We start from the raw sequence: 45,328 nt of genomic DNA, 5'->3' as shown, positions 1-45,328 counted from the left end.
ACCATTAACCATTGTCCGAAAGGGCTGAAAGCCCGAATTATTTCAGCCCCATCCCACAAGGAGAGGGGATCCATGCCCATACCTTGGTTAGAGGGCTGTAAGCCTGAATGAATATTGATTTAGATGTCCCCTTTGTCATTCCGAACGCAGTGAGGAATCTCGCGGAGAAGAGGAAAGAGATTCATCGCTTCGATCTGAATGACAAAAGTAGGGGAATTACGAATTACAAATTACGAATTACGAGTAGATTTTTAATATATTTGATTTTTGACTATAGAAAATCACTATTGTCCGATAAAAAAATATTCAAAAGTGCAGGGAGAAAAATAAATTTTCTCCCGATATACTTTTTAGGACAATACCTATCTAAGCAACCATATTCAGTATAATCCCTGTTAAAAACTGAAATCTTACTCTTCGACCCGAATGGTTGCGGAGAGGGTGTGTCCCTGCTCATCGACGACGGTCATCGTATGTTGTCCGGGCTGAGGAGAGACGGAGACTTTATGAAAATCGCGGGTGGCCGTGAGGTATTCTCCGTCTAAATGCCAAAAAACAGTCGCCTCGCTGTTACTGTGTGCCAGCTCGAACGTGACGACGCCCGGAGTTCCGTCAAGCTGCTTCGGTAAGGTCACTCGGGTATGATAACTTTGCGGATAGATAAACTGCATCGGTTGCTCGGAGTCGCCTCCACATCCGGCCCAAAAAGGCGGAAGCGGCTTATATTCGGGATGACGACGCTTGTAATACCATTCCCATGCAGGTGGCAAAACAAACCAGTTCTCCGGAATCGTCGTCCCGTTATTCAGACAATGCTCATAGACGCGATAACGCCTGTCGGCGCTCAGATTTACACGGATATGGTAAGGACACGCCACGGTTCGCTGTCCGTTCGGACAAATCGGAGCCGTTTCCGTCTCGTCGCAAAAACGTCCTTTTAAATGTCCCGACAGACGGCACACTTCGGCCTCCACAAATACGCCTTCGGGACGAACGAACCATTCGGACGAAGGCAGGATATTGAAAATATCGAACATCACCGGCCCGGCCGTACGCGCACCGACCAGCTCGGGTTTACCCTCACCCGAAGCATTGCCTACCCATACGCCCACGGCATAGCGTGGCGTCACGCCGACGGCCCACGCATCGCGAAAGCCATAGCTCGTACCCGTTTTCCAAGCGACGGACTGCATCGAGGGGATTGTCCGCCAGTCGATATCTTCCGGACGGTTCACTTCTTTGATGGCATCGAATGTCTGCCATACGGCTCCGGGCTGAAAGATTTCGGGCAGAGAGGGCGTTGTTTCTCCGTCGGACAGCATGTGACAAGCTGTGCGCTCCTTTCCTTCCAATGCCCGTGCCATATCGGCATAGACCGTAGTGATATCCCAAAGGGTAGCTTCGGCGCCTCCCAGAATAAGCGAAAGACCGTAATGCGAAGAGGGGCGGGTTAAGGTCGTCAACCCCGCTTTTTTCAGGAAATCGTAAAACTTGGGCACGCCGTAACGGCGCAGCAGCATCACCGAAGGGACATTTAGCGACCGGGCAATAACTTCGGACGCCGGAACAGCCCCATCGAACTGCATGTTGAAATTTTGCGGAGCAAAACCGTTTACATTCAGCGGCACATCGGGCAGCAAAGTATGTGGAAGAATATCGCCGTCCTGCAAGGCCGCATAATACAGCAAGGGCTTGAGGATACTTCCCGTACTGCGCGGCGACCGGATCACATCGACCTGATTGCCGGACTTCGTGTCTTGAAAGTTCACATTGCCGCAATAAGCCAGCACCCGGTTAGTACGTACATCAATCACCATCGCGGCCATATTGCGGATATCGTGCCGGACGAATTCGGCATGCCAGCGTGCCAATAGCCTTTCAAGCTGCAACTGCAGCCCTTTGTCGATCGTTGAAGTCACCTGCTGCCCCTGACGGTTTCCATAAACATACGCTACCAGATGCGGGGCTATCTGCGGCAACGGCAACGGTTCCGGCGGAAGCGCTTCGCTCAAGGCCAGTTCATAGTCGATTTCGTCAATCACCCCTTGGCGATAGAGTTGTTCCAATAGCTTGTTTCGCTTTTTGATCAGCGCCGGACGATTTTTGGCCAGATGAATCATCGAAGGAGCATTAGGCAGCACAGCCAGTGTTGCAGCCTCAGCCCAGGAGAGTTGTGCGGAAGAATGTCCGAAATAACGCCACGATGCGGCATCAAGCCCCACTACATTTCCCCCGAAAGGGGCATGCGAAGCATAAAGGGCAAGGATTTTCGCTTTCGAGTATCGACATTCGAGACGCGTTGCCAGTATCATCTCAATCAGCTTTTCTCCGATCGTTCTGCGTTCTCCACGCGAGAGGCGAATCGTTTGCATCGTCAGCGTGCTTCCCCCACTCACCACTCGTCGAGCCTTGATATTCTGCACCAGCGCTCTCCCCGTCGCCAGCGGGTTAACACCCCAGTGCCGGTAATAATAACGGTCTTCAAAAGCAATCAGGCACTTTGCGAACTTCTCCGGTATCGTATCGCTCACCGGAAAACGCCACTGTCCGTCGGCTGCGATCCGGGCACCGAGCAACTCGCCGTGGCGATCGGTCACCACGGTGGCGTAGGGAGTATGAAACAAGGTACGGGGAAGGCAGAATAAATAGCAAACAAGCAAAAGAGCTATCCCGTATCGGATAGCCCTTTTGCGAAATAACGGATCTTTTATGCTCCGGTTAATCATCGTTCTACCGTGACACGTCCTGCACGTGTCCGCGCCTGTGCTCCCGCATCGTACATCGCTCCGCAATGTACGGCAGGCAATACGAACGTACCGGCATAAGATGCTTGCAAACGCACCTTAAACACTTTTGTTTCACCCATCTTCAGATCGAAATACGTCATTACTCCATCATCTCTGATGTCACGATAAATGTAGGACGCCGCTTTTTCCGTATCCGGATCGTCCGGATTGAGCATGCGCTCGTTATATACTTCCCATCCGGACGGAATAAGTTGTGTCAGGGCAACATCCGTATAGTCATTGATTCCACTGATATTCGACACCCGAATCACCGCCATAAAGTCCGTGCCCTGCTTCAGCCGTTGCACATCGACCAGCGTGCCTTTCAGATCGGTATACGTGACTGTCATACGCAAATTTTGCTCAATGGACGAAAGCGAGTCGCGGAGAGGTTTCGTCTTCGAGACAAGACTCACATACAGCAACCCGTTTCCATTGTTTTTGACAGTTGCCGCACCGTTCGTCGGACGTGTCGGGAGGTCTTTCTGGAAAACGGCACGGGCCGAATTCACCTTGGATTGCGCCTTGCCGTTCAACGTCCAATCGAACTGCAACGAACCGGACACCTTCTCCGCCAGACGTCCCATAGCCACCAACGAATAAGCGGTAGACTGCGTGGTAAACGATTGTTCACGTGAAAGATTGGCCGATACTTTCCGTGCCTGTTCGAAGGCTTCTTTTTCCTTGCCCATCAGCACCATGGCCTCAAGAATCATCGCCATATCCCGCTCGGACGAGCCAAACGTCGAGTTATTTAATGCATAAGGAGCGACCTCCGTCGAGGCGTTAAAGACAAGCTCACTCGCCGCCTTCGTCTTACCGGACAAGGCATAAGCTGCCGCCAGACACCAGCGCGCCTGCATCGACAAGTCTTTCAACTCTTTCATCCGGTTCATTGCCCCGAGTTCGGGAGCGCCGGACAACGCCAGCGTATAAAGACGGTAAGCCTGCGAAAAGTCCGACTGATAATATGCATATCGACGACTTCCCCGCGCATTCGCCCGCCAGTTCTGAGCAGCACTGCGCTGATAGTTTTTCCATCGACTCAGCACGCCCGAATTGACGTCATACCCTTTCTCTTTGGCCAAAACCAGGAAACTGCCGGCGTACGATGTCACCCATTCGTTCTCGTACCCGTCGCCCGGCCAATAGGCAATCCCACCATTGGACAGTTGACGACCGTACAGATTCAAAATGGCTTCACGCACATTCTTTTTCACGGATTCCGTCTCTTTCTCCTCCATGTCCTTAAACTGAGCGATAAACAACAGCGGCAAAGCCCTTGAAGTAAGCTGCTCGGAACAATAATGCGGATAGTCATACAGATAATCGAACCGTCGACTGATATCGACCGAAGGAATACGGGAAACTTCTAATTTCACCCAGTTCCCGTCGAAATCGCCGTCTAAGGTGTACGTAAAATCAGCCGACTCTCCTGCATTGAGCAGTTTATTGTCGGTACGGATAATCGGAGGATTAGGATTCCGGACATCGATTTCAATCGTCTCTTTCGAAGTATGCCCATTGCCAGTGGCGGTAACCGTCACTCGTTCTATTCCCGTCGAGGAGCCCGATTTCAGGGCAAAGTATACCATCTTATCGCCGGGAGCAGCAAACGTCAAGGACTGGCTGCCTCCGTTCGCGATTTTTAACTTACCTGTCGTCTCAACCTTGATCGATACGTTCTTCACCGTATTCTCCATTGCAAACACATTGACCGGCAAATAAATTTCTTCGTCCGTGCTGACTACACGAGGCAATGACGACAAGATCATCAACGGCGTACGTACCGGCACGGTCTTTTCCGCCTTGCCGTAAGCGCCATCCTGCCCGGCAACAACCATCACACGTACCGATCCGATATACGGCGGGAGCTTCAACTTATGACTCTGTTCCTCCCCTTTTTTCAACGCGAACGGACCGATAAATTTCACGACCGGTCTGAAACGATTGGCTTTCGAGTTGGCAGGCTTCATATCTTCATCCCCTCCGATACTGAACAGTGAACCGTACTTCCCTGCGTAGGCGCCCATCACAAAGTCATACATGTCCCAGGTACGTATCCCCAACGCTTCGCGTGCATAAAAGACATTCCACGGGTCAGGCGTCTTGAAATTCGTCAGGTCAAGTAATCCGTCATCTACCACAGCCAGCGTGTACGTCATGGCTTTGCCCGATGTTTCTTTCACTTTCACCGTGAATTCCGTCTCGGGACGTAACACGTCGGGCATCGTAATTTGCGGTGTAAGCTCGGAATCTTTATTCGTGACGAAAACCGGTACCACTCCGTACATCCGGATAGGCAAATCATTGACGGTTTGCGCGTGAGGTTGCAACAGACTGACATGCACATAGACGTTCGGCGCCATCTGTTCCGTAATCTTAAACGTATATTTCGTATCGCCGGACGAAGCCATATCGACCCACTCGCGGCTTATGACTTCCGATCCGTTCTCAATAGAAACCAACGCTCTGCCTCCGGCCGACGAAGGAATAATCACCGTCGCATTCTGGCCGGCTTCGTACGAAGATTTATCTAACGAGAATGCTAACATCTTAATCCCGTTCGGATCCGATTTATTCGAACGTCCGCGCCACGAAGGCCAGTCGATATAAATAACCCCGCCTGTTGCATGACCGCTTTCACGATCCTTGACATAGACCAGATAACGTCCCCACTGCGGATAATCCACCCGGAAGCCGATCCGCGCCTTGCCGCCCGAAGTGCTCAGCGTGCCCGATGCCACGGGCGAGATCGAAGAGTTATTCAGGTACGACGCGAACGATTCGTCATCATGCTCCCACCACCAGCTCCAACCGATCTTGTAAATCTTATATTCCAGGCCGGAACGATTTGTCGGTTGACCGTCCGGACTGAGCGTCACAACTTCGAACTGATGATCAACGTCCGTCTCGAGGAAATCGGTCTTGTCCTTCTCTCCGAAACGGATTCCTACATACGAATCGAAGGGAGAGAAAGGAATCGTCTGCGTATAGATACTCGCATCCCCTCCCGGTTCAAACACCCGGCAGGTGATGTTGGCACGCAACATACCCGGTGCATTTTTGGCCGCCGGAAGCGACATACGGAAGACCGACTTTCCCTCTCCATCCAACACTCCGGAGTATAGATCAATCGTACTCGACGTAAAGTCTGCGGCCGGATTATGAAAGATGTATTTTTCATACCCTTTAAACTGGGTTGTCGTTTCAGATAACAACAACTCCACTTTGGTCTTGAGATGCTGCGCCACCGCACCGGTCAACCAGGCCGATTCGAGAGTTGTCTGAACCGGCGATGCCGAAGCCTTCAACTGTTTTCCGGGGATCGTCAAGTTAATTTTCAGGCGATTAGGCTTCACGGTCTCGATACGTAACGATTTATGAAACGACGTACCGCCCACTTTCACATAGGCATTCCAAAGCCCCGTCGGATCGTCGGCCTTAGTCGGAACCGTGAATGTGTACAATCCGTTCAGTCCTTTGGAAGAAACCTGCTTTTGATAGAATTGTCCACGAGGATTATACACTTCTATCGACACCGGATGATTGACCGGAATCCGCTTCTCACGGTCTTCCAGCATAAATGAAAGATGCAATGTATCTCCCGGACGCCACACGCCACGCTCACCGTACACAAAGCCTCTCAAACCTTTTTTGATCTCCTTGCCGCCGACATCGAACCGACTCAGCAGATTATCCTCGCCATCGACGAGACGCAGGTAGGTCTTCTGCTTATCTTCCGACGAGGCAACGAGTACAAACGGTTTGTTTTTAGCCTTGATCAGTGCAAATCCGTCTCCGTCCGTCCGAGCCTTCCCTATCGGTTGCAACTGGAAGTTATATGCTGTTACTTCAACATTCGACATCGGCTTTGTATCCAACAGATTTGACACAGCGACCCATAACGTATTGTTCGTGTTGCCTTTCACAATCACCCCCATGTTCGAAGCCATCACATTCGTCGTTGCCTTACGCTCCGAAACCATATAATAACTCGGATGGCACGGGTTATCCCGTTCGTCCCATTCGTATATGTCCCAGTCCATGTTCGAATTATCATAATAATACGTTTGGGGTTGATCCCATACGGCCTCGTCCTCTTCCGTCATCTCACCGGCCTCAACACGTGTCAAAGCATTCGATGCTTGCAGATTACGTGCGGCCGGCTCGTTTCCGCACGGATAAGCCGAATAGTCCTGCTTAAATGAAAGCTCTACCCGATAAATAGCCCCCGGCTCCTGCTTCATCACCCCACTGAGGTCGATAAAATAGTTATCCCAGTCGTGTATGTTCTTTGTCGGATCACTATCAAGACGAAGCATCTTCTTATATATCAGTCGGCCGGAACGTCTCAACTCCGAAGAAGAAGATGCAGATAACGAATTATCCTGTAAGAACATCAGCACGTTGCTCTCAAAAATCCGGATCACTTTCAGATCGACGGCATACAGATTAACTGCCCGAAACGGCAGAACCAGTTCTTTAGAATCAGGCATAATCATTCCCGACGACAAAAATTCCACTTGTGGACTCAGCGAATTCATTTGCAGGGTAACAGACGAAGACCTAGGTAACGATTCGTCGGATACATTTTTTAACCCCTGATCAACATTAATATAAAGAGACGTATTTTCACTCTTTCGCTCAAAAAAGATTTTAACTTTATTATCCTCCACCTGAAACGTATAGGTAGAGATCGGTTCCAGCGTAATCAATCCGTTCAAATCCTGCGTATTGGAAACCGGTGAAGAAAAAGTCAGACACACGCCATGTTCAGGTGCTTCAATAACTTTGGCCGACAGCAATTCAAATGGGGGCGTCAGTGCCGGTATGTCCATCTCCAGCTTGATCCTTTTATCGGAATTAAAGGCTTTTCCATCGACCGTAACCTCGAGGGTCGTTTCGGCTTCTTTTTTGGCGATGTTCGAAATAACGAAATGGAACGTACGCGGATTTTCGGTCGGGGTCACAACAGCCGAGAACGACTCGTTTTCCCTCATGGCCGTTATCATGTCTTGTACAATCGTAGCGGGCGGAGCTTCACTAAAACGAATCTCCCCCTGAACAGTAACCTGATTCATAGCTAATTCCACCACATCAAGCGATGTAAATTCCATCACAAAACTTCGCTCTTCCACGCGAAACGAAAATTCAAATTCTGCCAGTTTCTTTTCTACCTTCATCACTTTACCCAGCGCAAAGGTTGCATTGTAGAGTTCTCCGGGTTTCAACGCACCGGAATCGGGGATAAACTGAAGCGTTTTGTTGTTAACCCAAAAAGTTTTTCCCTTCAGCGACGGAGAGAAACGAAAGAGTTTCTCCTTTACTTCGGCACCTATCTCCACGATTTGCTGTTCTTCAGTCAATTCGATAAAAATAGACGCATCGGACGAGATGACCCCGCCTGTATATGCACTTACATAAGGAGCATATTCAGACGAAGGCACAATATCCCGATTTCTTTTGCAGGACATGCAGGACAAGCCTGCGACGATTGCAATAACGGCAAGTGCAAGAAATTGTTTCATGGATTCTTTCTATTTAAAATTAAAATCATTTATACTTCTATACTCTGTTTAGTTTTATCTTGCTTATCAAGAGGCAAAAACAAGTAGAATTCCAAATAAGAAACACAAAATTACCTACTTCTATTTTCTATAATAATAATTAAAGTTTTTAAAATTGCAAATATATGCTATTCTTTGTACACATGCAAGCAAAAAAAGATTTTTTCGTTACAAAAAAGGAAGGCAATACCGTGTATCCGACTATTTAGACGATCTCATTCAGCAATCGGTTCAAAATAATTGCTCCGTAAATTATGTACATTCATTCTCTTTTTTTACTTTTGCCCTTTCGAATTTAGATATATTATGAAAGCATTAGAACGAATCGTAGCAGAAAAATTACTAAAAATCAAGGCCGTAAAACTACAGCCGGCCAATCCGTTCACATGGGCATCCGGTTGGAAATCTCCTATTTATTGCGATAACAGGAAAACACTTTCCTATCCGGCTATACGTACCTTCATCAAGTTGGAACTGGCACGGATCATTTCTGAGAAATACGAGGAGGTCGATGCCATTGCCGGCGTAGCCACAGGGGCTATTGCCCAAGGAGCTTTAGTGGCGGATCTCCTCGGCTTGCCATTCGTATACATCCGTTCGGCACCGAAAGATCACGGACTGGAAAATTTGATTGAGGGTGAATTGAAACCGAGCTCGAAAGTTATCGTTGTCGAAGATCTCGTCTCTACCGGCGGAAGCAGCCTGAAAGCCGTGAATGCCATACGCAATTTCGGATGTCAGGTCATCGGGATGGTCGCGATCTTCACCCATGGTTTCCCGATAGCCGAACAGCAGTTCAAGGAGGCCAAAGTATCGTTGACGACACTCTCGAACTATGACGCTGTCATCGAAGAAGCGGTTAAGATCAATTACATCGACGAAACGGAGGTAGCCATCCTTCAGGAATGGCGCAAGGATCCTGCGAACTGGGACCCGGACGCTTAACATCATGGACAGAAACGAATGACAGAATTTACCAGTCAAATCAGAACGATCCCGCATAACGACGAACGCATCTTCTCGATGTTATCGGATCTCTCCAATCTGGAGCGTGTCAAAGCCCGGATTCCGGAAGACAAAATCAAACATTTTTCTTTCTCGAACGACCGTTGTTGTATCGAAATAGATCCGGTAGGTAAGGTTGAGTTCCAAATCGTCGACCGCGAACCGAACAAAACGATCAAATTCGAGACCGTTCAGTCTCCGGTGCCTTTGTCCATGTGGATTCAACTCAAACAGGTGGCGGAAAAAGACACGAAGATGAAGATGACCGTACGCGCCGAGTTGAACCCTTTTATCAAAGCCATGGTATCGAAGGTGATGCAGGAGGCTGTCGATAAGATATCGGAAGTGATTGCTTCACTGCCGTACGAACCGTCAACGAACGAAAACGCTTAACGCTTATGTCCCGGAAACTTTGGGAGAAAAATATACAGGTCGATAAGGAAGTGGAACGGTTCACGGTCGGGAAAGATCGTGAACTGGACCTTTATCTGGCTCCTTACGATATGCTCGGGTCGATGGCGCACATCACCATGCTCGAATCGATCGGATTGCTGACGAAAGACGAGCTGCAAAGCCTGCATGCGGAGCTAAAAAACATGTACGTCGAAGCCGAGTATGGTAATTTTGTGATCGAAGAAGGTGTGGAGGATGTACATTCACAAGTAGAGCTTATGCTCACACGTAAGCTGGGCGACATCGGAAAAAAAATCCACAGCGGACGCTCCCGCAACGATCAGGTATTGCTCGATCTGAAACTGTTTACACGCGCCCGAATCCGTGAGCTGGTCAGACTAACCGGCGATTTATTCGAGGTGTTGATCGACCAGAGCAATCGCTACAAAGACATCCTGATGCCGGGCTATACCCATCTGCAAATCGCGATGCCTTCTTCTTTCGGACTTTGGTTCGCAGCCTATGCCGAGAGTTTGGCCGACGATCTTCTGCTGATGCAGGCGGCATATAAGATATGCAACCGCAACCCGTTAGGTTCTGCGGCGGGCTACGGTTCTTCGTTCCCGCTGAGTCGCACCATGACGACGGAGCTGTTAGGGTTCGATTCGATGAATTATAACGTCGTTTACGCTCAAATGGGGCGGGGAAAAATGGAACGGACGGTCGCTTATGCCATGGTGGGAATAGCGGCTACTCTCTCGAAATTAGCGATGGATGCCTGTCTCTTTAACAGTCAGAACTTCGGATTCATCCAATTACCCGACTCGTTCACGACCGGCTCCAGCATCATGCCTCATAAAAAGAACCCGGACGTGTTCGAGCTGACGCGTGCCAAATGCAATACGCTTCAGGGGATACCCCAACAAATCGCACTCATCTGTAACAATCTGCCCTCGGGATATTTCCGCGATCTGCAAATCATCAAAGAGCTTTTTCTTCCCTCGTTCGATGAATTAAAAGATTGCCTACGCATGGTCACCCTGATGATGCGCGAAATAAAAATCAACAAACATATCCTGGACGATCCAAAATATTCGCTGCTTTTCAGCGTTGAAAAAGTAAACCGCCTGGTTATGGACGGCGTGCCTTTTCGGGATGCGTATAAAAAAGTAGGTATGGACATTGAGGCCGGAACGTTTACAGCCGATCAGACCGTCCGTCATACGCACGAAGGGAGCATGGGGAATCTTTGCAATGAGAAGATCGAACAGTTGATGCAACAGACGATCGAGGGTTTTCAGTTCGAGAAGGTCGACCGGGCAGAAAAGGCATTACTGACATGAGAAAAAGAATCTATCTGATCTTATTCGTACTGTTCGGATGGTTGGCTTGTACGGAAGAACATCCCATACTCAATTATCCGGTAGACTTATTGTTAGACACCCAGCACAGCGACAAAAATATCCGCAGAGGAAACATTCTCGGATACCGAACTTATACAATCGAAGATATGCGGGAAAGACCTTTCGCCATAAGAGCGACCGGGTATGGGGGGATATTGGCGGTACGCGCGCTGGATGGAGAATGTTATGCCTTCGACTTGGCTTGTCCGCACGAAAACGACCGCGGAGTTCTTATTTCCGTCGATCAGGATCGCACTACGGCTACCTGTCCGAAATGCAAGACCGTTTATGACATCAGTGCTGCAACCGTTCCGGGTATCCCCATCAAAGGAGTCAGTAAATCTCAATTAAAAAAATACTCCGTTTACGAAAACGGCAGCAAGATCATCATACGAAACCATTAATCGACAAGCCGAAGGATCGATGAATTTTACCATCCCCCTCTGAACCGTTCGCACTATTCCTGTACTATACATGCATTGTTCTTTCAAATATCCGATACTTCTATCGCCTGACGACCGGGTGAATAAAAACCTTTATGCTTTCTTTTTATGAAACAGTCATCCCCCTTTAAAATAGGTTTCGACGCCAAACGCGCCGCGCGAAACAATACCGGATTAGGAAATTACAGCCGATTCATCATTTCCCTGCTGGCTAAGTACAGCCCGCAAAACAGGTACTACCTCTATACTCCCGCCTCGCGGCGCACCAATCTCTTAAGCCAAGTCGCAGATCATACGAATGTGTGCTATCCTCACACCGGTTTCTGGAGAACATGCCCATCCTTATGGCGTATTTGGGGAGTAACGAAGACAATCGTTCAGGAACGCATCGATCTGTTTCACGGTCTCAGCAACGAGCTTCCCCTGAATATTCGTCTGGCGAAGCACACACGAAGCATCGTAACCATCCACGACCTGATTTTCATGCGTTATCCGCGTTATTACCGTTTCTTCGACCGGATGATCTATCGTTATAAATTCCGAAAAGCCTGTCGGAATGCCGACCGTATCATCGCCGTCAGTCACTGTACGAAAAAAGACATCATCGACTATTGGGGTATTCCGTCGGATAAGATCGATGTCGTTTATCAAGGATGCGCCGACGATTTTAAACGTCCCGTATCGGAGGAACAGCTCCGGAGTGTTCGGCAGACGTATAAGTTGCCGCAGCAGTTCATCTTATATGTAGGAAGCATTGAAGAACGCAAGAATCTGCTTCTCGCCGTACGCGCGTTGCGACGGCTCAGCCGGCCGGTCAAATTGGTGGCTATCGGAAAACGGACGGCATACACGCAGCAAGTAGAGCAGTACATCAGAGCGCATCGGATGGAAAGCAGCGTGACGTTACTGACCGGCATCAGCACCCATGAATTACCGGCATTTTATCGACTGGCCACGGTATTTGTTTACCCTTCTTTTTTCGAAGGGTTCGGTATTCCCATTCTGGAGGCGCTATGTTGCGGCACTCCGGCAATCGCGGCCAAAGGCTCATGTCTGGAAGAAGCAGGAGGGCCGGGGTCTCTTTACGTCGACCCGAACGATCCGGACGAGCTGGCACAAGCCCTTGAGCGGGTATTGGATGATCCGCATTTACGCCGCCGAATGATTGACGAAGGACTGATGCATGCCCGTCGTTTCGACGATGAGCCACTGTTCCGGAATTTATATAATGTATACGAGAAGACACTTTATCCTTCCGTTCCATAACGACTATTTCCGTCCGAAGTCGGCAGGTATTTCGCCCCACGCAGCCGTATCCCATTTCAGGATTTGCGTCGTGTAGGTATTTTCACGCAACCATTTCTCCGCCCGGAGGATCAGTTCGAAAATCGGGGCATTAGCGGCGTTCTGTTCTAATTTCGTCCGGCATTTTTTGAGTCGCACCCATTGCATCGCATTGCGACTGTCGGAATAGATCGGCATCGCACAGTTGCTTTTCTTGAACAGCGCCAGCCCGTGTACCAGCGCCAGAAACTCGCCGATATTATTTGTCCCCTGCGCCATAGGCCCGACCCGGAAAATCTCCTGTCCCGTCTCGACGTACACACCCCGATATTCCATATCGCCGGGGTTGCCGCTGCAAGCCGCATCAACCGCAAGGCTCTGCACAATATACGGGGGAGGCCCCTCCCGACGGAGCAACCTGAAAGACGATGCAGCATGCTTCCCGATGTATTCGTAAGGCGATTCACGCAGGGCTGCTTCAGCCTCGGCACGCGAAGCGAACGACTTGTAGAGCGCACCTTCAAACCCTTCGATCTGTAGTTTACACTCCGTCCAATCCTCATAAATCCCGGGACAAACACCCCGCCATACTACATAATATTTCTGTTTCGACTTTCCCATCCGCTTTTCCGTTTTAATGGCTCCAAGCTGCCGGCAAAATACCGATGCCGCATTATCTCTTCCGGAATTCCCGCGCAAAAGTAAACATTTTTTTGTCGTGGCTAAGTACCTTCCCCGAGCTTGTTTAAAAAGGCTTTGCATAAGCGCGCAAAATTATTTCTGTTATTTTTTGTTGCTTTTCTTTTATAATTTCAAAAAAACAACTACCTTTGACACGAAATTTTCAAGAAAAATGGTGCTGAAAAAACTATTATTCATCGGGTATATCTCCTGTCTGTTCGCGGCATGTACAAAAAATGCGGCCTATCAGGTAGATGTAAAGCTTTCCAATCTGGAGGCGCAGCACATTTACGCCGTATTCGAAACATTCGATGGCAAGCACGTGGATACGATTGCCTGCCAACCGTCCGAAAAGTTCTCGATCATACGGAAAGAAGGTGAATATACGACACTCACTATTTATTTTGAGAATCATAAGGATTGGATCACCGTTTACCTCGAACCGTATAAGAAGATTACGGTCAGTGGAGATGCACTCTATCCGTTACTTGTCCAAGTTAAAGGTACGCACACGAACGAACTGTTGTCCGATTTCCGGAAGAAAGCGGCATCATTATTGAAGGAAAAGACCGAGCTGTCCGGAGCGATTGATACTTCCCAATATGTCGGGTCGGAACATACGCCTCGTCTGGCCAATATCGATCATGAGTTGACCACGCTGGCCGAACATTTTATCCGCAAGCATCCCCATGATGAAGCTTCGGCCGTCCTGATACAGGAATACTTCCTCGATCCTGAAAATCCGCTTCCCGCCGAGACGCTGATAAACACGCTGGATCCAAAACTTGACGATTCGTATATCGTTAAAAACCTGAAAGCTTATTGTCAAAAAGCGAAGCAAACCATGGTCGGAACAAAGGCTCCCGATTTCGAGATAACAAACATCTACGGCACCACCTATACGCAACATTCGCTTGCCGGCAAGTATTGTGTACTCGCTTTCACGGCTACATGGTGCGATATGTGTCAAATCGAAAAGATGATGCTGAATCAAATTGCGGAGGTTGCTCGCCCGGAAGAACTCGAAATCATGCTTGTCAGCCTCGACGAAGACCTGCAGAAGGTACGCAGTTTTATCAAAAGCCAGACGATACGCTGGAACATCTGTACCGACTCGGCCGGACAGGCCATCCATCTGTTGGAAGCCTACAACATCAGCTCGCTTCCCCGTTGCTTCGTGCTTGATAAGAACGGAACGATTGTTCTGAAAACAGACAACGGCATCGAACTTAAACAAAGCCTCGAAACCTTAGGAGCTATTCCGAAAGACAAGAAATAACTACAAAACAAGTCCCCCTCCATGCAATGAAACGAATCGTCCTTATCACCGGCGGTCAGCGTTCGGGCAAAAGCAGCTACGCCGAGCAGATGGCGCTGTCATGGTCGGCCAACCCTGTTTATATGGCTACGGCGCGTGTATGGGACGACGAGTTCCGTCAACGTGTCGAACGGCATCAGGCTTCGCGCGGCATGCAATGGACGAATATCGAAGAAGAAAAAACACTGAGCCGGCATGATGTGACAGGACGTGTCGTGGTGATCGACTGCGTTACGCTGTGGTGTACGAACTTCTTCTTCGACCTCAACGCCGACGTGCAGCAAGCCTTGCAAGCCGTCAAAGACGAATTCGACCGATTTACGGCACAAGATGCTACGTTTCTCTTCGTCACCAACGAAATCGGGTTAGGCGGCGTTTCCGAGAACGCGCTGCAACGTCAATTTACCGACCTCGAAGGATGGACGAACCAGTACATCGCAGCCCGTGCCGACGAGGTTGTTCTGATGATCAGCGGCATCCCGGTAAAAATAAAATAAGGGTATTGTTAAGTTCTATAGTTTTTGAGAACATTGATTCGCAATTAATTTGTGTGTTTGTTATATCTTACTTTTTACTACAAGTTATTATTTGCTTCGATTGCGTTATTGGCATTGGGATGCTCTGTTGTCGGGCCTCAGCAAATCATTAACCCAAATTACGCGATACACTTTTCGGCGTTTACCATTAATAATGGACGTACGAATGTACGACAATGGTTATGTCAGGCTTATAGCCCTCCGCCGAGATACGATACCTTTTTCCCCAATGCTTCGCATTGGGCTGAATTATCTCGCCCTTTCAAGGCTGTTTTTCAATTATTAATGGTTATTTTCCAGATACATGGTTCGGCGTGTTCCACGAATAACCATTGACCATTGTCCGAAAGGGCTGAAAGCCCGAATTATTTCAGCCCCATCCCGCAAGGGTGGGGTATCGACATCCAGACCTTGTTCGGAGGGCTGAAGGTCTGAATTAAATTCATTCTTATTTCTTCTATCGCGGAATCCGGGATTAAACAATTCAAAGATTAAACTTCCGAAAGATTAAACTTTCAAAGAATTAACACCTTCCGCCTTTAATTCACTCTACTACGGAATACGATGTCAATGTTTCATTTTGGGAAGTTTCCAGTGGTATTTGACGGCAAGTACGCGTATCAGTAGGATCGTGGCCGACGAAAGCAGCTCGCATGCCTCATTGCTATAAGCTAAGGTATGACAGACTGCAAAGACAATCCCCCCCATCACGCAGGCCAGCGCGTAGACTTCCTGCCGGAAGACGAGCGGCGTTTCGTTGATAAAAATATCACGCACCACTCCGCCGGCGATACCTGTAATCGTCCCCATCGTGATGGCCACCCAGAACGGATAATTCAGCTCCAGCGTTTTCTCTATACCGATGACGACGAAAAGCGCCAGACCGATCGCGTCGAAAATAAAGAAGGGCGTATCGAGCCGCACCAACTGTTTGCTGAAGATAAACACTATCACCATCCCCAGCAGGGTACAATACATGTACGACGGGCTGAGCATCCAGAACGGCGTGATTCCGAGCAGCAAATCGCGCAGCGTCCCGCCACCGATGGCCGTAACAAGACCGACCACAAACGCCCCGAACCAGTCGAACTCCTTCGCTGCCGCCAACCGGATACCGCTGATGGCAAAAACAATCGTTCCCGCATATTCGATGATATCCCTGAGCGAAAACAACGAGGCATAATCTTGCAATGGCTCCATCTTAATTCTCTTCTCTGTTTGTTTGAAGTTGCAAAGATATAACACATTATGATTTTTTATTAGATGAGACAAAAAAAACATGTTTAATAACATAAATATTACTTTCCAAAAAGATGCCACTTTTTAAAAAAATATTCTTTACTTTGAACCGTCTTACGAAAAAGACGAGTTGTGGTTTTTCTTTTTTTAAAACGTTCTTACAGTATATTCTTAAAGCGTTCTTACGGAAGCAGAGCTACAAGCCGTCTTTTGCAGACAATACAAATAACAAACACAATCTTTAATTAATCTTTTCATTTTGTACCATGATGCACAAGCAATCAGTATTGAAACACGGAATGGGCATGGCGTTTGGCCTGTTACTTGCGACAGGGGCGCCCACCCTTTCGTTGTATGCAGAGAATGTGACTGTTGCCGTTACGCAGCAGTCGAAAACCGTTTCAGGAACGGTAGTAGATGAACAGGGCACCCCTTTGCTGGGAGTGAACGTGTCCGTTTCCGGTACCACTACCGGAACGATCACCGACATCGACGGCAAATTTACGCTCGAAGTACCGGCAGGAGCACAATTGACGTTCTCCTACATCGGTTTTATCTCCCAAACACTGCCTTCGTCCAACAATTTATCGAGAGTGGTTTTAAAAGAAGACACCCAAAAGCTACAGGAGGTTGTAGTCGTAGGGTACGGTACCCAGCAGAAAAAGGACATCACCGGCTCGGTAGCTGTGGTGAATGCAGACGAGCTGTTGAAAACACCTTCAGCTTCGGCTACCCAGCAGTTGCAGGGACGCGCCGCCGGCGTAGTGATCGGTTCCACCGGTTCGCCCGGCTCGAAGTCGATGGTGCGTATCCGCGGTATCGGTACGGTCAATGATAACGGACCGCTTTACGTGATCGACGGAGTGTCAACCCGTAACCAGAACCTCAACAGCATCAACCCGAACGACATCGAGAGCATGCAGGTGCTGAAAGATGCGTCTTCGGCCGCGATCTACGGAGCAGAGGCCTCGAACGGTGTCATCCTTATCACTACGAAAAAAGGATTGAAAACCGCCCAGCGTCCGAAATTAACATACGACGCATACATCGGCGGCTCGACGACCGGCAAGAAGTACGATGTTCTAAACGCCACCGACCGTCTGAACGTGGAATGGGCGGCACAAGCCAATGGCCACAAAATCAGAAACAGCAACGATCTGCCCTCGCACGAGCAGTTCGGCACCGGAGCCACACCTTCCATTCCCAATTATCTTTCGACCAAAGGAGCAGATGGGCAGCAACTGAACCCTGCCGATTACAGCTATCCGGCGAATCAATTGGTTCCCTGGGATGCACAGGGAACAGACTGGTGGAACGAATTAAGCCGTACCGGATTGATTCAGAACCATCAACTCTCTTTGCAAGGCGGTTCGAACCACGGCTCTTACTTGTTCTCGGCCAATTATTACGATCAGGAAGGAACGGTCATTCACCAGTATTTCCGTCGTTATCAGATCCGCGCCAATACGTCGTATAATGTGCGCGACTGGTTGCGCGTGGGGGAAAACCTGACGTACGCATGGACAAAAGATAACGGTCTGGATGAAGATTCGGACGAGGCAACCCCTTATTCGTGGACGTACCGCGCCTCACCGTGGGTACCCGTCTATGATATACAGGGACATTTCGCAGGTTCGAAAATCGCCGGTACCGGAAACTTTAAGAATCCGGTGGCTGATGCCATTCGAAACAAAGACAATTACTGGTCGAACACCCGTGTTTTCGGGAACATCTGGGGCGAAGTGGACTTCATGAAAGACCTGACCTTCCGTACCAGCTTCGGTATCGACTATACCGGAAATTACAGTTACAGCATGTCAAAGAAAGATTTGGAATTCTCCGAGACGCCCGGGGCGAACGGACTGACCGAAGAAGCCGGCTTTAACTTCCGCTGGGTATGGACGAATACGTTAACATTCAGCCGGACATTCAACGAAGTGCACAAACTCAACTTACTGGTGGGGACCGAAGCCGTTCGCGACGGATTAGGACGGAAGATGCTGGGATATCGCCGGAACTATCTGTACGAAGACAACGTCAACACCTGGACCTTGGATATGGGCGAATACAATAATTTCCGTAGAGCGGAATCTGACTATAAAGGCGAATTTGCTTCGTTCGGTATCTTCGGACGCGCCAACTATTCGTTTGCCGATAAATACCTGTTGACGGCTACGGTACGGCGCGACGGCGTATCGCGTTTCTCCAAGTCGAACCGTTACGGAACCTTCCCGTCTGTCTCGGCTGCATGGCGTCTCTCGTCGGAAGAGTTTATGAAAGACTTCGAATGGCTCGACGACCTTAAACTGCGTGTCGGATACGGACAGGCCGGTAACTCGATCATCCCGCGAGCCACGAACTTTATTTCAACTTATTCTACCAATCCCAGTCGCACGAATTACGACTTCACTGGCAGACAAACATCTTCTCAGCTCGGTTACCGGATGGGAACCTTCGGGAACCCGGACACGAAGTGGGAGCGCGTAGAAACGACAAATATCGGTTTGGATGCCACCTTCCTCGAAGGTAAATTCTCGACCAATATAGAATGGTGGTATAAGAAAAGTACGGATATGCTGGTTGAAGCCGTTTATTCAAATCTGGCCGGAGGAGCAGACAAACCGTACATCAACATCGGCGACATGAAGAATACGGGAGTCGACTTTATGATCAACTATCAGGACAGAAACGGTGATCTGTCGTGGAATGTCAATCTGAACGTTTCTACCTATAAAAATGAGGTCTTGAAAATTGGCGTTTCGGACAAGGCGGCCAAGTATGGCTACTCAGACCGTATTTCAGGCCCGGTTTCGCGTACGATGAAAGGTCGTCCGATCGGTGAATTTTACGGATATAAGATCGACGGATTCTATGAGTCGGAAGAAGAAGTAAAGGCATTGACTCCGCTGGGTGAAACGGCCGGGAAATTCGACCCGAAAACGTATATCGGTAAATTCAAATATCGTGATGTAGATGGCGACGGTAAGATTACGACCAATGATCGTGATGTGCTTGGCTCACCGCATCCCGATTTTACGGCGGGGTTGAATGTCGGACTGGGTTATAAAGGATTTGACTTTTCGATGTTCTGGTATGCCAGTGTCGGAAACGAAATCTTCAACGGAGCCAAGTATTTTACCGACTTCTGGATGTTTAACGGAAACCGTTCGTCTCGTATGCGCGATCTCTCATGGGAACCGGGCAAGAAGAATGCTATTTTGCCGATCCTTGACAAACAGGATAACAAATCCGGAACGAATGCGAACTCCTACTATGTGGAAGACGGAACATACGCACGGATGAAGCATATTACATTGGGATATACCCTCCCGAAGAACTGGCTCCGGAAAGCGACGATCGAGAACCTGCGCTTCTACGTGCAAGCGGAGAATCTACTGACGATCACCGGTTATAAGGGAATCGACCCAGAAGTAACGAACCGAGACAAGACGGCTTCAGGCGGTGATTTGGAGAAAGGAATCGACGTAGGGGGAATTCCGAACAGCATCAAATTTATCTTTGGTGTCAATCTGGTATTCTGAAGTAAATATGTATCATCTTAAAAAATAACATCATGAAACGAATTATATATACCATCACTCTGACAGCCGCAGTTCTGGGGATGACTTCATGCGGCGAAAACTTTCTTTACAAAGATCCTCAGGGCAGCTTTTCAGGTACTATGTTTGAGAATGCGCAGGGAGTAGAACTGCTTACAACCAACGCGTATGCGAACCTGACGGAGAACGGCTGGGGAGCGACGCCCTTTAACTGGGTATTCGGCAGCATTATCGGCGGTGATGCCAACAAAGGCTCGGATGCCGGCGACCAATCCGTTATCAACGAAATAGAAACGTATGCTCCGCTCACGACGAACGATTACGTACGGCAAAAATGGGAATGGACTTATAAAGGGGTACAGCGGTGTAATATTGCGTTGAGAGCCCTGAAGAAAGCCAAAGATATAGCCGCGGATGTAGCTAAATCGCGCGAAGGCGAGCTGTTCTTCCTGCGTTCGCTGTATTACTTCGAAGGGGTGAAACTCATGGGACCAGCGTCGCTGGCCTGGATACCGTGGGACAATGAAGAAGACGATCCGAAAGTGTACAACGGAACGGATATCTACCCGAACATCATGGCAGAAATCGATCAGGCGATCTCGTTATTGCCGGAGAAACAGAGCGAAGTAGGACGCGTCAATGTATGGGCTGCCAAAGCCTTGAAAGCAAAGATGCTGATGCAACAGGGGAAGATGGCCGAAGCCAAACCGGTCTTAGCCGACCTGTTAGCCAACGGACAGACATCGAACGGATTGAAATACGGGCTGGAAGACGACCTGAACAACAATTTCAACGCCTTCAAGGATAACGGTAAAGAATCGATCTTCGCCGTGCAGCATTCGCTCGACGCCAACAACAACGGATTACCGGGCTATTCGCTGAACTTCCCGCATAACGTGAACAAAAATGCACCGGGCGGATGCTGCGGATTTTTCCAGCCGTCATACGATCTGGTCAACTCGTATCAAGTCGATGCCGACGGACTGCCGTATCTCGACTACTCTTACCGAAGCAAGCCCAGCGTGTCGGTGTTCGACGGAAGCGCACCGGCCGGCAGCCAGTTTAAAAATGACTTCACGATTGCCGTAGACCCGCGTCTCGACTTTGCCGTAGGACGTCAGGGTGTGCCGTACAAAGATTGGGGCATCTGCTTTAAAGACGGTTACGGAATCCGCGACAAAGGAAACGGCGGTATCTTCCTGCCCAAGAAACACGTCTGGACGAAAGCCGAAGAAGAAGCCGGTTATGCTTCGCGCAGCCGTTTCAACGGATGGGCTCCGGCTGTGGCCTTGAACATGCAGTACCTCTCAGTGCGCGATATGATTCTGCTTTATGCCGAATGTTTGGCCAACGACGGCGAATTATCGGCTGCCATGGAGCAAGTGAATAAAATTCGCACCCGTGCCGGTAACGCAGCCAATATCATTCAATTCCCTGACGGAAAGGGACAGAAATATGTAGTCAAAACCTATCCGTCTACTCACGCCGCGTTTACGGACAAAAATACGTGTATCGCCGCCATCCGCTTCGAACGCAAGCTGGAACTGGCCATGGAAGGACAACGCTGGTACGACTATGCACGGTGGGGTAAAGAGGTGATGAAGAAAGAAACTTCAGCGTACGTAACGTACGAGAAACAGTACCTCTCGAAGTTTGCTTCGGCATCGACAACGTTTGATAAGGTATATTTCTTTGTGCCCGACGCTCAGATCAAAGATAAAGGAGTAGACGAAAACGGTAAGCCTTACCTCGTTCAGAACGATCTGTGGAAGTAAATATATTTTAATCGTTAGAGTAATTTGTAAAAAAGGGCAGGCAACTTCCGGTTGCTTGCTCTTTTTCTTTATTTCGCAGCATTTTGTTTAACCCGGATTCCGCGATAGAAGAAATAAGAATGACTTTAATTCAGGCCTTCAGCCCTCCGAACAAGGTCCGGATGTCGATACCCCACCCTTGCGGGATGGGGCTGAAATAATTCGGGCTTTCAGCCCTTTCGGACAATGGTTAATGGTTATGCGTGGTACACGCCGAATCATGTACCCGGCAAATAACCATTAATCATTGACAATTAACCATTGAAAAAGAGCCCTAAAAGGGCGAGATAATTCAGCCCAATGCGAAGCGTTGGGAAAAAGGCATCGCATCTCGGCGAAGGGCTGTAAGCCTGACATAACCATTGTTGTACATTCGCACATCCATTATTAATGGTAAACGCCGAACAGTGTATCGCGTAATTTGGGTTTAAACAGCATCTCAAAAAAGTGATTTTCTCAGACCTCTATAGGTTGATACTGCTCAATGTAAGCCACGGAAACGGATAGGATGGTATTCTTCGAAAAGACACAACCCAAAGAGACACAAAGGTAGAGCCGTTATCCATTTCGAAATTATTTGGCAATCATATTTATCTAATCTTCGGGTTTATGGATAAAGAAAAATTTGTTGGTCCTATCTCTTTATTTTTTTGAAGTTTGGAGTATTGCCGAAGACAAAGTTTTTTAGCACTGACATTCAATCTAAGCCGTTTAGTTCCATTTTGGCAATGACTTATCATTAATAGTGCTTTATTGAGTGTTTATTTCCACTGGCACCTCAATTAAGTTTTTAACAGTTGTGTATAGCTCAACATCTTGTGCAGGCGTTTCAAGTGAAATGATCAATGCATAGCGGGTTTGATTTTCTACTTTTCCTAAATGATGGCGCTCTCGCCACCAACCAATAACAGGGAAAACCGCTATGTGGTTACAAGTTGCCAAATCGGCCGCTGTTCCTTCCCAATAATCGGAATGTATAGACCCATTTTTTCGGTTACTTGCTCCTATGCTCCAACGATTGGCCCCTGATCCTGCATCTCTGTTTATTTCTTCATTTTCTTCCCGTGCCGCAATGTTAACACGTTTTCTAAAATCATCTTCACTTTCATTTACTTTGTTTACATCAAACTGCAATCCGTGCGACTGGTAGCGATATTTGTCTTTCCAACCTATTTCACCGGCTCCAGGTTCTATGAAATAAGAAAGTGTAACCTTCATTTTTACAAGTATTTCTCCCATTTGCAACAACAAATCAGTCGCCCATGGCAAATTAAAAAAATGAATTTCATTTGTTTCGGCTGTATTGTTTCCTTCTCTGAACTTAAACGGCTGAATAGTTTCTTGTGCTATATAGGTCAGCGCACTTTCCTGACTATACATTGCACGTTCTAAATTGGGAACACCAAAGCCAAAAGTTCTCAATAAATTTCTAAAACTTGCACGAGAAAGACCTTGCTGTACATTTTGTTGATTAAACATTGCAGGAGTCCAATTAGCAGAGTGAACAATCAAACCTCTTATGGTTTCTGCCCAAGCATTTGGATATTCATAAGCAATTTTTGCAGCAAACCATGACGCTTGTGCAGTCGCAGCACTTGTTGCGTAAATAGTATCAAAATGCTGCCCCATGTTGAATTGTTTTGAAGTGGACAACAATTCCAAATCTTCGTGTCTTGTAACTCTATTATCAGGTGTTCGTAGTAAATTTCCACCCTCAAATACCACATCTGGTTTAATAGGCCATTTTCTTTCCCATACTAATGACGTTGAACTATAAGGTGAAAGTTCTCCTGCATCTGCAATAGGTCTATAATTCTGATAGTTTAGATCAGTTACTCGAATTTTGTTTGTATATGCCCCTGCGACTAAAGCATTCCACGCTTGAGCAGGATTTTGAACCGAAGTGATAAAGTTTGAATCAGGGTAATTTTGCCACAATTCATCATTAGCCACATTTCCTGCTGAAATAATTATCAGACGTTGATTTTCGCCCTCGCCGTAAGCTAGATTGTCTATTGCTCCCGACCAAGAAGAGGGTCTGCCTCTGTCTGTGTCGTTTTGTGATGTGACCGCCATACAATACACCAAAACCATATTCGGATTTTGGATTTCAGCAATAGATATCCCTTGTGAAGTTATATCACCCCACAATTCCCGTGGACTTTGTCCTTGGCAAGGAAGTATTTTAACAGAACACAACTTATGCGTAAGAGGAACAGGATTAGAAGAAGTAAGTATCTGTTCCATTTGTCCATAACCTGCAATACCTGCCATTAGAGTTCCATGCCCTGCGCCAGGAGCATGATCATTTGTTCCCCAAGCATTGTTAACCGACAGGGTGTTGTCATTGTCAATAAGAGGTTGCAATAGTTGGTGTCCGCTATTTACACCGGTATCTAACAAACAAACCTTTACGTTGCTCCCTACAATTTGTTTTCTTTGCAAGAGATCTTCAACCCATGCTTGTTGTTCAATTCGGCTTTCGTTTACCCAAAAACCTGCAGGTTCTTGCCCCGCACGGAATTCCGCTAACAAATCACTTTGGAGCATTAATTCAATCAACTGTTCTCGATTGGCACATATCAATAAAACGGCTCTTTCCGGGAAAATAATGCTGTTGGATTTATACTCTATCTCTATTCTTCTAAGTGTTTCAAAGAACTGATTAATTTGTTCCTGTTCTTGGTTTTCTTTTGTGTTTACATTCAGCCACACTTCGCACCATTTGGCGTCCCGTGTTGGAATAAGTTGTAGATTATCTGTCCACAAACCTTCCAATAAGGCTATACTCACGTCTTCAATGCTATTGACTAGTGGCGCATTTTTAGGTTCCCCTTTTGCAGTTTCCTCCTGTTGATATTTTTGAATTTTCGAAATGAAGTGTCCCTCTTTTCCATTGGGAACGTAAACAGTTGCTCTAACCCGTGTTTGATTCTCTTCAGAAATTTCTCTAACATTTAGCAATCGAATGCCTTTTTTAAAGTCTTCCAGACTTTTGGTAATCAAGTCGTGGTCTGCTGCACTTGTAAACTGAATATATGTTCCTTCTCTCGTGGCGATTTGCTGGGCACTACGTTGTTGTTGCAATTGTTCTTTTTGTTGCCAAATTCTCTCAAACTGATTTAAGAGCCTTTGACTTTGAATTTCTCTATCACGAATAGGTATACGTACTTCTGGTCCCCTTCCTCTGTTGGGTTGATATCTCTCGCTACTTACATTTCCTTGAATGAAGATGTGTCTATATCCCATTTTTATCTTTATTTGTGATACGCTGCATTACGGTCTTTGATCGCTTTTATGATTAAATCATTGTTCATCTGCAGATTTTCATTCAAGATCGTTTCTTTAATGGCATCAATGCAGGCAAGAGATATTTCAGCATGGCTAAGCTCGTGTATGTTTGGCAGCAGACCCTTAAAATCGATTTTTTTTGCAAACTGCGAAAGTCTATTTCTTAGTAATTCCTCTTTTTCTTCCAAGCTTGGCAAGTGATATAAAATAACATCGTCAAACCTACGGAACAAGGCTTGATCTAAAAGCTCCTTGTTGTTGGTAATTGAAATAATCAAACTGTCAGAATGGTCACGCTCAATAAATTGAAGAAAAGAATTTAAAACCCTCCGCATTTCACCCACATCATTGTCTCTACTGCGCTCTCCACCAATGGCATCAAATTCATCAAAAAGATAAACACCTTGACGCTGTTCAATCAGATCAAATACTTGACGAAGCTTTGCACTTGTTTCACCCATAAATTTTGTCACCATTTTATCCATTAAAATGGTATAAAGCGGCAAGTTCAATTCATTGGCAATAATAGAAGCCGTAAGGGTTTTTCCTGTTCCTGGCGGACCCGAAAGCAGAATTTTTCTGCGGTTTTCCAAATCGTGCTTGCGCAATTTGTCGCGCTGCACGAACTCGGAAATGATGCGGTTGATTTTGGATTTAATATCTTCGGCAGCAATTATATCCGACAGTCTGACGGCAGGAACATTCTCCAGAATCAACCCTTGCAAATCGGGAGTAAATGCTTTTGTTTTGTACTTGGCCTCCTTCGACTTGTCTATAATGGCTTTAATATCGCTCGCAACAACGGTATGCCCCAACTTGGCTTCATGGGCAGCGATCTGCAATGCAACAGTAGTAAACCTTTCGGGTTCGTTGTTGTAGTGCGCTCTGATTAACGATACTATGTAGTCTGCTTTTGCCATTTCCCCTACAAAGTTACAATTTTTTGTTTGTATGTTATCAGTCAAACCTTCGAAGTCCGTCCGCGAACAAAGAAGAGCAGCAGAGCGAGCAATGCCACGCCGGTACCGATAGCCTGCGACAGTCCGATAGGCAAGCCGAAACATTCGGGCGCCACAAGCAGGTAGGTAGTGCAGACAGCCGTCATGAAAAGCGCCGGAATCAGTGCGACAAAGTATACCTTACCCGTCTTGGCAAGATAAACAGTCACAGCCCAGAGCGTGAAAACGGCAAGTGTCTGGTTAGTCCACGCAAAATAGCGCCAGATCATATTGAACCCTCCCGCATCTTTCTGGCTGTAAATGAGTATGCCGAATGTGACAAGAAAAATCGGAACGGAGATCAGAAGTCGCTTCGCGATAGGCTTCTGACTGATGTGTGTAAAGTCGGCGATGATCAGCCGCGCGGAACGAAGGGCTGTATCGCCCGATGTGATCGGAGCGGCAATGACTCCAAGCAGCGCGAGCAATCCTCCGAATGTCCCGAGCCATTCTTTCGTGATACTGTCGACCACGATAGCAGCGTTGCTCTCTCCCATACCATTCTCCTGAAAGAAGTACGTCGCTGCGGCCGCCCAAATCAGGGCGATAATTCCTTCGGTAATCATGGCACCGAAGAAAACGGGGCGAGCATGTCGCTCGGTACGTATACAGCGTGCCATCAGGGGACTTTGCGTTGCATGGAAACCGGAAATCGCTCCGCAGGCAATACTGACAAACATGATGGGGAAGATAGGCAGCATATCGGCCTGCGGGTTGGTGTTGGCCAGCCCGTCTGTCAGTTCGGGTAAAGCCGGAAAACGTATCAACAAGGCGACGAGAATGCCGATCGCCATAAAGATCAACGCAAACGCAAAAAGAGGATAGACTTTTCCGATGATTTTGTCGACAGGCAACAACGTGGCCAGAATATAATATATGAAGATGATGCCGATCCAGAAGGTGACGTTCAGATGTTCGGGGGTGAGCTTGGCCAACAGTCCGGCCGGTCCGGCCACGAAAGTGACACCGACAAGGATCATCAATAACACCGTAAATCCACGGGTAAACTGCTTACAACCTTTTCCGAGGTAACGACCGATGATTTCGGGCAGACTCTCGCCATCGTGACGGAGCGAAAGCATGGCAGCCATAAAGTCATGAACCGCACCGGCAAAGATACTCCCCAGCACGATCCACAGGAAAGAAGCCGTGCCGAACTTCGCTCCCATAATGGCACCGAAGATCGGCCCCAATCCGGCGATGTTCAGGAACTGGATCATGAAGATACGCCACGTCGGCATCGGAATGTAATCGACTCCGTCCTCGCGTGTATAAGCCGGTGTGCGACGTTGCGGATCTATCCCGAAGATACGTTCTATTACCGCACCGTAAATAAAGTATCCGGCAATCAGCGCGGCCAGGCAGCCAAGAAAAGTAATCATGCGAGCAGCCTTTTCACGACCTCGGAGATGGCTCCGCCTTCGGCCTTACCGGATAAGGTTTTCGAAGCAACCCCCATCACCTTGCCCATTTCTTTGAGTGAAGTTGCACCGACCTGAGCAATGATTTTTTTCACCTCTTCCTCAAGCGCTTCGGGCGACAGTTGACTGGGCAGATAGCCTTCGAGCGCTTTCACCTGTTCCAACTCTGCCTCGGCAAGGTCGGCACGATGCTGCTCGGTATAAATGCGGGCGGATTCGCGACCTTGTTTAACTAACTTCTGAAGGATTTTCAATGCCGCTTCGTCAGTGAGCAGGTCATCAGCTCCCGGAGCGGTCTTGGCTTCCAGAAAGTATTTCTTCGCATTACGAAGGGCTTCCAGTTTTACTTTGTCTTTCGCCAGCATGGCGGCTTTGATGTCGTTACTAACCTGATCGAATATACTCATATTGTTTATTTTAAATTGTTCGTGCGTCAATGATTATCCTATTCTAAAACTGATTTTAGGCTTACCCGACTGCGGGGACTGTGTGTCAGGCGTGTGGGCTTGATGCTCTCCGGCATTTTTGCTGCGGGCGCGAAGCAGTAGCTTGGGGTCGCGGCTGTATGTCGGATTTTCTTCCAGCAAGGTGATGATCGCATCGTCATCAAGCTCGTTGGCCGTCAGCACGGCAATGCTCGCATGCATGACCTTATGCGGAACGCGTTTGCTTCCCTGTTTCTTGCCGTAATATTTCTCGATCAGTTCTTTTTCACGCTCTTTCGTCCGGAGACGTTCTTCCTCTTCCATGATCTCGGCTTCGCTCATACGCGCGCGCTTACTATCGTGAATATCTTTGATTTCAGGGATTGATTCCAGATCGAAACCGGTGGCCAGCACCGTGAATTTAACCTTTCCTTTCAGCGACTCGTCGATGGCCGTTCCCCAGATCACCTCGATGTCTTCGCCGAACTGATGCATAAACTCCGTCATATAGCGCACCTCATCCATCCGCAGCTCGTTGCCGTCCGCCTCCTGAGTGTTACTGCTGAACGAGATATTGAAAAGAATCTTCTTGGCATTCGAGATCTCGTTGTTATTGAGCAGCGGTGACCGGAGCGCATCCTGAATGGCTTGCTCCAGCCGGCCTTCACCTTCGCCGTATCCATTGCTGATCAACGCTACGCCTCCATTCTGCAAGGTCGTCTTTACATCGGCAAAGTCGAGATTAATGACTCCGTCGAGCGTGATGATCTCGGCAATACTCTTGGCGGCGATGGTCAGCGTATCGTCCGCTTTTTTAAAGGCATTGAGCATCGTCAGATCGGCATAGATTTCGTTCAGCCGCTCGTTGTTCACGACTAACAGCGCATCCACGTTCCGGCTGATCGCTTCGACGCCGTTCAAGGCCTGAATGATTTTGGGCGGGCCTTCGAAAAGAAACGGGATCGTGACGATACCGACCGTCAGAATCCCCATATCTTTGGCTATTTGAGCAATCACCGGAGCCGCCCCCGTCCCGGTGCCTCCTCCCATCCCGGCGGTGATGAAGACCATCTTCGTACCGTCGTTCAGCATCGCGTAGATTTCTTCTTCGCTCTCTTTGGCCGCCAGTTCGGCACGCTCCGGATTATTTCCCGCACCAAGACCTTCGGTCACCGTGCGTCCCAGCGCAATCTTAACCGGCACTTCCGAACGCGACAATGCCTGACTGTCCGTATTGCAAAGCACGAAAGAAACATCGTGAATACCCTCCTTATACATGTGCGTGACAGCGTTTCCACCGCCACCACCGACACCGACCACTTTGATGATCTTACGCGTATCTGTCGGGAGATTGAATTGTAATATCGTATCACTCATAATCGTATGCGTTTATTTTACTGTTTAATCTTCATCGAAAAATCCTTTGGCAAATTTTCCGAATCCGCCCAAAAGGGTGCTTTTCTTCTGTTTTGAAGGCTTCTTCGGAGCCGGTTTCTCCGGCTCTTCCTCCTCCTGCTCCGAGTCGTGATCGTCTTCCGTCACGGGATCGGAGTCTGTCGTTCGTTGTTGGTGGAGAAGTTCGATACAATTTTCCGTCCCCTGTAACAGAACGGCGATCGCACTCATGTATCGCGGGTTGCCTACCATATCGTTTTCGTTTTCGATCAGCCCTTTCCGAATCGCCGAATAGCGAACATCCAGTCTGAAACGTTCGCGTACCATCTCCTGTAAATTTTTCAATGACGAGGCACCGCCCGTGAGTACAATTCCTGCACCTAATGCGTCTTTTAAATCGTTTTCTTCCAGCCGTGCATAGACATTCTCGACAATTTCCTTGGCACGCGCCTCAACGACGGTATTGATCTCGCTCATATCGATCTCCCGCATGCCGGTTCCTTCCATTGCTCCCAAGGAGACTGTTCCGTCCTGGGTCTTATCGGGCATGGCATCGCCATACGTGATTTTCAGTCGCTCCGCTTCCGAGGCTACGAGATGGAGACTTGTCAGGTCGCGCGTAATCAGATTGCCACCCAGCGGGATTACGGACAAATGTTTCAGCGCCCCGTTCTTGTAAACGACGAGGGAAGTGACACCGGCGCCGAAGTCGATCACCGCACATCCCAATTCTTTCTCGTCGGGGCTTAGCATGGCATCGGCCAAGGCGAGAGGCGATACGATAATGCCGGCGACTGTAATATGCGCCTGATTCTCGATGCTGTTGATGACGGATTTGCGGATGATCGGCTGCCCCACAATCAGTTTATATCGCGCTTCAATACGTTTGCAGGGGATGCCTACCGGGTTTGTTGTACGCTTGTCGTCGAGATAGTATACCGGAGGAGCGATAGCCAGCACGTCAAGCATGTCCGGATGATAGTTCCCGCATTGGCTGTTCAGGATTCGGATATCTTCTTCCGTCACGAAAGCATCGGCATTGATCGTACGCACTTCGGAATGGTCGATCGAACGAAGAGATTGCCCTCCGATCCCGATATAGACCTTCTCGATACGGGAATTCGGGAGTTTATTTTGCAGCTCCAAAATAAGTCGCTTGATACGAATCGCCGTCTCTGCCACATTATGGATGCACCCGCGCTGAATGCAGAAAGTCGACTCTTTGACCTCATCGGCTACCAGCGTAAATGTTCCCTGAGTATTTTTCTTCCCGATTATTCCGACCAGATGAGAAGTTCCCAAGTAAATCGCTACAATATAATCTGTCACCATAAGTTTATTTTTTTGTACAAACAATCTGGTTTTTGTATTTCAAATTAATAATCCTGTATTTCTCCCAGCCCACTTTGGGGATTGCCTGCTCATAAAAGAGCTGCAAATGATCCATTTTTTCCCTGAAGTCATCAAAGCTGCCCAAAAATATGCGATGATCTCCTACCCGCGGGATCAGCTCTACTTCCTTATTGGGATAAACATAAATCTGCTCAATTTGGTTGTTCCAAAAATCATGTTTCTGCAAAAATAGTGCAAATTTATATAATTCCGTCGTTGCGAACGATTTTTCTATGTTTCCGCTGGCAATCGGAAGGTAAGTTGCATAACGCAGACTGACGGGCATGATATGTCCGCGTTCATCGATATAATAACTCCCCTGTGTGCTGAAAACGCGTAAGACAGGTGTTTTTTGTGTAACTTCAATATGGATGTTACCCGACGGCGTTTTATATACATTCACACGGTCTATCAATTCATTGCCGGCTATTTTTCGCTCGATCGTTTCGGTATTGATATCTCGAAGACGCTGATTGATCGGGTAAAGCGAGGTGTGTTTAAGGATGGAAAGTACATCCTGTCTGTCGATAAAATGCCTGTCCGCACTATCTTTAACAACGACCGTCACCCGGTGGCATACGCCGTCTTCTTCTTTTCCGTTCATAAGGATAACGGAAAAGACAAGATAGCAAAAGAGCATCACGGCTACGATGACGGACAGGATTTTTTTCATCGGCTTTGCAATATTTGACAGACAGGTTCTACGAGCCGGTCGATATCGCCGGCGCCGAGCATCAGAAGTACCTCATACGTGCCGTTGGCGATGATGCCCGGCAATTCTTCTTTCGTACAGCATCGTTTATCGGCAATCGTCACCTTGTCGAGAATCATTTGCGAGGTAACCCCCGGAATCGGTTCCTCACGCGCCGGATAAATGTCCAACAGGATCAGCTCGTCGAGAAGCGAAAGGCTTGATGCAAATTCATCGGCGAAATCGCGTGTGCGGGTGTACAGATGCGGCTGAAAAACGCCCGTCACTTTGCGCCCGGCATACAGTTCCTTGACAGACGCGATACTGTTCAGCAACTCCTGCGGGTGATGCGCGTAGTCATCGATCACTACGATATGTTCCTTCTTCAAACGAATATCGAAACGCCGTTCGACCCCCGCGAATGATTGCATCGCCGCGCGAATTTCGTCGGGACGAACTCCGTTTAACCAAGCCAGCGCAATAGCCAAAAGACTGTTTTCAATATTGACACGCGCCGGCACTCCTAACGAAATATCCGGTATGCGAATGTCGCGGCCCACAAAGTCGAACACGATTTCTCCGTTTCCGACACGGATCTGTTCGGCATGAAAATCGGCCGTCTCATCCGATGCGGAGTAAGTATAAAGAGTGACATCGTTTTGGAGACGAGGTACGAGATCGACTCCCTTTTTTAAGATGAGTGTACCTCCGGGACGGATCAACGAAGTAAACTTTTCAAAACTTTCGCGGTAGGCCTCCGGCGTACCGTATATGTCAAGGTGGTCGGGGTCGGCCGAAGTGATTCCGGCCATATAGGGCGTCAGATGATGAAAAGAACGGTCGAACTCATCGGCTTCGATGACCGTCAGGTCACTGTGCTCCGAAAGCAGCAGGTTGCTGTCGTAATTCTTCAGAATGCCTCCCAAGAAAGCATTGCCGTCGATATGCGACTGCTTCAACAAATGCGCCGTCATGGACGATACGGTTGTCTTTCCATGTGTTCCGGCGATGCAAATTCCACGCGCCGAGCGGGTAATCAGCCCGAGTAGCTGCGAACGTTTCAAGACTTCGAAGCCGTGCGACCGGAAATAGGTAAGCTCACGATGCGTGTCCGGGACAGCAGGAGTATAGACGACGAGGGTTTTCTCGGGCATCCTGAATGCCTCGGGAATTTGTTCTGCATCATCCGTATAATGAATCTCCGCGCCTTCGTCGCAGAGATGTTTTGTCAGTTTTGAAGGGGTGCGGTCATACCCTGCCACCCGAAAACCTTTCGCGAGGAAATAACGAATGAGGGAACTCATGCCGATACCGCCTGCACCGACAAAATAAATCGATTGTATCTGGTCTATCTTCATGATGAATGCTTTTGGATAAGTTTTTCAATTTCGTCGACGATACGTTCTGCGCTTCCGTGCTGTGCCAGCTGCCCGATATGTTCACCGAACGACTGAAGACGTTGCGTATCGGCCATCAGTTCCTTAATCGTATCAGCCAGGCGGGTGCCGGCTTCTTTATCGGGAAGCAGAACGGCTCCCTGCCGATCGACTACGGCCAACGCATTTTTCGTCTGATGATCTTCCGCCACGTTGGGAGAAGGAATGAGAATGGCCGGTTTCTTGAGCAGACACAGCTCGGATATCGTACCGGCGCCGGCCCGTGATACGACGAGGTCGGCAGCGGCATAAGCATAATCCATCCGCGATATAAAGTCAGAATACCAAAGCAGCCCCCGCGTATCTTTCCCCACTAATAGTCGCTTAATATCTTCGTAGTAATATCGTCCGGTTTGCCAAATGAGCTGAATACCGGAAGCGATCAGATCGTCCAGACCGTGCAACATACCGGTATTCATCGTACGTGCACCAAGGCTTCCACCGATCATCAAGACGGTTGGTTTGGCAGGATTCAACCGGAAGAAACCGAATGCTTCTTCTCTTTTTTCGAGACCGTGTTCAAGGTCTTTCCGTACCGGGTTGCCGGTCAAAACAATCTTTTCCGCAGGGAAGAAACGCTCCATGCCTTCGTAGGCCACGCATATTTTAGAGGCGCGTTTGCTTAACAGCTTATTCGTAACGCCGGCATACGAGTTCTGCTCCTGGATAAGGGTCGGTATACCTGCCGAAGCTGCCGCCCAAAGTAGCGGTCCGCTGGCGTAACCGCCGACGCCGATCGCGATGTCGGGACGGAACTCACGAATAATCTTCTTAGCCATCCGAAGACTTTTGAACAATTTGCGTACCACTTCGATATTCTTCCACAAATGCGCTCTGTCAAAGCCACAAATCGGTAACCCGACAATGGGATATCCGGCAGCCGGTACACGCTCCATTTCCATCCGGTTGTCCGCCCCGACAAAACGTATTTCCGCTTCCGGAAAACGTTGCTTCAAGATATTGGCAATCGATATGGCCGGAAAAATATGGCCTCCCGTGCCTCCTCCGCTGACGATGATTTTATATTTGTTCATACTCTCTCTGTCCCCCTGTTTGTTCTATCGTTTCGACAGCGAATATAGGATTTTCCGACGAACTTTCTACATATTCCTCCGTATCCGTTTCTTCTTCCTCTTCCTCTTCCTCATCCTCCTCTTCTTCCGGTCCCATACCTGCACCAAAATGACTTACACTAAGAATAATTCCTATGTAGATACATGTCAGCATGGTCGACGTTCCTCCACGGCTGATTAACGGCAGGGGCTGACCGGTAACAGGAATCAGATTAACGGCAACCGCCATGTTCGTCAATGCCTGAATAACGATCAGCAACCCACAACCGATCACCAAATATTTGGGGAACAGTTTTTCACATCGTCGGGCAATGATCCCGACACGAATCATCAGCATGATATACAACAGCAATACGACAATCCCACCGACAACCCCCAGTTCCTCGATGATGATGGCGAAAATAAAGTCGGAATAAGCCTGCGGCAGAAAATCGCGCTGCACGCTGCGTCCGGGCATCTTACCGAAGAGACCGCCCCGTGCAATTGCGATCTTGGCATGTGTAACCTGATAGTTTTCGTCGGTGATCACATACGTTTTATCCGTCTGTTCTTTCTCTGCCTCTCCTCTTTCATCGGCATGTTTGATCAGACGATTGCTCCACGTTTCCAAACGCGGTAAGAACTTTTCCACCGTTCTCGGAGCGATGGTTGCAACCGCGATAAGCACCACGCCGCCCAAAAGTAAATATAACAACAGCTTCCCGATTCTAACAAGCGAAATCTGTCCGATAAACATCATCAGCAGACACACCATGCCCAACAGAAAAGCAGTTGAGAAATTGTAGAGAAGAATCAGAAAGCAAATGATACCGACTCCGACAACAATCCATTGGAAGATCGCCTTCTCGGAAAATTTTCCGCGCTTGCTAAGCAGAAAAGCCACATAGACAATGCAGGCAAGCTTCCCGAATTCGGACGGCTGGAACTGTACGCCGAAGATCTCCAGCCATCGTGAAGCGTCGTTGGCGCTAACTCCGATGATGGGAGTAACCACCAGCATCAGGATAGAGAGGGGCATCAGCAGGATCGCAAGAGAATAGTACCTGTAATGAATACGTACCATGCCCAGAATCATCAAAAAGCCTGCCAAGAGAAAAGAGGCATGCCTCACGATCGGAATCCAGATGTTCGACGTTTTATATGCGAGTGTACTCGTCGCGCTGAATACTTCGACGAGCGAAAAGCAACAGAGCAGCAGGAAAATAATCCATACCGATGTGTCGCCATGAAACACTTTTTTAGTCAGATTCGTTTGCGCCATCCTGCTTGACGAATTACAAGTTACGTACACACTTCTTGAATTGATCGCCTCGATCCTCGTAATTATCGAACAAATCGAAGCTGGCACAGCATGGCGAAAGCAGTACGGTATCACCTTTCTCGGCTAAGCGGTAAGCCTTGTTTACGGCCTCTTCCATCGAGCCGGCATCCTCTATCCGGGCGATCTTTCCATCGAAGAAGGCGTGCAGTTTCCGATTGTCTACTCCCAGAAAAATCAATGCACGCACCTTTTTTAATACAAGCGCTTCAATCTCGGAATAATCGTTGCCTTTATCCGTACCTCCCAGAATAAGCACCATCCTGGTATTGATGCTCTGCAAGGCATACCAGCACGAATTGACGTTGGTCGCTTTCGAGTCGTTGATGTAATCGACGCCTCGTATACGTGCAACCATCTCCAGACGATGCGCCACACCGGGGAAACCGCTCAGAGACGCTCTGATCTTCTCGTCGCGGATGTCCAGAATCTTCGCGGCGATGCCGGCAGCCATCGTATTATAAAGGTTATGCGTGCCTCTGAGGGCGATTGCTTCTTGATCCATAGTGAATGTTCCGTTTAACGTTTGGATTATCATTTGTTTTTCTTTGATATAGCCTTTCAACTCCGGATGAAACGTATCGGAGAACGGATACGTTGTTGCTTTCGGACGATGCCGTTCCATTTCCTTTCGGATGATGGGGTCATCGTTCCAATAAATAAACGCATCTTTCTCTGTCTGATTACGGAGAATACGAAATTTAGCATCGATGTAGTTCTGCATACAATGCTGATAGCGATCTAAATGGTCGGGCGTGATGTTCAGTAATACGGCAATATCGGCCTTGAACTCATACATGTTGTCCAACTGAAAACTGCTCAATTCTATTACATAATACGCATGCGGCGATTCAGCCACCTGAAACGCCAGACTGTTCCCGACATTCCCTGCTAACCCTACGTCCAGCCCGGCTTCTTTGAGGATATGGTAGGTAAGTAAGGTCGTTGTTGTCTTGCCGTTGCTTCCGGTGATACAGATCATCGTCGCATCCGTATAACGCCCGGCAAATTCAATTTCGGAAATGATCGGGATACCTCTCTCCATTGCCTTCCTCACGACAGGTGCCTTATCCGGAATACCGGGGCTCTTAATGATCTCGTCCGCATTGAGGATGGCCGACTCAGTGTGTCCGCCCTCTTCCCAGAGAATCCCACGTTCATCCATGATCTGTTTATATTTCGGCAAGATGCTTCCGTAGTCCGAAACAAACACATCGAAACCTTTCGCCTTAGCCAGCACCGAAGCTCCCGCTCCGCTCTCTCCCGCTCCCAATATAACCATTCGCTTTTTCATGATTACCGCACTTTTAACGTAATGATAGCGACAGCTGCCAAAATAATTCCGATGAGCCAGAACCGGACAACGATTTTAGACTCGGGAATAACATTATACGGCTTTTGTATCAGCGCTTGTATGCCGCTCTTTCCCGGTTTCTGGAAATGATGATGCAAGGGAGTCATTTTAAATACTCGTCTTCCTTCGCCGTATCGCTTTTTCGTATACTTGAAATAGGCTACCTGAATCATGACCGAAAGCGTTTCGGCGAAGAACACGCCGCAAAGGATCGGGATAAGCAACTCTTTATGGATGATGATGGCAAAGACCGCGATGATTCCCCCCAAAGTCAAGCTTCCCGTATCTCCCATAAATACCTGAGCAGGGTAAGCATTGTACCAAAGGAAACCGATTGTCGCTCCGATAAATGCCGAAGCAAAGATCACCAATTCCTCCGCTCCGGGGATAAACATGATATTCAGGAACGAGGCAAACTCGAAATGCGAAGAAGTATATGCCAATATACCAAGCGCCACCCCGATGATGGCGGAGCTGCCGGCCGCCAGACCATCAAGACCGTCAGTCAGGTTCGTACCATTCGAAACAGCCGTTACGACAAAGATGGTAATCAGGATAAAAATGATCCATGTCACTTCCGTTTTGTAATCTCCGGCCCACTCTGCCAAAACAGCATAATCGAAATTATTGTTTTTGACAAACGGAATCGTCGTCTTGGTCGATTTGATCATATCGGGGTGAAACCGTACTTCTTCGAGAGTGTTTTCCGAAGCACTGCGTATCTCCATATTTTCCCGGATCACCGCGTCCGGACTGAAATAGAGCGTCAGCCCCACGATCAACCCCAGACCGACCTGCGCAACGATCTTAAACCGCCCGTGCAACCCTTCTTTATCTTTTTTGAAGACTTTGATGTAATCGTCGGCAAAGCCTAAAGTCCCCAGCCACACGGTCGTGATTAGCATAATAATGAGATAGATATTATTAAGCCGTGCAAACAGCAGGATCGGGATAATGATCGCAATGATGATAATAATTCCTCCCATCGTCGGAGTACCTTTCTTACTCATCTGCCCTTCAAGACCGAGATTGCGAACAACCTCTCCGATTTGCAATTTTTGTAGTTTGTCGATGATCCGGCGTCCGATAGTTGTCGAGATAAACAAGGCCAAAATAAACGCCATCACGGAGCGGAACGAGACGTATTTAAATACGCCGGCTCCGGGAATATCAAGTTGATCGAGATAGTTAAACAGTTCGTAAAGCATGGTGATATTATGGATGTTGAGTCGCAAAAATAGTTCGTAAAATCTCGCGATCGTCGAAGTGATGTTTTATCCCGTTGATTTCCTGATAGTCTTCATGACCTTTGCCGGCTACCAGAATCACATCGCCTTTCTTCGCTAAACAAGTGGCGGTTTTGATAGCCTGCTTACGATCGGTAATGCAAAGCGTATGCTCCGAATCGACAGGTGACAATCCTGCCAGCATCTCTTCTATGATAGCATCCGGATCTTCGAAACGCGGATTATCGGAGGTCAAAATCAGTTGATCGCTAAGTTTCGCGGCTTCTTTGGCCATCAGCGGACGCTTGCCTTTGTCCCGGTTTCCTCCGGCGCCAACGACTGTTATAACGCGTCCGTTACCGCGTAGTACATCGTGAATACTGTTCAATACATTGGTCAAAGCATCCGGTGTGTGCGCATAGTCGACAATCGCCGTATATCCGAGGGGGGAAGAGAGCGTCTCGAAACGTCCGGTGACGGGGCGCAGATCACTCAGCACAACGAGCACCGTCTCCGGATCTTGTCCTAAACTGACGGCCGTACCGTAGACGGCCAGCAGGTTTGAGGCATTAAAACGGCCGACAAAATGAACGGTAACCTCTCTATCGTTAATCAGAAGCTCTGTCCCTTCGAAATGCGTCTCCAGTATTTTCCCTTTGAAATCGGCGACGGTTTGCAACGAATACGTCCGTTTCGTTGCGACCGTGTTTTGCAGCATCACCATCCCGGATTTCTCGTCAGCATTCGTTAAGGCAAATGCAGCGGCCGGCAGATCGTCGAAGAATCTTTTTTTCGCTTTCAGATAATGTTCAACCGTTTTATGATAGTCCAAATGATCGCGGGAGAGGTTTGTAAAAACACCTCCCCGATAGGTCAGTCCACTGATACGTTGCTGGTCGATGGCATGTGAGCTGACCTCCATGAACACATAGGTGCACCCGGCTTTAGCCATCTGTGCGACGAGCGCATGCAGCGTCACGGCATCGGGGGTGGTATGAGTTGTCGGTATCGCTTCTTCACCTATATAGTTGCATACCGTAGAGATCAGTCCGCACTTGTATCCCAAGCGGCCGAATAAATGATAGAGCAACGTTGCGACAGTTGTTTTTCCATTTGTTCCGGTTACCCCGATCAATGTCAGCTTCGACGACGGATGGTCATACCATGTATCCAACAGCATGCCGAGGGCCTGAGCCGTATCGGGAACGACAACGAACGGCACGTCGCATGTCCCGAGCTGTTCCGGTATTTTCTCGCATACAATCGCCCCCGCCCCTTTTTCTATGGCCTTTCCGATATAATCATGTCCGTCAACAGTCGTTCCGCTGACAGCCACAAAGAGCATACCTTTACTTATTTGGCGCGAGTCGGAATGAATGCCTGATATTTCGCAAACGTCATCACCCTGAATGCGCTTTATAGGTAAGTGCTTTATTAATGTTTTTAATTTCATTGTTCTGTTTCTTTAATCTTTTAATACGATTTCGACAGTTTGTCCCCTCACGACCTGCCGACCGGGCGCAATAGACTGTGAAACGACCTGTCCTCTGCCCGAAAGACTGACACGAAGCCCTGATTTCTCCAATGCATATACGGCATCTCTGGCTCCCATACCCACGACATACGGCACCAATCCCTTGCGGACTGTCAGTTCTCTTACCCGAAGCGTATCTTTTCCGGCACTACGCCCGTAAATAGCATATTCGGAAGCGATTCGCTTCGACGATGCGTGAATATCCAGTTCCTCTATCACATACTTCGCAGCGCGTGCATCGCCGTTCTTCACGGCAGGTACCGCCACGCGACCCGCCTCTTTCGCGATGGTACGGAGATTCAACGTGATCTGATGCGAATACGTTTTCTCCGCAATTTCTTTGAAGATTGTGCCGGCCATCAACCCGCCCGAAGGTGATCCGTTACGCGGTCGCGAGACAACGACAATACACGAATATTTCGGGTTTTCGTAAGGGAAGTATCCGCAGAACGACACATTATGCGCCGCACTCGATGCGGCAATCTGTGCCGTACCTGTTTTTCCGGCTATGGTTACCACATCCGACTTGGCCGGTTTACCGGTACCGTCACGACGCCCGTCAGGGTCTTTGTAGTTCACGACGTTATAAAGCATCTCCTGTATTATTTTCAACGTACGGGAAGAGCATATAGACGAACGAATCACTTCGGTCGAGAAAGATTGGACTTCTTTTCCGTTATGAGTGATACTCTTCACAAACATGGGACGTACCATCTTACCGTCGTTCGCAATGGCATTGAAAAAAGTCAAGGTGTTGATCGGCGGGATTTGCACTTCGTAGCCGAACGACATCCACGGCAAAGTCAGTCTCGACCAGTTCCGGCTTTCGGGTGTACGTATCTTGGCACGTCCCGCCCCCGGTATTTCCAAGCGGAGATCGGCGTCTACTCCGGTTCGTTTGAGGCCGTCCGTAAATTTTTTCGGGCGGCTGCCGTAACCTTTCAATACAATTTTAGCGACTCCCACATTAGAAGAATACCAAATGCTTTGAGCTGCCGTAATCGTTCCGTATCCTCCTCGATGGGCATTATGATCCTTGATGGTGCGTCCGCTGACGGTATAGGTCCCGTTTCCAACATCTATCAGCGTCTCGGGAGTGCATATCTCGTCTTCGATGGCTACCATCATGGCAGCCACCTTGAAAGTCGAGCCCGGTTCGATTTCGTCGGCCACAGCATGATTTTTTGTCTCGGTATAGACGCCGGGACGTACACGCTCCATATTGGATATCGCCTTAATTTCACCGGTTTGCACCTCCATGACCACGGCAATGCCGGAAGCCGCATCCAATTCTTTCAGTTTATTCACCAGGGCCTTCTCGGTCAAGTCTTGTATATGCGTGTCGATAGTTGTTTGGATATCCAACCCATCGACCGGTTCCTGAGCAATCACGTTTGTCCACCGGCCTCCCACGCGCATCACGGAGTTATAACCCGCCTGACCGTGCAGCAGCGTATCGTATTCGAGTTCAAGACCATTTTTACCTTTTGAGAGCCCCCCCGTTTCTATCTCGTTGTAGATGTCGCCGATAGTACGCGAAGCTAACGTACCGAACAACTTCTGTCGTTGTACCATCTCTTTTTCGTAAAGTCCGCTCACATTCCGGCCGAGCCGGAAAAAAGGATATTGACGGATTTCCTTTAGATCAATATATGAAACACGTCCTTCATACACCGGATATTGACGGCTTTTCGACTTGAGTCCGCGCAGCAAATGGGCTTTATAACCTGCTGCCGATCGATTTTTAAGTTTGCGTGAAAGATAGTAGGCAAGGGAATCAATTCCGTTATGCGATGAATGCATAAACGTATCGATGGTGGCTTTCGATTTTCTGGTCCCCTTTTGAAATCCGCTGGCTTGAAAATCCATGTACAGGTAATATCGGGGCACGCTGGTTGCTAACAGTTTTCCGTCGGCCGAATAGATATTTCCACGATTAGGGTTCACTAATCGGTTCGGTTTTTTTTGACTTTCGGCCACTTTGTTCCATTTGTCTTTTTCGACAAAAGCGACCTTGAAAGTAAAGAAAAGAATCCCGATTACTACCGGCAAAAGTAGCAACACAACAATCAGGTAACGTGTCAAAACATGCCCGTCACCCGACTCTTTTTCTTCCATTTCTTCTTTTTCAAACCTCGCCATACTACTTTTATTTCTGTATGATATAAGGAGGTGTCTGAGGACTTTCCAAATCCAGCCTTCTTTCTTTTACCAACGACTCAATCTGTGACAGACGATTATTCCCGATCAGTTGTCCCGAAATGGCCAACGATTCGTATTTCACATCCTTCAGCTCCTGCTGCAACTTATCGATTTCGCGCAGTTTGAGTAAACACGTATAGCGATTGCTAATAAATACAAACATCAAACCGACTATCAATACGATCAGCTTCGTATGTCTGACAATAAAATCTTCTTTCAGAATACCTCCTCCCAAAATATAGAGCGGAGATAACTGCCGTTTCTTTTTCGGATTTATTTTGTTTGTTTCACTCATGCCATGTTGTTTTTTTCTGCAATCCGTAATTTCGCACTCCGGGCACGAGGATTCCTGTCGGTCTCCTCTTCCGAAGGCGTTATCACTTTATTATTTATCAAGCGAAAAGAACTTAGCCGATTACCGAAAAGATCCTGTTTGTTCTCCCCCTCGAAATTGCCACTCCGCATAAAATGCTTTACCAGCCGATCTTCGAGCGAATGGTAAGTGATAACGACCAACCGCCCGCCCGGCTTCAGCACTTTCAAGGCCTGCTGCAACATCTCCCGCAAAGCATTCATCTCATCGTTCACCTCGATACGTAAGGCTTGAAAGACCTGCGCCAGAAACTTTTTCTCTTTCTCCTTACGAACGAATGGTTGCAACAACTCGATCAACATCTGACTTGACACGATCGGATGCTCGCTACGTGACCGAACAATGAGTGAGGCCATTTTTCGCGCCTCCTTCAACTCTCCGTAACGATATAGCAGATCGCTTAGTTTTTCTTCCGGATACGTATTGAGAATATCAAAGGCCGTTTGTCCCGCACGATTGTTCATCCGCATATCTAAAGCCTGATCGAAGCGAAAAGAAAACCCCCGCTCCTCGTTGTCGAAATGATGAGACGATACACCGAGATCCGCCAAAATCCCGTCGACCTGCGATACGCCGTGATAACGAAGGAAATTGGACAAATAACGGAAGTTACTGCGAATAAAAACAAAACGTTGATCGTCCGGAATATTTGCTTCGGCATCGGCATCCTGATCAAACCCGTAGAGTCTCCCTTCATCACCCAGACGGCTCAGAAGCCCACGACTGTGTCCGCCTCCGCCGAAAGTGACATCGACGTAAATACCCGAAGGCTGAACAGCTAAACCGTCCAGACTTTCGTCGAACAAAGCCGGGATATGATAAGTGCTTTCTTTTTTATTCATTCTCAATACCATTCCGCAAACAGTCGTTTCACTAACACGCTTAACGAGGCGTAAAGGTACACATTCTCAAGAATTTGCTAACCATTCGAGAAGGAAAGTTTTCAACAGTCCCGTTTTTCTCCGACAAGCAGTTTTTTTGCAAGATGTTATCTCTCCGTTTTTAACGCTTTCCCCGTAGACAGAACACACGTTGCCACCGCAGAATACATACTTCCGGAAACCTCCAGACATCACTGAAAATTTGACACAACGACACTGATATCCAATCCACGACACGCCTGCAGGATCTGCATCTTACCTCCTCATCGAAGAAAAGACATAAAAAAACAGCGAAAAAGTGCTTTTATAAACGGCATCTGCTTATCTTTGTCGGACGATGGAAGCACAAACACCAATCATCGATGTGCGCACTGTCTTACGTGAGAAAGCGCCCCGAATTTCAAAAAAAATTCCCGCATGTGTCGTGAATTACCTGATCCGCACGATTCATCAGGACGAATTGAACCGCATCCTCAAACGCTATGCCGCCCTCGACGGTGTCGCTTTCATGGACGCGCTAATCCGCGAATTCGATCTGACTATGTGCCTCATCGGCGAAGAACATTTGCCGTCACCGGAGGGACGTTACCTCTTTGTGTCGAACCATCCGTTAGGCGGGCTGGACGGCATTTGTCTGACAGCGCTGCTGGGTAAACGATATGGAGAACAGATCCGTTGCCTCGTCAACGACCTGCTCCTGTTTATCCCGAACCTGCGCTCTCTTTTTATCCCGATCAACAAGCATGGCGCTCAAACGAAAGAAGCCGCCATACAGCTGAATGAGGCCTTCGCATCGGATTGTCAGATACTCACTTTCCCGGCCGGGCTCTGTTCGCGCAAACAAAACGGACGCATCGAAGACACGGAATGGAAAAAATCGTTTGTGCGAAACGCCGTCAAATATCATCGAGACGTAGTGCCCGTTTTCTTTGAAGGGCGTAACTCCGACTTCTTCTATCGCTTGGCACGTATCCGCAAGCGAATGGGCTTCAAAATGAATATTGAAATGCTTTATTTGCCCGACGAAATGTTTCGGAACAAACATCAAACATTCCCTGTTTATATAGGAAAACCAATCCCATGGCAAACGTTCGACGGGAGTAAGAACCCCGCAGAATGGGCTAAATGGGTCAAACAGGAAGTATATCAGTTGAGCGAAAAATAAACGTATGCAGAAAATTATCCGGCCGGTCGAAACGGCCTTGCTGAAAAAAGAATTGACACCGGAAAAACGATTGCGGCGAACGAATAAATCGGACAACGAAATTTATATCGTGACGGCACATGACTCTCCGAACGTCATGCGCGAAATCGGGCGTCAACGCGAAATCGCTTTTCGTCATTACGGCGGAGGTACGGGAAAAGCTGCCGATATCGACGAGTTCGACACCATGGAGCGCGGCTACCGCCAACTGATTGTCTGGAGTCCGGAAGACGAGCAAATACTGGGAGGCTATCGCTTTCTCTTCGGGTCGGATGTGCAATACGATACGCAGGGAAAACCGATTCTGGCTACGGCGCACCTGTTTCATTTTTCGAAACGTTTTCTGGTCGATTATCTGCCTTATACCGTCGAGTTGGGACGCTCGTTCGTTTCGCTCGATTATCAGGCAACGCTCGGACGATCCAAAGGCATTTTCGTACTCGATAACTTGTGGGACGGATTAGGAGCGCTGACAGTCATCGATCCGGCCATGAAATACTTCTACGGAAAAGTGACGATGTACACGACCTACAACGTGGAAGCGCGGGATATGATTCTATATTTTCTCCGCCTGCATTTCCCGGATCCCGACCAATTGGTTGAGCCCATTGCTCCGCTGAAGACCGGAATGGACGAAGAAAAGATGAAGCGACTCTTCTGCCACGATCACTTCAAAGACAATCTCAGAGTGTTAAATCAGGAAGTGAGGAAATACGGCATCAATGTCCCTCCTCTGGTAAGTGCGTATATGAGCCTTTCGCCCAAGATGCGTACATTCGGCACAGCCATCAATCGTGAGTTCGGCAATGTCGAAGAAACGGGTATCCTGATTGCCACCGACGAGATTCTGGAAGAAAAGAAAAAGCGTCATATCGAGACGTATCTGAACGAAATGACAAGCCATAATACTCAACAAAATTCGACTTCGGATACGGATTGAGGAACATTTCATCCTCTATTGATAAGAATATATCTCAAGGAAACGATCCTTCATCTTAAGGAAGCGATCCTTCATCTTAAGGAAACGTTCCTTTATCTTAAGGAAGCATTCCTTCATCTTAAGGAAACGATCCTTTATCTTA

31 protein-coding genes are annotated in these 45,328 nt (G+C 48.2%); 11 read left to right on the top strand and 20 right to left on the bottom strand.

Annotated features, from left to right (window positions below):
• Positions 1-410 precede the first annotated feature (410 nt).
• On the bottom strand, positions 411-2,726 hold the full coding sequence (pbpC, locus tag ACTTKA_RS08030) for a penicillin-binding protein 1C (RefSeq protein ID WP_442724625.1): 2,316 nt from the start codon (positions 2,724-2,726) through the stop codon (positions 411-413).
• Positions 2,723-8,317 carry an alpha-2-macroglobulin family protein gene (locus ACTTKA_RS08025; RefSeq protein WP_442724624.1) on the bottom strand — a complete coding sequence of 1,865 codons (5,595 nt, stop codon included), beginning with the start codon at positions 8,315-8,317 and terminating at the stop codon, positions 2,723-2,725. Before ACTTKA_RS08025 ends, pbpC begins: the two co-directional genes overlap by 4 nt.
• Before the next feature lie 345 nt (positions 8,318-8,662).
• Here ACTTKA_RS08025 and pyrE point away from each other — a divergent pair, with 345 nt between their 5' ends.
• From pyrE to ACTTKA_RS08000, 5 genes are all read left to right on the top strand, one after another.
• Entirely contained in the window at positions 8,663-9,301 is a 639-nt protein-coding gene (pyrE, locus tag ACTTKA_RS08020; protein ID WP_442724623.1) for an orotate phosphoribosyltransferase, read from the top strand.
• Positions 9,302-9,319: 18 nt separating this feature from the next.
• Positions 9,320-9,754, top strand: coding sequence for an SRPBCC family protein (locus ACTTKA_RS08015; RefSeq protein WP_442724622.1), 435 nt, complete (start codon positions 9,320-9,322; stop codon positions 9,752-9,754).
• 5 nt (positions 9,755-9,759) lie between these two features.
• Positions 9,760-11,097, top strand: coding sequence for an argininosuccinate lyase (argH, locus tag ACTTKA_RS08010; RefSeq protein WP_442724621.1), 1,338 nt, complete (start codon positions 9,760-9,762; stop codon positions 11,095-11,097).
• The gene (locus ACTTKA_RS08005; RefSeq protein WP_046825173.1) at positions 11,094-11,561 is read left to right on the top strand and encodes a hypothetical protein; all 468 of its coding nucleotides are present in this window, start codon (positions 11,094-11,096) and stop codon (positions 11,559-11,561) included. The genes argH and ACTTKA_RS08005 overlap by 4 nt, the downstream gene beginning before the upstream one ends.
• A 147-nt stretch (positions 11,562-11,708) precedes the next feature.
• The gene (locus tag ACTTKA_RS08000) at positions 11,709-12,866 is read left to right on the top strand and encodes a glycosyltransferase family 4 protein (RefSeq protein WP_442724620.1); all 1,158 of its coding nucleotides are present in this window, start codon (positions 11,709-11,711) and stop codon (positions 12,864-12,866) included.
• A gap of 3 nt (positions 12,867-12,869) precedes the next feature.
• Here the strand turns inward: ACTTKA_RS08000 and ACTTKA_RS07995 are convergent, their stop codons facing one another.
• Positions 12,870-13,505: a ribonuclease H1 domain-containing protein gene (locus tag ACTTKA_RS07995; RefSeq protein WP_442724619.1), complete on the bottom strand. Its 636-nt coding sequence runs from the start codon at positions 13,503-13,505 to the stop codon at positions 12,870-12,872.
• Between the two features lie 232 nt (positions 13,506-13,737).
• On the opposite strand from ACTTKA_RS07995, the gene ACTTKA_RS07990 reads away from it, so the two are divergent.
• Together ACTTKA_RS07990 and cobU are read left to right on the top strand one after the other, a co-directional pair.
• Positions 13,738-14,844, top strand: a complete 1,107-nt coding sequence (locus ACTTKA_RS07990) for a redoxin domain-containing protein (RefSeq protein WP_442724618.1) — start codon at positions 13,738-13,740, stop codon at positions 14,842-14,844.
• Between the two features lie 26 nt (positions 14,845-14,870).
• Positions 14,871-15,380 (top strand): bifunctional adenosylcobinamide kinase/adenosylcobinamide-phosphate guanylyltransferase, encoded by a 510-nt coding sequence (gene cobU / locus ACTTKA_RS07985; protein WP_442713824.1) that lies wholly within the window; start codon positions 14,871-14,873, stop codon positions 15,378-15,380.
• 606 nt (positions 15,381-15,986) lie between these two features.
• On the opposite strand, the gene ACTTKA_RS07980 is transcribed toward cobU, so the two are convergent.
• A complete protein-coding gene (locus tag ACTTKA_RS07980; RefSeq protein WP_442713825.1) occupies positions 15,987-16,619 on the bottom strand; it encodes a trimeric intracellular cation channel family protein in 633 nt (210 codons plus the stop codon).
• 305 nt (positions 16,620-16,924) lie between these two features.
• Here ACTTKA_RS07980 and ACTTKA_RS07975 point away from each other — a divergent pair, with 305 nt between their 5' ends.
• Both ACTTKA_RS07975 and ACTTKA_RS07970 read left to right on the top strand, forming a co-directional pair.
• Positions 16,925-20,200 (top strand): SusC/RagA family TonB-linked outer membrane protein, encoded by a 3,276-nt coding sequence (locus tag ACTTKA_RS07975; RefSeq protein ID WP_442713826.1) that lies wholly within the window; start codon positions 16,925-16,927, stop codon positions 20,198-20,200.
• A gap of 32 nt (positions 20,201-20,232) precedes the next feature.
• The gene (locus ACTTKA_RS07970; RefSeq protein ID WP_442724617.1) at positions 20,233-21,993 is read left to right on the top strand and encodes a RagB/SusD family nutrient uptake outer membrane protein; all 1,761 of its coding nucleotides are present in this window, start codon (positions 20,233-20,235) and stop codon (positions 21,991-21,993) included.
• 789 nt (positions 21,994-22,782) lie between these two features.
• Here the strand turns inward: ACTTKA_RS07970 and ACTTKA_RS07965 are convergent.
• Genes ACTTKA_RS07965 through rsmH form a run of 16 tightly spaced genes read right to left on the bottom strand, consistent with a single transcriptional unit; the run spans position 22,783 to position 43,003 of the window.
• Entirely contained in the window at positions 22,783-25,281 is a 2,499-nt protein-coding gene (locus ACTTKA_RS07965; protein WP_442724616.1) for a S8 family peptidase, read from the bottom strand.
• Between the two features lie 8 nt (positions 25,282-25,289).
• Positions 25,290-26,243, bottom strand: coding sequence for an AAA family ATPase (locus ACTTKA_RS07960; protein WP_442724615.1), 954 nt, complete (start codon positions 26,241-26,243; stop codon positions 25,290-25,292).
• Positions 26,244-26,284: 41 nt separating this feature from the next.
• Positions 26,285-27,703 (bottom strand): carbon starvation CstA family protein, encoded by a 1,419-nt coding sequence (locus ACTTKA_RS07955; protein WP_442724614.1) that lies wholly within the window; start codon positions 27,701-27,703, stop codon positions 26,285-26,287.
• On the bottom strand, positions 27,700-28,149 hold the full coding sequence (locus ACTTKA_RS07950; protein ID WP_442724613.1) for a GatB/YqeY domain-containing protein: 450 nt from the start codon (positions 28,147-28,149) through the stop codon (positions 27,700-27,702). The genes ACTTKA_RS07955 and ACTTKA_RS07950 overlap by 4 nt, the downstream gene beginning before the upstream one ends.
• A 33-nt stretch (positions 28,150-28,182) precedes the next feature.
• The gene (gene ftsZ / locus ACTTKA_RS07945) at positions 28,183-29,544 is read right to left on the bottom strand and encodes a cell division protein FtsZ (RefSeq protein WP_442724612.1); all 1,362 of its coding nucleotides are present in this window, start codon (positions 29,542-29,544) and stop codon (positions 28,183-28,185) included.
• A 24-nt stretch (positions 29,545-29,568) separates the two neighbouring features.
• Entirely contained in the window at positions 29,569-30,894 is a 1,326-nt protein-coding gene (gene ftsA / locus ACTTKA_RS07940) for a cell division protein FtsA (protein WP_442724611.1), read from the bottom strand.
• Positions 30,895-30,898: 4 nt separating this feature from the next.
• A complete protein-coding gene (locus ACTTKA_RS07935) occupies positions 30,899-31,627 on the bottom strand; it encodes a cell division protein FtsQ/DivIB (RefSeq protein WP_442724610.1) in 729 nt (242 codons plus the stop codon).
• On the bottom strand, positions 31,624-33,003 hold the full coding sequence (gene murC / locus ACTTKA_RS07930; protein ID WP_442724609.1) for a UDP-N-acetylmuramate--L-alanine ligase: 1,380 nt from the start codon (positions 33,001-33,003) through the stop codon (positions 31,624-31,626). Before murC ends, ACTTKA_RS07935 begins: the two co-directional genes overlap by 4 nt.
• The gene (gene murG, locus ACTTKA_RS07925; RefSeq protein ID WP_442724608.1) at positions 33,000-34,115 is read right to left on the bottom strand and encodes an undecaprenyldiphospho-muramoylpentapeptide beta-N-acetylglucosaminyltransferase; all 1,116 of its coding nucleotides are present in this window, start codon (positions 34,113-34,115) and stop codon (positions 33,000-33,002) included. Before murG ends, murC begins: the two co-directional genes overlap by 4 nt.
• Positions 34,102-35,415, bottom strand: coding sequence for an FtsW/RodA/SpoVE family cell cycle protein (locus ACTTKA_RS07920; protein WP_442724607.1), 1,314 nt, complete (start codon positions 35,413-35,415; stop codon positions 34,102-34,104). Before ACTTKA_RS07920 ends, murG begins: the two co-directional genes overlap by 14 nt.
• Positions 35,416-35,428: 13 nt before the next feature.
• The gene (gene murD, locus ACTTKA_RS07915) at positions 35,429-36,766 is read right to left on the bottom strand and encodes a UDP-N-acetylmuramoyl-L-alanine--D-glutamate ligase (protein WP_074451407.1); all 1,338 of its coding nucleotides are present in this window, start codon (positions 36,764-36,766) and stop codon (positions 35,429-35,431) included.
• Positions 36,767-36,768: 2 nt separating this feature from the next.
• Positions 36,769-38,034: a phospho-N-acetylmuramoyl-pentapeptide-transferase gene (gene mraY / locus ACTTKA_RS07910; protein ID WP_442724626.1), complete on the bottom strand. Its 1,266-nt coding sequence runs from the start codon at positions 38,032-38,034 to the stop codon at positions 36,769-36,771.
• A 7-nt stretch (positions 38,035-38,041) separates the two neighbouring features.
• Positions 38,042-39,505 carry a UDP-N-acetylmuramoyl-L-alanyl-D-glutamate--2,6-diaminopimelate ligase gene (locus ACTTKA_RS07905; RefSeq protein WP_442724606.1) on the bottom strand — a complete coding sequence of 488 codons (1,464 nt, stop codon included), beginning with the start codon at positions 39,503-39,505 and terminating at the stop codon, positions 38,042-38,044.
• Between the two features lie 12 nt (positions 39,506-39,517).
• Positions 39,518-41,728, bottom strand: a complete 2,211-nt coding sequence (locus tag ACTTKA_RS07900; protein ID WP_442724605.1) for a penicillin-binding transpeptidase domain-containing protein — start codon at positions 41,726-41,728, stop codon at positions 39,518-39,520.
• Between the two features lie 7 nt (positions 41,729-41,735).
• Positions 41,736-42,083: an FtsL-like putative cell division protein gene (locus ACTTKA_RS07895; protein ID WP_442724604.1), complete on the bottom strand. Its 348-nt coding sequence runs from the start codon at positions 42,081-42,083 to the stop codon at positions 41,736-41,738.
• Positions 42,080-43,003 (bottom strand): 16S rRNA (cytosine(1402)-N(4))-methyltransferase RsmH, encoded by a 924-nt coding sequence (gene rsmH, locus ACTTKA_RS07890; protein WP_442724603.1) that lies wholly within the window; start codon positions 43,001-43,003, stop codon positions 42,080-42,082. The genes ACTTKA_RS07895 and rsmH overlap by 4 nt, the downstream gene beginning before the upstream one ends.
• Positions 43,004-43,379: 376 nt before the next feature.
• On the opposite strand from rsmH, the gene ACTTKA_RS07885 reads away from it, so the two are divergent.
• Positions 43,380-44,207, top strand: a complete 828-nt coding sequence (locus tag ACTTKA_RS07885) for a 1-acyl-sn-glycerol-3-phosphate acyltransferase (protein ID WP_442724602.1) — start codon at positions 43,380-43,382, stop codon at positions 44,205-44,207.
• A 4-nt stretch (positions 44,208-44,211) separates the two neighbouring features.
• Complete coding sequence (locus ACTTKA_RS07880) at positions 44,212-45,186, top strand: GNAT family N-acetyltransferase (RefSeq protein ID WP_442724601.1); 975 nt, start codon at positions 44,212-44,214, stop codon at positions 45,184-45,186.
• Positions 45,187-45,328 lie beyond the last annotated feature (142 nt).

This window comes from Tannerella sp. (assembly GCF_052170195.1).
In the GTDB taxonomy this organism is placed as follows: domain Bacteria; phylum Bacteroidota; class Bacteroidia; order Bacteroidales; family Tannerellaceae; genus Tannerella.
The sequence above is the reverse complement of the archived record's forward strand: the minus strand, read 5'-3'. Positions and strand labels throughout refer to the sequence as shown.

Excerpts from the sequence above, each read along its gene's own strand:
- ACTTKA_RS07905 (WP_442724606.1), bottom strand. The coding sequence starts at position 39,505 with ATGAAATTAAAAACATTAATAAAGCACTTACCTATAAAGCGCATTCAG.
- cobU (WP_442713824.1), top strand. The coding sequence starts at position 14,871 with ATGAAACGAATCGTCCTTATCACCGGCGGTCAGCGTTCGGGCAAAAGC.
- ACTTKA_RS07995 (WP_442724619.1), bottom strand. The coding sequence starts at position 13,505 with ATGGGAAAGTCGAAACAGAAATATTATGTAGTATGGCGGGGTGTTTGT.
- ACTTKA_RS07965 (WP_442724616.1), bottom strand. The coding sequence starts at position 25,281 with ATGGGATATAGACACATCTTCATTCAAGGAAATGTAAGTAGCGAGAGA.
- ACTTKA_RS08000 (WP_442724620.1), top strand. The coding sequence starts at position 11,709 with ATGAAACAGTCATCCCCCTTTAAAATAGGTTTCGACGCCAAACGCGCC.
- ACTTKA_RS08005 (WP_046825173.1), top strand. The coding sequence starts at position 11,094 with ATGAGAAAAAGAATCTATCTGATCTTATTCGTACTGTTCGGATGGTTG.
- ACTTKA_RS07900 (WP_442724605.1), bottom strand. The coding sequence starts at position 41,728 with ATGGCGAGGTTTGAAAAAGAAGAAATGGAAGAAAAAGAGTCGGGTGAC.
- ACTTKA_RS07970 (WP_442724617.1), top strand. The coding sequence starts at position 20,233 with ATGAAACGAATTATATATACCATCACTCTGACAGCCGCAGTTCTGGGG.
- ftsA (WP_442724611.1), bottom strand. The coding sequence starts at position 30,894 with ATGGTGACAGATTATATTGTAGCGATTTACTTGGGAACTTCTCATCTG.
- ACTTKA_RS07950 (WP_442724613.1), bottom strand. The coding sequence starts at position 28,149 with ATGAGTATATTCGATCAGGTTAGTAACGACATCAAAGCCGCCATGCTG.
- argH (WP_442724621.1), top strand. The coding sequence starts at position 9,760 with ATGTCCCGGAAACTTTGGGAGAAAAATATACAGGTCGATAAGGAAGTG.
- murG (WP_442724608.1), bottom strand. The coding sequence starts at position 34,115 with ATGAACAAATATAAAATCATCGTCAGCGGAGGAGGCACGGGAGGCCAT.
- ACTTKA_RS07920 (WP_442724607.1), bottom strand. The coding sequence starts at position 35,415 with ATGGCGCAAACGAATCTGACTAAAAAAGTGTTTCATGGCGACACATCG.
- ACTTKA_RS07885 (WP_442724602.1), top strand. The coding sequence starts at position 43,380 with ATGGAAGCACAAACACCAATCATCGATGTGCGCACTGTCTTACGTGAG.
- murD (WP_074451407.1), bottom strand. The coding sequence starts at position 36,766 with ATGAAAAAGCGAATGGTTATATTGGGAGCGGGAGAGAGCGGAGCGGGA.
- mraY (WP_442724626.1), bottom strand. The coding sequence starts at position 38,034 with ATGCTTTACGAACTGTTTAACTATCTCGATCAACTTGATATTCCCGGA.
- ACTTKA_RS07955 (WP_442724614.1), bottom strand. The coding sequence starts at position 27,703 with ATGATTACTTTTCTTGGCTGCCTGGCCGCGCTGATTGCCGGATACTTT.
- pyrE (WP_442724623.1), top strand. The coding sequence starts at position 8,663 with ATGAAAGCATTAGAACGAATCGTAGCAGAAAAATTACTAAAAATCAAG.
- ACTTKA_RS07895 (WP_442724604.1), bottom strand. The coding sequence starts at position 42,083 with ATGAGTGAAACAAACAAAATAAATCCGAAAAAGAAACGGCAGTTATCT.
- rsmH (WP_442724603.1), bottom strand. The coding sequence starts at position 43,003 with ATGAATAAAAAAGAAAGCACTTATCATATCCCGGCTTTGTTCGACGAA.
- ACTTKA_RS07980 (WP_442713825.1), bottom strand. The coding sequence starts at position 16,619 with ATGGAGCCATTGCAAGATTATGCCTCGTTGTTTTCGCTCAGGGATATC.
- ftsZ (WP_442724612.1), bottom strand. The coding sequence starts at position 29,544 with ATGAGTGATACGATATTACAATTCAATCTCCCGACAGATACGCGTAAG.
- ACTTKA_RS07960 (WP_442724615.1), bottom strand. The coding sequence starts at position 26,243 with ATGGCAAAAGCAGACTACATAGTATCGTTAATCAGAGCGCACTACAAC.
- murC (WP_442724609.1), bottom strand. The coding sequence starts at position 33,003 with ATGAAGATAGACCAGATACAATCGATTTATTTTGTCGGTGCAGGCGGT.
- ACTTKA_RS07935 (WP_442724610.1), bottom strand. The coding sequence starts at position 31,627 with ATGAAAAAAATCCTGTCCGTCATCGTAGCCGTGATGCTCTTTTGCTAT.
- ACTTKA_RS08015 (WP_442724622.1), top strand. The coding sequence starts at position 9,320 with ATGACAGAATTTACCAGTCAAATCAGAACGATCCCGCATAACGACGAA.
- pbpC (WP_442724625.1), bottom strand. The coding sequence starts at position 2,726 with ATGATTAACCGGAGCATAAAAGATCCGTTATTTCGCAAAAGGGCTATC.
- ACTTKA_RS08025 (WP_442724624.1), bottom strand. The coding sequence starts at position 8,317 with ATGAAACAATTTCTTGCACTTGCCGTTATTGCAATCGTCGCAGGCTTG.
- ACTTKA_RS07990 (WP_442724618.1), top strand. The coding sequence starts at position 13,738 with ATGGTGCTGAAAAAACTATTATTCATCGGGTATATCTCCTGTCTGTTC.
- ACTTKA_RS07880 (WP_442724601.1), top strand. The coding sequence starts at position 44,212 with ATGCAGAAAATTATCCGGCCGGTCGAAACGGCCTTGCTGAAAAAAGAA.
- ACTTKA_RS07975 (WP_442713826.1), top strand. The coding sequence starts at position 16,925 with ATGATGCACAAGCAATCAGTATTGAAACACGGAATGGGCATGGCGTTT.